This window comes from Halomonas salipaludis (assembly GCF_002286975.1).
Classification (GTDB): domain Bacteria; phylum Pseudomonadota; class Gammaproteobacteria; order Pseudomonadales; family Halomonadaceae; genus Franzmannia; species Franzmannia salipaludis.
This window is the reverse complement of record NZ_NSKB01000002.1, coordinates 398,923-455,479: the sequence shown is the minus strand read 5'-3', so window position 1 is coordinate 455,479 and position 56,557 is coordinate 398,923. Positions and strand designations below refer to the sequence as shown.

Annotated in this window: 50 protein-coding genes (2 of these 50 running past the window's edge); 29 read left to right on the top strand and 21 right to left on the bottom strand. The window is 64.4% G+C overall.

Going from position 1 to position 56,557, the window contains the following annotated elements:
- Both CK498_RS06015 and CK498_RS06010 read left to right on the top strand, forming a co-directional pair.
- Positions 1-750 carry the 3' portion of a sigma-54-dependent transcriptional regulator gene (locus CK498_RS06015; RefSeq protein ID WP_095619945.1) on the top strand. 663 nt of this gene lie to the left of the window's left edge, so 750 of the gene's 1,413 nt are visible here — the last part of the coding sequence; the start codon falls outside the window, past its left edge; it ends in the stop codon at positions 748-750.
- Positions 751-1,046: 296 nt separating this feature from the next.
- Positions 1,047-2,327 (top strand): dicarboxylate/amino acid:cation symporter, encoded by a 1,281-nt coding sequence (locus tag CK498_RS06010; protein WP_095619944.1) that lies wholly within the window; start codon positions 1,047-1,049, stop codon positions 2,325-2,327.
- Between the two features lie 401 nt (positions 2,328-2,728).
- On the opposite strand, the gene CK498_RS06005 is transcribed toward CK498_RS06010, so the two are convergent.
- From CK498_RS06005 to CK498_RS05970, 8 genes are all read right to left on the bottom strand, one after another.
- A complete protein-coding gene (locus tag CK498_RS06005) occupies positions 2,729-3,910 on the bottom strand; it encodes an ABC transporter substrate-binding protein (protein WP_095620251.1) in 1,182 nt (393 codons plus the stop codon).
- Positions 3,911-3,929: 19 nt separating this feature from the next.
- Positions 3,930-4,976 carry a CobW family GTP-binding protein gene (locus tag CK498_RS06000; protein WP_095619943.1) on the bottom strand — a complete coding sequence of 349 codons (1,047 nt, stop codon included), beginning with the start codon at positions 4,974-4,976 and terminating at the stop codon, positions 3,930-3,932.
- Positions 4,973-5,284: a hypothetical protein gene (locus CK498_RS05995; protein ID WP_095619942.1), complete on the bottom strand. Its 312-nt coding sequence runs from the start codon at positions 5,282-5,284 to the stop codon at positions 4,973-4,975. Before CK498_RS05995 ends, CK498_RS06000 begins: the two co-directional genes overlap by 4 nt.
- A 16-nt stretch (positions 5,285-5,300) precedes the next feature.
- Positions 5,301-6,053: an SDR family NAD(P)-dependent oxidoreductase gene (locus CK498_RS05990; protein ID WP_095619941.1), complete on the bottom strand. Its 753-nt coding sequence runs from the start codon at positions 6,051-6,053 to the stop codon at positions 5,301-5,303.
- 20 nt (positions 6,054-6,073) lie between these two features.
- Positions 6,074-6,841, bottom strand: a complete 768-nt coding sequence (locus CK498_RS05985; RefSeq protein ID WP_217987695.1) for an SDR family NAD(P)-dependent oxidoreductase — start codon at positions 6,839-6,841, stop codon at positions 6,074-6,076.
- Positions 6,842-6,878: 37 nt separating this feature from the next.
- Positions 6,879-8,222: an MFS transporter gene (locus CK498_RS05980; RefSeq protein WP_095619940.1), complete on the bottom strand. Its 1,344-nt coding sequence runs from the start codon at positions 8,220-8,222 to the stop codon at positions 6,879-6,881.
- A 21-nt stretch (positions 8,223-8,243) separates the two neighbouring features.
- Positions 8,244-9,128, bottom strand: coding sequence for a polysaccharide deacetylase family protein (locus CK498_RS05975; protein WP_095619939.1), 885 nt, complete (start codon positions 9,126-9,128; stop codon positions 8,244-8,246).
- A gap of 77 nt (positions 9,129-9,205) precedes the next feature.
- The gene (locus CK498_RS05970; protein WP_095619938.1) at positions 9,206-10,561 is read right to left on the bottom strand and encodes an amidase; all 1,356 of its coding nucleotides are present in this window, start codon (positions 10,559-10,561) and stop codon (positions 9,206-9,208) included.
- A 396-nt stretch (positions 10,562-10,957) separates the two neighbouring features.
- Here CK498_RS05970 and CK498_RS05965 point away from each other — a divergent pair, with 396 nt between their 5' ends.
- On the top strand, positions 10,958-11,965 hold the full coding sequence (locus CK498_RS05965) for a GntR family transcriptional regulator (protein WP_095619937.1): 1,008 nt from the start codon (positions 10,958-10,960) through the stop codon (positions 11,963-11,965).
- 4 nt (positions 11,966-11,969) lie between these two features.
- Here CK498_RS05965 and CK498_RS05960 read toward each other — a convergent pair whose 3' ends face one another.
- Positions 11,970-12,941, bottom strand: a complete 972-nt coding sequence (locus CK498_RS05960; RefSeq protein ID WP_095619936.1) for a LysR substrate-binding domain-containing protein — start codon at positions 12,939-12,941, stop codon at positions 11,970-11,972.
- Between the two features lie 135 nt (positions 12,942-13,076).
- Between CK498_RS05960 and CK498_RS05955 the strand changes: the two genes are divergently transcribed.
- From CK498_RS05955 to CK498_RS05925, 6 genes are all read left to right on the top strand, one after another.
- Complete coding sequence (locus tag CK498_RS05955; RefSeq protein ID WP_217987694.1) at positions 13,077-14,606, top strand: UxaA family hydrolase; 1,530 nt, start codon at positions 13,077-13,079, stop codon at positions 14,604-14,606.
- A gap of 50 nt (positions 14,607-14,656) precedes the next feature.
- Positions 14,657-16,132 carry an NAD-dependent succinate-semialdehyde dehydrogenase gene (locus CK498_RS05950; RefSeq protein ID WP_095619935.1) on the top strand — a complete coding sequence of 492 codons (1,476 nt, stop codon included), beginning with the start codon at positions 14,657-14,659 and terminating at the stop codon, positions 16,130-16,132.
- A 33-nt stretch (positions 16,133-16,165) separates the two neighbouring features.
- Complete coding sequence (gene hpaI, locus CK498_RS05945; protein ID WP_095619934.1) at positions 16,166-16,987, top strand: 4-hydroxy-2-oxoheptanedioate aldolase; 822 nt, start codon at positions 16,166-16,168, stop codon at positions 16,985-16,987.
- A 328-nt stretch (positions 16,988-17,315) separates the two neighbouring features.
- On the top strand, positions 17,316-18,263 hold the full coding sequence (locus CK498_RS05935; protein WP_095619932.1) for a tripartite tricarboxylate transporter substrate binding protein: 948 nt from the start codon (positions 17,316-17,318) through the stop codon (positions 18,261-18,263).
- 62 nt (positions 18,264-18,325) lie between these two features.
- Complete coding sequence (locus CK498_RS05930) at positions 18,326-18,802, top strand: tripartite tricarboxylate transporter TctB family protein (RefSeq protein WP_095619931.1); 477 nt, start codon at positions 18,326-18,328, stop codon at positions 18,800-18,802.
- 12 nt (positions 18,803-18,814) lie between these two features.
- Positions 18,815-20,317: a tripartite tricarboxylate transporter permease gene (locus CK498_RS05925; RefSeq protein WP_095619930.1), complete on the top strand. Its 1,503-nt coding sequence runs from the start codon at positions 18,815-18,817 to the stop codon at positions 20,315-20,317.
- Between the two features lie 40 nt (positions 20,318-20,357).
- On the opposite strand, the gene CK498_RS05920 is transcribed toward CK498_RS05925, so the two are convergent.
- The 5 genes from CK498_RS05920 to betC all read right to left on the bottom strand — a co-directional run bounded on the left by CK498_RS05920 (position 20,358) and on the right by betC (position 25,869).
- Positions 20,358-20,924 carry a gamma-glutamylcyclotransferase gene (locus CK498_RS05920; protein WP_095619929.1) on the bottom strand — a complete coding sequence of 189 codons (567 nt, stop codon included), beginning with the start codon at positions 20,922-20,924 and terminating at the stop codon, positions 20,358-20,360.
- Positions 20,921-21,832, bottom strand: a complete 912-nt coding sequence (locus tag CK498_RS05915) for a DMT family transporter (protein WP_095619928.1) — start codon at positions 21,830-21,832, stop codon at positions 20,921-20,923. Before CK498_RS05915 ends, CK498_RS05920 begins: the two co-directional genes overlap by 4 nt.
- A gap of 395 nt (positions 21,833-22,227) precedes the next feature.
- Positions 22,228-22,494 carry a DksA/TraR family C4-type zinc finger protein gene (locus CK498_RS05910; RefSeq protein ID WP_095619927.1) on the bottom strand — a complete coding sequence of 89 codons (267 nt, stop codon included), beginning with the start codon at positions 22,492-22,494 and terminating at the stop codon, positions 22,228-22,230.
- Positions 22,495-22,532: 38 nt separating this feature from the next.
- A complete protein-coding gene (locus CK498_RS05905) occupies positions 22,533-24,182 on the bottom strand; it encodes a BCCT family transporter (RefSeq protein WP_229358975.1) in 1,650 nt (549 codons plus the stop codon).
- 106 nt (positions 24,183-24,288) lie between these two features.
- Positions 24,289-25,869 carry a choline-sulfatase gene (gene betC / locus CK498_RS05900; protein ID WP_456064527.1) on the bottom strand — a complete coding sequence of 527 codons (1,581 nt, stop codon included), beginning with the start codon at positions 25,867-25,869 and terminating at the stop codon, positions 24,289-24,291.
- A gap of 58 nt (positions 25,870-25,927) precedes the next feature.
- Between betC and CK498_RS05895 the strand changes: the two genes are divergently transcribed.
- Positions 25,928-26,824, top strand: a complete 897-nt coding sequence (locus CK498_RS05895; protein ID WP_095619924.1) for a LysR family transcriptional regulator — start codon at positions 25,928-25,930, stop codon at positions 26,822-26,824.
- A 38-nt stretch (positions 26,825-26,862) separates the two neighbouring features.
- Here CK498_RS05895 and CK498_RS05890 read toward each other — a convergent pair whose 3' ends face one another.
- The 4 genes from CK498_RS05890 to glcD all read right to left on the bottom strand — a co-directional run bounded on the left by CK498_RS05890 (position 26,863) and on the right by glcD (position 31,318).
- Positions 26,863-27,264, bottom strand: coding sequence for a GlcG/HbpS family heme-binding protein (locus CK498_RS05890; protein WP_095619923.1), 402 nt, complete (start codon positions 27,262-27,264; stop codon positions 26,863-26,865).
- Between the two features lie 211 nt (positions 27,265-27,475).
- The gene (gene glcF, locus CK498_RS05885) at positions 27,476-28,735 is read right to left on the bottom strand and encodes a glycolate oxidase subunit GlcF (RefSeq protein ID WP_095619922.1); all 1,260 of its coding nucleotides are present in this window, start codon (positions 28,733-28,735) and stop codon (positions 27,476-27,478) included.
- Complete coding sequence (gene glcE / locus CK498_RS05880; protein WP_095619921.1) at positions 28,736-29,809, bottom strand: glycolate oxidase subunit GlcE; 1,074 nt, start codon at positions 29,807-29,809, stop codon at positions 28,736-28,738. It abuts the gene before it with no gap.
- Between the two features lie 9 nt (positions 29,810-29,818).
- The gene (glcD, locus tag CK498_RS05875) at positions 29,819-31,318 is read right to left on the bottom strand and encodes a glycolate oxidase subunit GlcD (protein WP_095619920.1); all 1,500 of its coding nucleotides are present in this window, start codon (positions 31,316-31,318) and stop codon (positions 29,819-29,821) included.
- Between the two features lie 186 nt (positions 31,319-31,504).
- Here glcD and glcC point away from each other — a divergent pair, with 186 nt between their 5' ends.
- Entirely contained in the window at positions 31,505-32,275 is a 771-nt protein-coding gene (gene glcC / locus CK498_RS05870) for a transcriptional regulator GlcC (protein ID WP_095620248.1), read from the top strand.
- A gap of 4 nt (positions 32,276-32,279) precedes the next feature.
- Here the strand turns inward: glcC and CK498_RS05865 are convergent, their stop codons facing one another.
- Entirely contained in the window at positions 32,280-32,963 is a 684-nt protein-coding gene (locus CK498_RS05865; protein ID WP_095619919.1) for a GntR family transcriptional regulator, read from the bottom strand.
- Positions 32,964-33,164: 201 nt separating this feature from the next.
- Between CK498_RS05865 and CK498_RS05860 the strand changes: the two genes are divergently transcribed.
- The 8 genes from CK498_RS05860 to CK498_RS05825 all read left to right on the top strand — a co-directional run bounded on the left by CK498_RS05860 (position 33,165) and on the right by CK498_RS05825 (position 43,144).
- On the top strand, positions 33,165-33,626 hold the full coding sequence (locus CK498_RS05860; protein WP_095619918.1) for a GlcG/HbpS family heme-binding protein: 462 nt from the start codon (positions 33,165-33,167) through the stop codon (positions 33,624-33,626).
- Positions 33,627-33,838: 212 nt separating this feature from the next.
- Positions 33,839-34,819 carry a TRAP transporter substrate-binding protein gene (locus CK498_RS05855; RefSeq protein WP_095619917.1) on the top strand — a complete coding sequence of 327 codons (981 nt, stop codon included), beginning with the start codon at positions 33,839-33,841 and terminating at the stop codon, positions 34,817-34,819.
- An 86-nt stretch (positions 34,820-34,905) separates the two neighbouring features.
- Entirely contained in the window at positions 34,906-35,493 is a 588-nt protein-coding gene (locus tag CK498_RS05850) for a TRAP transporter small permease (RefSeq protein WP_095619916.1), read from the top strand.
- Positions 35,490-36,773, top strand: a complete 1,284-nt coding sequence (locus CK498_RS05845) for a TRAP transporter large permease (RefSeq protein WP_176475731.1) — start codon at positions 35,490-35,492, stop codon at positions 36,771-36,773. Before CK498_RS05850 ends, CK498_RS05845 begins: the two co-directional genes overlap by 4 nt.
- 65 nt (positions 36,774-36,838) lie before the next feature.
- Complete coding sequence (locus tag CK498_RS05840; RefSeq protein WP_095619915.1) at positions 36,839-37,624, top strand: enoyl-CoA hydratase/isomerase family protein; 786 nt, start codon at positions 36,839-36,841, stop codon at positions 37,622-37,624.
- A gap of 20 nt (positions 37,625-37,644) precedes the next feature.
- A complete protein-coding gene (locus CK498_RS05835; protein ID WP_095620246.1) occupies positions 37,645-38,835 on the top strand; it encodes a CaiB/BaiF CoA transferase family protein in 1,191 nt (396 codons plus the stop codon).
- A gap of 65 nt (positions 38,836-38,900) precedes the next feature.
- Positions 38,901-40,109, top strand: coding sequence for a pyridoxal-phosphate-dependent aminotransferase family protein (locus tag CK498_RS05830; protein WP_095619914.1), 1,209 nt, complete (start codon positions 38,901-38,903; stop codon positions 40,107-40,109).
- A 26-nt stretch (positions 40,110-40,135) separates the two neighbouring features.
- The gene (locus CK498_RS05825) at positions 40,136-43,144 is read left to right on the top strand and encodes an FAD-binding and (Fe-S)-binding domain-containing protein (protein WP_095619913.1); all 3,009 of its coding nucleotides are present in this window, start codon (positions 40,136-40,138) and stop codon (positions 43,142-43,144) included.
- A 153-nt stretch (positions 43,145-43,297) separates the two neighbouring features.
- On the opposite strand, the gene CK498_RS05820 is transcribed toward CK498_RS05825, so the two are convergent.
- Together CK498_RS05820 and CK498_RS05815 are read right to left on the bottom strand one after the other, a co-directional pair.
- Positions 43,298-44,596 (bottom strand): L-fuconate dehydratase, encoded by a 1,299-nt coding sequence (locus CK498_RS05820; RefSeq protein ID WP_095619912.1) that lies wholly within the window; start codon positions 44,594-44,596, stop codon positions 43,298-43,300.
- 118 nt (positions 44,597-44,714) lie between these two features.
- On the bottom strand, positions 44,715-46,412 hold the full coding sequence (locus CK498_RS05815) for an L-lactate permease (RefSeq protein WP_095619911.1): 1,698 nt from the start codon (positions 46,410-46,412) through the stop codon (positions 44,715-44,717).
- 411 nt (positions 46,413-46,823) lie between these two features.
- Here CK498_RS05815 and CK498_RS05810 point away from each other — a divergent pair, with 411 nt between their 5' ends.
- The 10 genes from CK498_RS05810 to CK498_RS05765 all read left to right on the top strand — a co-directional run.
- Complete coding sequence (locus CK498_RS05810; RefSeq protein ID WP_095619910.1) at positions 46,824-47,531, top strand: glutathione S-transferase N-terminal domain-containing protein; 708 nt, start codon at positions 46,824-46,826, stop codon at positions 47,529-47,531.
- Between the two features lie 204 nt (positions 47,532-47,735).
- Positions 47,736-48,479 carry a GntR family transcriptional regulator gene (locus tag CK498_RS05805; RefSeq protein ID WP_095619909.1) on the top strand — a complete coding sequence of 248 codons (744 nt, stop codon included), beginning with the start codon at positions 47,736-47,738 and terminating at the stop codon, positions 48,477-48,479.
- A 40-nt stretch (positions 48,480-48,519) separates the two neighbouring features.
- Complete coding sequence (locus CK498_RS05800; protein WP_095619908.1) at positions 48,520-49,479, top strand: C4-dicarboxylate TRAP transporter substrate-binding protein; 960 nt, start codon at positions 48,520-48,522, stop codon at positions 49,477-49,479.
- Positions 49,480-49,494: 15 nt separating this feature from the next.
- Positions 49,495-49,986 carry a TRAP transporter small permease gene (locus CK498_RS05795; RefSeq protein ID WP_095619907.1) on the top strand — a complete coding sequence of 164 codons (492 nt, stop codon included), beginning with the start codon at positions 49,495-49,497 and terminating at the stop codon, positions 49,984-49,986.
- The gene (locus CK498_RS05790; RefSeq protein WP_095619906.1) at positions 49,983-51,272 is read left to right on the top strand and encodes a TRAP transporter large permease; all 1,290 of its coding nucleotides are present in this window, start codon (positions 49,983-49,985) and stop codon (positions 51,270-51,272) included. Before CK498_RS05795 ends, CK498_RS05790 begins: the two co-directional genes overlap by 4 nt.
- Positions 51,273-51,305: 33 nt before the next feature.
- Complete coding sequence (gene uxaC / locus CK498_RS05785) at positions 51,306-52,727, top strand: glucuronate isomerase (protein ID WP_095619905.1); 1,422 nt, start codon at positions 51,306-51,308, stop codon at positions 52,725-52,727.
- A 48-nt stretch (positions 52,728-52,775) separates the two neighbouring features.
- Positions 52,776-53,987, top strand: a complete 1,212-nt coding sequence (gene manD / locus CK498_RS05780) for a D-mannonate dehydratase ManD (protein WP_095619904.1) — start codon at positions 52,776-52,778, stop codon at positions 53,985-53,987.
- Positions 53,988-54,014: 27 nt separating this feature from the next.
- A complete protein-coding gene (locus tag CK498_RS05775) occupies positions 54,015-55,037 on the top strand; it encodes a Zn-dependent oxidoreductase (protein WP_095619903.1) in 1,023 nt (340 codons plus the stop codon).
- A 79-nt stretch (positions 55,038-55,116) separates the two neighbouring features.
- Positions 55,117-56,085, top strand: coding sequence for a TRAP transporter substrate-binding protein (locus CK498_RS05770; RefSeq protein ID WP_095619902.1), 969 nt, complete (start codon positions 55,117-55,119; stop codon positions 56,083-56,085).
- 51 nt (positions 56,086-56,136) lie between these two features.
- On the top strand, positions 56,137-56,557 hold the 5' portion of the coding sequence (locus tag CK498_RS05765; protein WP_095619901.1) for a TRAP transporter small permease. Its footprint extends 152 nt past the window's final position; 421 of the gene's 573 nt are visible here — the first part of the coding sequence; its start codon is at positions 56,137-56,139; its stop codon lies beyond the right edge, outside the window.

Here is a 56,557-nt window from a genome sequence, read left to right as displayed (position 1 = left end):
GATACGCTGTTCGGCCATAAGCGCGGTGCTTTCACCGGCGCAGACAAGGCTCGTGCGGGAATGATCGACCAGGCCAGCGGTGGAACCCTGCTGCTGGACGAGATCGGTGATCTCAGCCTGGCATCCCAGATCAAGCTGCTGCGTTTGCTGCAGGAGGGCGAGTATTACCCGCTAGGCAGCGACCGGCCCAAGCGGATTCATGCTCGGGTCCTGGTAGCGACCCACCACAATCTGGAGCGCAAACAGCGTGACGGAAGTTTCCGCAAGGATCTCTATTACCGCTTGTGTACTCACCAGGTAGAGCTTCCGCCGCTGCGCCAGCGACAAGGGGACCTTCCTCTGCTGTTGGATTATTTCCTCGCCGAGGCCGCCGAGGAGCTCGGACGCAACAAGCCGACGGTGCCCAAGGAGCTGCCGACACTGCTGCGCCATTACACTTTCCCCGGCAACATCAGGGAGCTACGCGCCCTCTGTTTCGATGCCCTCAGCCGCCACCAGGGGGGCGTGCTGTCGATGGAGGTATTCCGCCGGGTGATCGGGCGGGACACGGCCACGACGGACCCCACTGCGGAGAGTGACGCCCCTCTATTTGCTGCTGATCGGCCATTGCCCTCTCTGCAGGAGGTGGCCGACCTACTGGTCGCCGAAGCGATGAAGCGTGCCCAAGGGAACCAATCCCTGGCGTCGCGCCTGCTGGGTATCTCCCAGCCGGCATTGAGCAAGCGACTGAAGAAATCCCAGTCGTCGTGACCCCCCCCCCCCCTATAACCAAGGTTATGGCTATAACCTTGGTTCCTCTCTTTCAAGTAGCTGAAAACTAAAGAATTAAAGTGGAGGGGTGACGGCCTTTCCATGAATTTCGTTATAACCCTTCCGACGCCTTCTCCCGTCGCTGGTCTCTTCTTAATACTCAAGTAAAAACAAATGGTTGCCTTTGATTTTACTGGGTTGGCAGCTTTCTTGCTTGTAACCAACGGATTGAGCCAAGACGGATCGCTGCCGACTCGCTCGACACCCTGACGAATCACAACGACAAAGGAGTAGACATGGATTCCACTATCACTGAGACCCGTCCTGCCGGTTTCTGGGGCAGGCTGGCGCTGTGGAAGAAGATTCTGATCGGCATGGCTCTCGGCATGCTGGCGGGGGCGATTCTGGGCCCCGACGCCGAGCTGCTGAAACCGATCGGAACACTCTTCCTCAACGCCATCCAGATGCTGATCGTGCCGCTGGTGTTCTGCTCGTTGGTGGCCGGTGTTACCTCGATGCAGGACACCCGCAAGCTGGGACGCATCGGCTTGAAGTCACTGGCGCTCTACCTCGGCACCACGGCGATTGCGATCAGCATCGGTCTGGGCATGGGCACGCTCTTCGCCCCGGGCGAGGGCGTCAACATGACGGCTGCCAGCAGTGCGCCCACCGCCGGTGAGGCGCCGACCCTGGTCGAGACGCTGCTCAACATGGTGCCGACCAATCCGGTCGCTGCCCTGGCCTCCGGCAACATCCTGCAGATCATCGTCTTCGCCCTGGGGCTGGGTATCGCCCTGAACCTGTGTGGCGATAGGGCCAAGCCGGCGGTGCAGGTAATCGAGAGCCTGGCGGAAGGCATGTACAAGCTGACCGAGCTGGTGATGAAGCTGGCACCCTACGGCGTGTTCGGCCTGATGGCCTGGGTGGCCGGCACCTATGGCATCGACATCTTGCTGCCGTTGATCAAGGTCATCGCCGTGGTCTACATCGGCAGTCTCATTCACGTGGTGGTGTTCTATTCCGGCTTGATCAGCAGCCTGGGCCGTCTCAATCCGGTGCGCTATCTCAAGGGGGTGATCAGCCCCGCGGCGGTAGCCTTCACCACCACCAGCAGCGCCGGAACCCTGCCGGCCTCCATCAAGGCCGCGCGGGAAGAGTTCGGTGTCTCCAAAGGGGTTTCCAGCTTTGTGCTGCCGCTGGGCGCGACCATCAATATGGACGGCACCGCCCTCTATCAGGGCGTCTGTGCCCTGTTCATCGCCCAGGCCTTCGGCATCGACTTGGCGCTGTCCGACTACCTGCTGATCATCATGACTTCCACCCTGGCATCGATTGGTACCGCCGGCGTGCCGGGGGCGGGGCTGATCATGCTGTCGCTGGTGCTGACCACCGTTGGCCTGCCCTTGGAGGGGCTGGCGATCATTGCTGGTATCGACCGCATCCTGGACATGGCCCGTACCACCGTCAATGTCTGCGGTGACCTGATGGTGTCGGTCCTGGTCGGCAAGAGCGAGCACGAACTCGACGAACGCACCTACAATCGCGAGCGTACTGCTGCGCAAACCCGCGCGGCCTGATCTCCCCGAAGGGGAAGGCATTTCTGCATCTCCCACCATCGCGCGCACCGGCTCACAGTTCATGCTGTGAGCCGGTGGTTTTTTTGGCGTTGGCCTGTCTCGCTTTATTTCAGTTGATTGGAGCTATGACTGCGCGGGAGTCGTACAGGCGGTGGACTATGCCCTGTGGCGTGGTGGTCATTGACGCGAGGGGGGCATCCACGATTCCAGCCCCAGTTCGGGGCAACGCTCGGCCGCCTTGGCCACGTCTCTGCGAGCTTCCTCGATGATTCAGTCTCGCACCTCGGTTGCTGCAGGGCTCAGCGGCCAACCAGTGCGAGACGACATTCAATAAGACTAATGCGTGCAGTGGTTCTTGAGGGCGGGGATACGCTGAAACGCCAGACGTGACTGGTGCGGGGTTACCGAAACAGCGCCTGGGTCCACTTGCGAACCAGGTAGTTATGTTCGTCCATGACGGTGTTCCACACCCCGACGTGGTTCATGCGCGCGTGGTAGTCGCCGCCGTCGCGGAGGGTGCCCGGCGCTATCAGCGGGTAGCCATCGGCGCCTACCAGGGTATTCTCCGCGGGCTCGCCGGCATACCAGTAGCCCCACTCGTCGTCGCTGAGGTGGGCGCGGGTACGCTGCGGAGTGGAGATGTAGTAGCCCTGGCGGGCCATCACCGCGCCAGGCCAGCCGGACAGCCACCAGTTGAGATAGTCGTAGGCGGCATCCAGGGCCCGACCGTCGAGGTTGCACGACAGGCTCATGCCACCGAACCAGGCGCGGTAGCCCTCCTTGGGCGTGGCCAGGCGGTAGCGGCGCGGTGAGTCATGCAGGCGCATCAGCGCCGGAGACCATAAGCTCTGTAGGCATACCTTGTGATCTGCCATCAGGTGCATGGCTTCTTCTTCGTTGGCCCATAAGGCGGCGAAGTGGCCCTGGCGGCGCTTTTCGGCCAGCAGGTCGGTGAGTCGGTCGATTTCGGCCAGACTCAGGTTGCTGAGATCAGCAAAGCGTTCGCCCTGGGCGGTCGCGGCCAGGGCCGCATCGAGTACGCCGATGGTCGGTTCGCCCTGCAGGGCGACCTTGCCGGCGAAGCGTGGGTCGAGCAGCCACCCCCAGCTGGCGTCGTCGGGGCGCAAGCCGTCTGGCAGGGGCTCATCGCAATAGACGAAGCTATCGACGTTATGGGTCAGGGGCAACATGCTGATGGCATCGCTAGGTGTGTCGCTCAGCGTGCCGTCCGCTTGTACGAACAGCCGCCGAGCCGGGACACTGCCGCGTCCGAGCAGGCCATGATGGAGGTGGCCGTTGGTGGCCAGGGGAGTGACCTCGTCCCACAGCGGAATGCGACGCACATCGATGGGCTGTACCGCCCGCGCGGGCCATACGAAGTCGATATCGTGAAACCACTGGTCGTAAATATCGTAGTCCTGGGGCTGCAGCACGGCCATACGCTGAGCCTCGGCGGCATTGCGCACGATATATTCCAGGCGAATGCCAAGCTCGGCTTCGGCGCGCTCGCGAATCTGCTCCAGCAGGGTGACCGAGGTGCCGAGGACGCGCAGTGTCACCGGGGACGAGGTGCTTGAGGCCATGCTGTACTGTGCTCCCATTTCAGCGCCTGGCGAGTGCCGCCATGAAGGTGTGTAGCGAGCCCTCGACCTCGCCTCTGGTCAGTCCGCGGGTGATGAAGACCAGTAGCGAACGCCGCTCACCGTCGGGCCACGCGGCCAGATGTTGGGGTGGATAGAGTACATGCTGCACGCCGTGCAGCACTACCGGCGGGTCTTGTGGCCCCAGGTCGAGCAGTCCCTTGACGCGCAACACCCGGTCGCCGTGGGCGTTGAGCAGCAGCGACAGCCACAGCGCGAAGTGCCCCCAGTCGAGTTCCGTGTCCAGCTCGAGGACGAAGCTGGTGGCTTGCGCGTGGCGAGAGACCTGGGGAAAGGTGGCAAGATCGCTGGCCGCTCGTTGCAGTGAGAGCTGCCAGCCGCGGCCATCGCCTGGCGTGCCGGATGCCTCTGCACCAGGCGCGACCAGGAGTCGGGTGTCGCCCGCCCCCACCGAAGCGGCCAAGGCGCGCTCGGCACTGGGGGTGAGCGCCGTCAACCGCTCCATCAGCGCCGCGCAGCGGGCGTCTTCCACCAGGTCGGCCTTGCTGACCAGCAGCAGGTCGGCGGCCGCCACCTGAGCCAACCACTCCGGCTGCGACTGCTCCTGCTGCTCGGCGTTGAGGGCATCCACCAGGGTCACGATGCGCGCCAAGTCGAAGTGATGGCGCAACTGTGGATCATGACTCAAGGTGGCGAGCACCGGGGCGGGATCGGCCAGTCCAGTGGTTTCCAGCACGATGCGCGAGAAAGGCGGCAGCTTGCCGGTCTGGCGCATGTCGAACAGCTCCAGCAGCGCCTCCTTGAGCTCGCCACGGATCGAGCAGCATACGCAGCCGCTGGGCAGAAGCCTGGCCTCCGGGGCGACCTCGGTGACCAGCCGATGATCGATACCCACCGCGCCGACTTCGTTGATCAGCAGCGCAGTTTCGCCACTTGGCTGGTCGGCCAGCAGCCGTTGCAGCAGCGTGGTCTTGCCGCTGCCCAGAAAGCCGGTCAGTACCACGACGGGGATGCGTCCGTAGTCGACCGTTGGGGTGGGCGTACTCATGCCGTTGCCTCCCGCGCCAAGTGTTCCAGCAGGTTAGGGTCCAAAGGATCGAGGCGGCGGCCGCCCAGAGCTTCGACCTGGCGCCACAGGTCGTCGAGGTTGGCCACCATCGCTTGTTTGCCAGTGGGTGTCGTCAGTAGCGAGCCACTACCATGAAAGTCGCTGAGCGTCAGTCGGTAGTACCCCAACACCCGGTTGAGGGCCTTGAGCCGCAGCAGGCGCTGTTGGCGAGCCGGCCGTCCAGCATCACTGGCCAGTGGATCGCCCCAGTGTCCGCCATCATCGAGCAGGCCGCAGAGTCCACACATGAAGCGCTCCCCTGGGTTAGGACATCACATCGCCGGAATTGGGATGCAAGGTCTGGCCGACGAACAAATTGCCATCCGGTTCGCTGGCCAGCAGCACCGCCGTGGGCGCTACCTCGTGGGCACGGCCGAAGCGTCCGAGAGGCAACTCGGCCGCCTTGGCGGCTTTCCACTCCGTGCTGATGCCATCCACCAGCGGGGTTTCGATGGGACCTGGGGCGATGGCGTTGACCAGCACGCCCCGCTGGCTGACCTCCAGTGCCAGCGACTTGGTGAAGCCGATCACCCCGGCCTTGGCGGCGGCGTAATGACACAGTTCGGCGCCACCCTTTATGCCCAGCTGCGAGGCGATATTGATGATCCGCCCCCAGCTTTGCTCAAGCATATGCGGCAGCGCCTCGCGAGAGGCGATGAACACCGAGCGCAGATCGACCCGCATCATCTCGTCCCACATTTCGACGCTCAGCGCCTGGCAGGGCGCCTGGGTCAGCATTCCGGCATTGTTGACCAATACATCGATGCTGCCGAACTTCTCGACGCAGGCCTCTACGCCGCCTCTAGCACCTTCGATGCTGCCGACATCGCCCAGTTGGGTGGCCACTTCCGCGCCTAGCTCGCGGCAGCGCCCGGCCACCTCCTCAAGGCGAGGTGCAGCGCGGTCGGTAAGCAGCAGCCGAGCTCCCTCGGCGGCATAGGCCTCGGCGATGGCCGCGCCGATCCCGCTGGCGGCCCCGCTTATCACGCAGCGGCGTCCTGCGAGTCGTCTGTTCATAATGTTTCTCCTCGTCGTTCTCAATCCGGCCAGCGCACGGTCAGGCCACCATCGATCACTAGGCTTTGGCCGGTCAGGTAGCTGGCCTCGTCGCTGCACAGGAAGCGCACAAGCGAGGCCACCTCATCGGGACGTCCCACCCGTCCCAGCGGTATCTTGCGCGCCGCGGCGGCCAGCCCTTCGGGGCCCAGCGAGTTGTCCGCATCCAGCGACTGGGGCGTCTCGATCAGGCCCGGAATCACTGCATTGCAGCGAATGCCCCGCGGCGCCAGCTCTACCGCCAGCGAGCGACACAGGCCGGGTACCGCGGCCTTGGCCGCGGCATAGTGGGCATGCTCCTGCCAACCGTAGACGCCGCCAGCGATCGATGAGATCGCCACCAGGCTGCCGCCCTCATGCATATGGGGTGCGGCATCTCGAAAGGTGCGCATCACCCCGCTCAGGTCGACGTCGAGCATGGCGTTCCAGCGTGCATCGCTCATCTCGGCCAAAGCGGCACGGCGCAGGATGCCGGCATTGGCCACCACGTAATCGATGCGCCCGTAGCGTTCGATGGCCGCCTGGGCGAAGGCCCTAGTGGAGGTGCTGTCGGCGACATCCAGCGGAACCATGAGGCCGTTGCCGGCCTCATCGAGTGCTTGCTGAGCGGCCGCAGGGTCGTGGGGGTCGGCGGTGTAGTAGCCGCCCACCACCTGCACCCCTTGCCGCGCCCAGGCGATGGCCAGGGCCAGCCCGATGCCGCTGGCGGCACCGGTGATCAACGCAGTGGGGGGAGTCTCCATGTTCATGATATGTCTCCGGGTAGCGATTCGGGGAGCAGCATCATCAGCGCACACTCTCGGGGTCGACGTGACGAGCGGCGAACATCAGCAGCCCGGAAAGCAGGCATGGCAGGGCGCCGAATAGCAGTGCCGCCCACTGCCAGTTGCCTCCGCCGCTGAGAATGGCCGTGGCGCCGACGCCTGAGAGGATGGCGCCGATCGGCCCCATGGCATTGATCAGTGCGCCCGCCGAGGCACGCGTGCTGGTGGGGAAGCTCTCGCTGATGAAGAACAGTGCCGCGGCATAGGGGCCGATCAGGAAGAACAGGCCCAGGCTGTAAAGCAGTACCACCGGCCAGAAGGCGCTGGGGGCGAACAGCATGGCGGCAAAGGCCACGCCGCCCATCATCCAGCCACAGCCGATGGCGTTGCGACGCCCGATGCGGTCGCCCAGCCAGCCATGGGTGAGATAGCCGCAGAAGCCAGCGAAGTTGGAGAGGATCAGGATGATCAGTGAGTTCTCGAAGGTGACCTGGTGAACGCTGATGAGCACCGAGGTACCGAGGACGCTGAACACCTGGATGGCGAACCAGTTGAGCAGGATGGCTCCGCCCAGCACCAGGGTGGCGCGAATCGAGTTGCGGTGGAAAGCGCCGCGCAGGCCGGTATTGGCATGCTCTTCCAGGTTGACGTCGTGATGCGCCGCCAAGGCTTCGACCCGCTGATGCTCGCCGGCTTTTTTCAGCCGGGTCAGTTCGCGATGGATCTCGAACTGCGGGGTCTCCGGCAATTTGCGGGCCATGAAGGCGATGACCAGCGATGGCACGACGGCGAAGATGAACACCCCCTGCCAGCCGATGATCGGCAGCAGCAGTGCCGAACTCGCCGCCGCCAGCAGCGCCCCCACCGGCCAGCCACTCTGCACCAGGCTATAGATGAAGCCGCGTTTTTTCTTGAAGGCCTCATCGTCGGATGACGCATACAGCTCGCTCAGGTAGGTGGCGTTGACGGTCTGCTCGGCGTAGCCCAGTCCCGCCGCCGAGCGAATCAGCACCAGCGGCCCCTTGCCCAGGGCGCCGCCAAATGCGGTCAGCAGCGAGCAGATGCCTGCCCCAGTGACGGTGAAGATGATCCCCGCACGGCGGCCCAGGCGGTCGACCAGCGGACCGATGGAAATCGCCACCACCGCCGTCCCTACGGCGACCCAGGTGGCGAGTCCGGCCTGCTCTGCCTCACTCCAGCCGTAGTGCCGCCCCAGCTCGGGCAGCAGAGTACCGAAGAGGATGAAGTCATAGACCGCCGAGACCCAGGCCAGGAAAGCGATCCAGGTCGCGAAGCGTATCGACTTCGCCTTGGGGGTTTCAGGCACATAGGGTGCCCCGGCGTAGGCCGGATTGTTGTTGTTCATGATCAGGGTCCTGTTGCGTTATCAGCGTTGACGTGGAAAGCGCTGGAGAAAGTCGTCGGCGATGGCGTCCATGGTCATGAAACGCACGCCATCGTGGCTGCGCATGTGCTCGATCAGCCGCTCGAGCATCAGCAGCACCTGGGGCCGGCCGGAGACATCGGGGTGGATGGTGATGGGGAAGACCGCATAGTCCATTTCGCGATAGACCCAGTCGAACTGGTCGCGCCAGGTCTCTTCCAGATGCCGCGGACTGACGAAGCCATGGCTGTTGGGGGCCTTCTTGATGAACATCATCGGTGGCAGGTCGTCGAGGTACCAGTTGGCGGGAATCTCCACCAGATCGGTTTCCTGGCCGCGCACCAGCGGCTTCATCCACGCCGACGGGTGTTGGCTGTAGTCGATCTTGGTCCACTTGTCGCCGACCCGGACGTAGTAGGGCGTGAAGTCGTTATGCATCAGGCTGTGGTCGTACTTGATGCCTTTCTTGAGCAGCAGCTCGTTGGTGATCGGGCTGAACTCCCACCAGGGGGCGACATAGCCGGTAGGCGCCTTGCCGGAAATCTCGGTGATCAGCTCGATACCCCGGTCGAGCACCGCTTCCTCCTGTTCGGGTGTCATGGCGATGGGGTTCTCGTGGCTGTAGCCATGAACCCCCAGCTCATGACCGGCGTTGGCCACTGCCTTGATCTGCTCGGGGAATGTCTCTACCGAATGGCCTGGTACGAACCAGGAGGTGGTGATGTCATAGCGCTCGAACAGCTTGAGCAATCGGGGGACGCCTACCTCGCCGGCAAACAGCCCGCGTGAGATGTCGTCGGGGGAGTCCTCACCGCCGTAGGATCCCAGCCAGCCTGCCACGGCATCCACGTCGACACCGATCGAAACGAAGATCTCTTTCTTGGACATTGTCATTCTCCTGTCAGGTGCCCGGCGTTGCATGTGAATCGGCGGGGAAGTGCCGGGCGTCGCCTCCCCGCTCCAGGTCAGGTGGTACAGAGCAGCTTGGCGATACTAGTCGCGGCGCTGAGCACGCGCTCATCGCTGCCGCTGGGTCCCGATAGCAGCAGCCCGCTCGCCAGCCCCTGGGCGTCTCGGCCGCAGGGCAGGCTGATGCCCGGCATGCCCATCAGGCTGCCGGGCATGGTCAGGCGCAGGGTGGCGGCATTGGTGGCAAAGAAGAGGTTGTCATCGCATTCGAGAGGAGCCAGTGGCGGCGCTACATGGCCTACTGTCGGCGTCACCAGTAGCACACCGCCCAGCTCGTCGCATAAGGCGTCGGTCAGCCGCTGGCGTTGGCGCTGCAGAGACTCGATTCGCTCGGCGTCGAACTCTCGCGCCCCTTCGAGGCGCTGGCGAATCCTTGGGTCCAGGCGTTTGGCGTTGACTGAGTCAAGGAGCGTGCGATGCAGGGCAAATGCCTCGACGCCACCCAGCCACCCCGCTTCGGTAATGTGCTCGACGGCGCGCTTGAAAGTGGTGGTGGGGCGTCGCTCTAGCTTGGCGCCGGCTGCCGTCAGTTGGCTCAGGGCGCGCTCCAGGTGATCGCGTACCACTGTGCTAACGGCGAGGTCATCGAGTAGCGACTGATCGACTACCAGATGCAGTTGCGTCAGTGGGGTAGTAGGGAGCGCCCGGCGCCGTCCCGAGAGCAGGGCGTCCAAGGTGACGACGTCGGCGACACTACTCGCCAGCGGGCCTGGGCAGTCGAAACTGTGGGCCAGGGGGAAGACACCTGCCCCGGCGTAGCGCCCTTGACTGGGCCGAAAGCCCACTAGCCCATTGAATGCCGCAGGCACGCGAATCGAGCCGGCGGTGTCGGTGCCCATGGCGATGGGCACGAGGCCCTGTGCTACGGCGATTGCCGAACCCGAGGAGGAGCCACCGGGCACCCTTGCCGGCCGGTTGCCGCACGGCAGTGTCGGGGTGCCGAAATGGGGATTGAGGCCAAGCCCCGAGTAGGCCAGTTCGCTGAGGTTGGTCTTGCCCACGCATACCAGGCCGGCACGCGCGGCTTGGGCCACCAGCGTGGCATCGCGCGGAGCAGGGGCTGCTTGGCGATGCACCTCGGCCCCGGCGGTAGTGACGGTGCCGGCGACATCGAACAGGTCCTTCCAGGCCATCGGCACGCCATCGAAAGGGCTCATGGGGCGCCCCTCGCGCCAACGCTGGGTTGCGGCGGCCGCTTCCTGCTCGGCCCGTGTCGGCGTCAGGTGGGTGAATACATGACGGGTCGCATGGATGCGTGGCCAGAGCTGCTGCAACCAAGCTGAGGGTGTCAGGCTGCCGCGTCGAAAGGCGTCGGCCAGGCACTGGGCGTCAGGCGTCGCGTTGTCGTGCATCACAGATCCCGTCGTTGTCTTTGTTGTCTGCCTGCTGCTGCGCCGGGGCGGAGGCGGCATGGTTTGGCTGTCATTTACGCTAGCACTTTGTGGTCTTTTTTGAAAATAGTCATTTTTTAAAAAATGCCAAGTTCTGGATGTTTGCTGCTTTCTTGGGTTTATTTTCTGCAATTTAGGTAAATATTGAGAATTAGGACTGAGTTTTTCGAAAATTTCTGTCTTGTGGCCGTATGTCACTTGCTTTATTTTTCGTTCACTGCACAAATAAAGGTATTTTGTATTTAAAAAGACACTGAGGTGGTGCTGGCTTACGTCTTGCTACGGTCATCGAGGGGCGGCTGTGCAACAATCGGCCCCATACGCCAGAACGCGAATGAGCAAGGAGTGAGAGAGGCAATGAGTTCGCACCCGCAGGCTCCCGAAGAGGAGTACCGTGGAGCACGCTATGCGGTGATTCGCAAGGTGTTGGGGCAAGCCATCGAGTCGGGGGCCGCCGAACCGGGGCTGGTACTTCTCGAGAGGCCCCTGGCCGAGCTGTTTGGCACCAGTCGGGCGCCGGTGCGCAGGGCGCTGGATCTGCTCTGCGACGCAGGCCTGATCGCGCGTTTTAGTGGACGCGGCTACGTGGTTGCCCGGCATGGCGATGTTCCCGAACCCAAGCGTAGGACGCTGACCGCGGAAACCCTGGGGCTGGCGCCTAGTGCGCCGTTGCTCGACACTCGCTCAGCGGGAGAGAAGCTCTATGACGAGCTCTTCGAGCTGCTTTCCACCTGCATGATCTTCGGGCACTACCAGGTCGATGAGGGCCGAGCCAGCGAGCATTTCGATGTAAGCCGCAGCGTGATTCGCGAGGCGCTGCTGCGCCTGCGTGACCGGGGGTTGGTGGAGAAGGCGCCTTACTCGCAGTGGGTGACGGGACCCGTAACGGCTCAGGAGGTGCGTGACGACTACGAGATGCGCTGGCTGCTGGAGCCCCGTGCTCTGCACAAGTCGGCCGCGAGTCTGGCGTTGGGTGATCTGCGTGAGATGATCGCGCGCATCGATTCGATGTATGCCGATGCTGCCGTCGATCTGGTTGTCCTCGATCGTATCGAGGACGACCTGCACCTTCGCTGTCTCGCGTCTTGTGACAATCGACGCATGACCAGCACCTTGCGCCAGGTGCAGATGCCCCTGACCATCAACCGACTGTTCTATTCGGCCATCGGTCGAGGCGTTCACCTGCCAGGCTTGGCGGAGCACCGACTGGTGCTGGACTTGCTGGTGCGTGATCAACGCGATGCCGCCGTCGAGGCCCTGCGTACTCACCTGGTGCGCGCACGCGACCGGACGCTCGAACGCCTCAAGTCGCTGTCGGTGTTTCCGGAACCTGCTATGCCGGATTTCGTGAAGAAGATCTCCTAGCGCTCTATGAGTCGATGTCAGGCCAAGACGTCCAAGTGCCATCCTGCTTTTCCTTCGCCACCTGCCACAGGCACTCGATCGCTTGCTGGCAGGTCGGCGTCTTGATTCTGCCACGCAGGGTGATGATCCCCACCGGTGGCAGCTCGATGGGAATCTCGAGCGGCAAGACCTTGAGTAAACCCTGTGCTTCGAAGTGGCGCGCCACGCCGTGGGCCAGGTAGCCCAGGGCCGGGCGCTGCTGCACGAAGGTCAGGGTGGCGAGGAATGAGGCCGTTTCGATCAGGTCTGCGGGCGGGTTGAGGCCATGCTTGTAGAACATCTGGTTGAGCTTGATCCGCGACGACGCCCAAGGGGGAGGAACGACCCACGCCAGCTCGGCGAGATCGGCCCACTGTGGTGAGGGCATGCTGCATACGGGATGCGTCGGGGCGGCGACCACGCACATCGCTTCGTCGTAAAGGGCTTGCGCTTCCAGGTCCGGTGCCGCGTAGCCGGGTTCGAGGCGGCCGACCAGTAGGTCGAGCTCACCCACGCGCAGGCGGGGTAGCAGGCGCTTGAGGTCGCCCTCTTCGATCAGTGCGGTGCTGTGCGGTGAGCGCGTCTTGAGCAGCTGCATGGCGTGAGCCAGCAGGCCAGGCGTTGCCACCACCATGGCGCCGATGCTGACACGACCGGCGGCACCGCTCTCCACCGCGGCGATCTCGTCCTGGGTACGGCCGTAGTCGGCCAGTACCGAGCGGGCGAAGCGCACCACCGTATCGCCATAGGCCGTGGGTTCGGTACCGCGGGTGGAGCGCAGGAACAGCTTGAGGCCGAACATGCGCTCTATCTCGGCCAGCATTTTCGACACCGCGGGCTGGGTCAGCGACAGAAAGTCGGCCACCCGGCCGATATGGCGGAACTCATCCAGTGCGACCAGCAGCTGCAGGTGGCGCAGCTTCAGGTTCGAGCGTAGTACGCGATCGATATCGCTCATGGTGGCGCTCTCCCTCTCTTCATTCCGTTATGGTTATGAAGAGAGTCTATTGTTTTATTTTATCGTCATGAAGAGGCGGCCCATACTCAGCGCAACGATTATTACAACGCCCGATGATGGAGCCAGGCCGCCGACATGGAAATGCCCCCCCGTACGCTTATTCGGTTGCACGCCAACGACAACGTCCTGATCGCTCGCGATGGCGTCGGTCTCGGTCAGTGGCTGCCCGAGCTGGAGGTGAAATCCCGCGCCCAGGTGCCGGCAGGGCACAAGATCGCTGCCCGCCGGATCGCTGCCGGCGAGTCGGTGAAGAAGTACGACACGGTGATTGGCGCGGCAGGCCGCGACATTGCTCCCGGGGAGCATGTACATACCCATAACGTCACCCTGACCGAGATCGACCGCGATCCCGCCTTTTGCCAGGACGTGCTTCCGGTGGAGTACGTGCCGGAGGCCGAGCGGGCCACCTTTCAGGGTATTGTGCGCCCGGACGGCCGGGTCGGTACGCGCAACTTCATCGGTATTCTCTCCTCGGTGAACTGCTCGGCCACGGTGATCAAGCATATCGCCGACCATTTCACCGCGGAGCGGCTGGCCGACTACCCCAACGTCGATGGCGTGGTGGCTTTCGCCCAGACCAGCGGTTGCGGGATGTCCTCGCCCAGTTACCACTTCGACCTGCTGCGGCGCACCTTGGCCGGCTATGCCCGGCACCCCAACTTCGCCGGGGTGCTGATTGTGGGGCTGGGCTGCGAGCGCAACCAGGTGTCGGGCCTGGTCGAGTCCCAGGGGCTCGAGGTGGGGGCGAACGTGCGCACCCTGGTGATGCAGGAGAGTGGCGGTACCCGTGAATCCATCGCCGCTGGCATCGCCGCCATCGAGGCGATGCTGCCCGAGGCCAACCGGATCGAGCGCCAGCCGGTGAGTGCCAGCCACCTCAGCATCGGGCTGCAGTGTGGCGGCTCGGACGGCTTCTCGGGGATCTCGGCCAACCCGGCGTTGGGGGCGGCCATGGATATCCTGGTGCGCCAGGGCGGTACCGCCATCCTGTCGGAAACGCCGGAGATCCATGGTGTCGAGTTCATGCTGACGCGTCGCGCGGTGTCGCCAGCGGTGGGCCAGAAGCTGCTCGATCGTCTGGAGTGGTGGAAGGAGTATACCCGTGGCCACAGTGGTCAGTTCAACGGCGTGGTGGGGCCTGGCAACCAGGCCGGCGGCCTGGCCAACATCATCGAAAAATCCCTGGGCTCGGCGATGAAGGGCGGCACTACGCCGCTGCAGGCGGTATACGAGTACGCCGAGCCGATCGATGCCAAGGGCTTCGTGTTCATGGACTCCCCGGGCTACGACCCGGTGTCGGCGACCGGACAGATCGCCAGTGGCGCCAATCTGATCTGCTTTACCACCGGACGTGGTTCGATGTTCGGCTCCAAACCGGCCCCCACCATCAAGCTGGCTTCCAACACCGCCATGTTCGAGCGCCTGCGCGAAGACATGGACATCAACTGCGGCCAGGTCATCGACGGCAGCGCCACTATCGAGGCCATGGGCGAGCAGATCTTCGCGCATATCCTGCGTGTGGCCTCCGGGGAGCGCAGCTGCAGCGAGCGGCTCGGGCTTGGGGATCACGAATTCGTGCCGTGGCACGTCGGCATCGTCAGCTGATGGCAACGTCGGCCAACAGAGCGTTAGCTAACAGAGAGGAGGGCGTGACAATGACCCTGACGCTGGAACGTGGTGACCTGATTCAGTCCCGTAACTACATTGCCGGGCACTGGAGCGACGCCGCCGATGGGGCGCGCTTGGCGATCTCGAATCCGGCCGATATGCAGCCCATCGCCGAGGTGCCGGACAGCGGTGCCAAAGAGGCACGGGCAGCGGCCGATGCCGCCCACCACGCCTTTGCCGACTGGCGTGCGACGCCGGCCAAGCGGCGTGGCGAGCTGCTCAAGCGCTGGCACGCCCTGGTGATGGCCCATCAGCAGGATCTGGGGCGGCTCATATCACTGGAGCAGGGCAAGCCCCTCGCCGAAGGCCAGGGTGAGGTGGGCTATGCGGCCAGCTATATCGAGTGGTTCGCCGAGGAGGCGCCACGCATTGCCGGGGAGGTGATTGCGCCGTCGGTTGCCGGGCGACGCATGCTGGCCGTCAAGGAGCCGGTGGGCGTGGTGGCGGTCATCACGCCCTGGAATTTCCCGGCGGCGATGATCGCGCGCAAGATCGCGCCGGCCTTGGCGGCAGGCTGCACGGTGGTGGCCAAGCCCGCCGAGGATACGCCGCTGACCTCGCTGGCGCTGGTGCGCCTGACCGAGGAGGCGGGCATTCCTCCTGGCGTGCTCAATATCGTCTGTGCCTCGCGTGGGCGCACACCCGAGGTGGTCGACGCCTGGCTCGAGGATGCCCGGGTGCGCAAGATCAGCTTCACCGGCTCCACCCCGGTGGGCAAGCACCTGGCCCGGGCGTCGGCCGATACCCTCAAGAAACTCTCCTTGGAGCTGGGCGGTAATGCGCCCTTCATCGTCTTCGAGGATGCCGACCTAGACGCCGCGGTGGAGGGCCTGATGGCCGCCAAGTTCCGCAATGGTGGCCAGACCTGCGTCTGCCCCAATCGCGTCTATGTGCAGGAGGCGGTGTTCGAGGCCTTTGCCGACAAGCTGGCCGCACGTGTCGCCGCCTTGCAGGTGGGGCCGGCCAGCGATCCGGCCAGTCAGATCGGGCCGATGATCAACGCTCGAGCCGTCGACAAGATCCTGGCGCATATCGACGATGCCGTGACCCGGGGCGCAAGGCTGCTGGTGGGGGGCGAGCGGGTGCGGCCCGACCTGGGCCCGAATTACGTGGCACCGACGCTACTTGCCGACGTCACGCCCGACGCGCAGCTGTGCCACGAGGAGACCTTCGGGCCAGTGGTGCCGCTGCTGCGCTTCGCCACGGAAGAAGACGCGGTGGCGGCCGCCAATGCCACGCCGTTCGGGCTCGCCAGTTACTTCTACTCGGAGAACGTCCGTCGCATCCACCGCGTTGCCGATGCGCTGGAGGCCGGCATCGTCGGCATCAACGAGGGAGCCGTGGCGTCCGAGGCGGCGCCTTTTGGCGGCATCAAGGAGTCGGGCTATGGACGTGAAGGCTCGGTCCATGGCCTCGACGACTATCAGCATATCAAGTACCTCTGCCAGGGCAATCTGCGCTGAGCCGGGGCCAATAGAACAACGATAGGAGCCGCCATGAACGCATCCAGCAATACCGGCCCGGTAGCGGGCAATCCGTTCAAGCAGGCCCTGGCCCAGGGCAGACCCCAGGTCGGGCTATGGCTATCGATGGGCGATGCCTACAGTGCCGAGCTCTGCGCCACGGCGGGTTTCGATTGGCTGCTGATCGACAACGAACACGCTCCCAACGACGTGCGCAGCACGCTTGCCCAGCTGCAGGCGGTTGCGCCCTATGGCGGACACCCCGTGGTGCGCGCGCTGCAGGGTGAGGCGGCGGCGATCAAGCAACTGCTCGATATCGGCGCCCAGACCCTGCTGATACCGATGGTCGATACCCCCGAGCAGGCTGCCGCCATGGTCGCCGCGACGCGTTATCCCCCCGAGGGCATTCGCGGCGTCGGTGCCGGGGTCGCAAGGGTGTCGCGCTGGAATGGCCGTCCTGACTACGTGCAGCACGCCAACGATGAAGTCTGCCTGCTGGTGCAGGCCGAGACGACCATCGCACTCGATAATCTCGAGGCGATCTGCGCGGTGGAGGGCGTGGATGGCGTCTTCATCGGCCCGGCCGACCTGGCGGCTTCGATGGGGCACCTCGGCAACCCCGGCCATCCCGAGGTACAGGCGGCCATCGAGGCGGCGATTCACACCATCGTGGCGTGCGGCAAGGCCGCCGGTACCTTGACCGGCGAGGTTGGCCAGGCCCGGCGTTTCCTCGCACTGGGCGCGACCTTCGTAGCGGTGGGGCTGGACGTCACGCTGCTGGCCCAGGCGGTTCGCCAGCGTGCCGCGGACTTCGACCTGCACACGGGAGCGCAATCGACAGGAGGGCCTTACTGACCCGATGGGAATAGCAAAAACCTGACCGCCTACTACGACGATCGCAGTTGCCCCTAAGCGAAGGACGCCGGGGACAGGCCGTAGAGGAGGTGTCGATGCCATGGGTGAGGAGCATTGCTCCGAACGGGCTGGCCATGGATGGCCAGCACTGGCCCTGCAAACGGAGCAGGATGCGAGAGTGCAGCAGGGCATCGGTAGCGCCCAGGGATGGTTTACAGCGCCTCCTCGCAGGCCTGTCGACGGATCAGTCCCGAGCGATGCTGGTTACCTGCGACAGGGCGGCTATGGCTTGATTAGATGATTAAAATAATGCAAAGGAGCAAACGCCATGATTCACAATACGACTAAACTCTCGGTTCTTCTCGCCGGTGTGATGGCCGCAGGCATCGCTGCCGCGGATTATCCCACCAAGACCATCACCATGGTGATCCCCTATGGCGCCGGCGGCGGTACCGACGTGCTGGCAAGAACGCTGCAACCGGCTCTCGAAGAGGCACTGGGGCAAACCATCGTGGTCTCCAACGTGCCGGGGGGCGGCGGTATTCTCGGCTTTACCCAGGTGGCCAACGCCAAGCCCGACGGCTATACCGTGACCATTCCCAACAACGTGATCTTCGCCACCGAGGGGATGGGCAATGCCACCTATACCTACTCGGACTTCGACTACCTCGGCAATATCATGAGCGAGGACTATGTCGTGGCGGTGCGTGCCGATGGCCCCTGGGATAGCTGGGAAGCGCTGGTCGACGACATGCAGGCCAATCCCGGCACGGTGAGCTTCGGCTTCTCCGGGGCCGGGGGGTCGACCCACGTCGCCAGCGAGATCCTGGCCGATATGGTGGGTTACCGGGCTCGCCAGATTCCCCATGATGGCTCTTCCGATGCAGTCGCCGCGGCCATGGGTGGCCACATCGATGCGCTGATGCTCAACCTGGCCGACCTCGCTTCCGGCCTGCGCTCAGGCCGGCTGATACCGCTGGTCAGCCTCGGCGATGATCGGCTGGAAGACTACCCGGACGTGCCCACCCTTAGCGAACTCGGCCACGAGCTGAGCCTGACCAACTGGCGCGGTATCGCGGCACCGGCTGGCGTGGATGACGAGGTCAAGGCCGCCTGGGCAGAGGCACTGGAAGCCGCTACCAGCGATGCCAAGGTGCAGGAGGCGATCTCCAACCAGGGCGGTGAGGTGGATTACATGCCCCCCGGCGAGACGTTGGACGCACGCATGGCGGAGCTGGCGGAGTCCTTCATCCGCACCGCCCAGCGACTCAAGTAGTGATGACCACGGTCAGGCCCCTGGCGTGGGGCCTGACTCGTTGCTGACAATGGGAGTCCGCCATGACGCGAGTGACCGAGAAGCAGCTCTTCTATCTCTTACTGATCCTGGGGGCCGGCTACTTTCTCCACCTGGCAAGTTCGATCCCGACGATGATGCGAGTGGTCGGCGACCCGGGGCCGGGATTCCTGCCTTTTTGGGTCAGCGCCATCATCATGTTGCTGGTGGGCTACCTGCTGGTCGTGGAAACCCTGATCAAGCGGGAGCCCGATGGCGGTGTTCGGCTCGAGCGCCGTGAAGCCGTCACGCTGTTGGTGACACTGGCAGCGATCGTGCTCTACCTGATCATGCTGACGTTTATCGGCTTCTTTGTCAGCACCCTGGTGTTCCTAGGCGTCTTTCGCCTGCTCGTCGACAGGTTTCTCAACGATGCCTGGCCCACACGTCGTTCGCTGCTGGCCTCCGGGTTGTTCGCAGTGATCGCGACCAGTGCCATCTATGTGGTGTTTTCCGTGCTTTTCGGACTATCCATGCCCTGAGGGGGAGTCGTCATGTTTGCCCATTTCGCCGAGGCGGCGACGCTGTTCGCCAACGGCTACATCTTCCTGGCGATTGCCGCCGGTACGGTACTCGGCCTGATATTCGGCTCACTACCGGGGCTGACCGCCACCATGGGGATCGCCCTGCTGCTGCCGCTGACCTTCGGCATGGAGCCGGTTACCGGCATGGGCATGTTGCTCGGGGTCTACTGCGGCGCCATCTCCGGGGGCTCGATTCCCGCTGCCCTGCTCAATATCCCCGGCACCCCCTCGTCGGTGGCGACCACCTTGGATGCCTTTCCCATGGCGCGCAACGGCGAGCCGGGGCGTGCACTGGGGTTGTGCATCGTGGCCTCCATGATCGGCGGCATGATCAGCGTGTTGATCTTCGCCTTCATGTCGCCGCTGATCGCCGAGGCGGCGCTGCGCTTCAGTGCCATCGAATACGCCACGCTGGGACTGTTCGGTTTGACCATCATCGCCTCGGTGTCTGACAAGTCGTTGATCAAGGGGATCGTGGCAGGCCTGATCGGGGTGTTGATATCACTGATCGGCATCGACTCGCTGACCGGTGTGGTGCGCCTGACCGCCGGTATTCCCGCTCTGATAGGTGGAGTCGATTTCATGGCGGCGTTGATCGGACTGTTTGCCCTGTCGCAGATCATCACCGACACCACCACGTCGCGCTCCGATCAAGCGAGCGAGGGGCGGGTACGTGTCAACAACGCCTATCCACGCTTTCGCGAGACCTTCCGACGCTGGAAGATCTGGTCGAGCAGTTCGCTGATCGGCTCGCTGGTCGGGGCGATCCCCGGTGCCGGTGGCAGCATCGCCTCCTTCCTGGCCTACGACCAGGCCAAGCGCATCTCACGCACGCCGGAGAAGTTCGGCAAAGGGCATGATGAGGGCATTATCGCCTGCGAATCGGCCAATAACGGCATGACCGGTGGCGCCCTGATCCCGATGATGACGCTGGGGATTCCCGGGGATGCCTCGGCGGCGATCCTGATGGGTGGGCTACTGATACATGGGCTACAGCCGGGGCCGATGCTGTTCGACGAGCAGGCCAATATCGCCTACGGCATCATCATCGCCTTTCTGATCGCCAACGTCTTCATGTTCAGCTTCCAGTCGGTGGGCATCAAGCTGTTCGTCCGGGTGCTGCAGATACCGCGCACCTACCTGCTGCCGTTCATCATGGTGATGTGCATCCTGGGTGCCTATGGCATCACCGGCAGCCTGACCTCGGCCTGGGTGCTGCTGATCTTTGGCATCTTCGGCTACTTCCTCAACCGCCACGGCTTCAGCGCCGCTCCGGTGGTGCTGGGGATGATCCTGGGCTACATGGTCGAGTCCAACTTCCGACGCGGCATGACCATGCATGATGGTGACTGGAGTGTCTTCTTCACCCGTCCAATCAGCCTGGCCTTCGTGCTGCTTTCCGTGCTGGCGATTGCGCTGCCGCTATATCGTCAATACCGCAGTCGGGTAGCACGGGAGGAGTTTGTGAAGTGATGACTTGGTTGGGGAAAATGGGTAGGCGATATCTAACCTTTCATGCCTTGATGTGTTGCACTCGCTTCGCCAGCGCGGCGACGTGTTCATCCTCGGCGCCCAAGTCCTCCAGTGCAGTGGCGAGGTTGAGCAGGTAGTCGCGGTTGGCGCCGCTGGGGCCGTGGGCGGCGGCGATCTGGCGAGCCATGGACTCGAGCGGAGCGTCGCCGAGAAAGGCGGCGTTGTCCTCGGTGGCGAGGTAGAGCAGGCCTTCAGCGTGGCTGCCGTCGGCGAAGTGCATCAGGGTGGTCTCGCGCAGATAGCCGTTCTTCTCGCGGATATCCAGGCCGTGCAGGACGTCTCCAGCGATGCGATAGGCCATGCCATGGCAGAGGGCGCCGGGCTGGCGGATCAGCGTGGCCACCCGGCCTGGCGCCTCAGGCGTGCCGCGGTGGTCATGGGAGCCCTGCCAGAAGCGCCGCGCCCAGCCCTCGATATGTGCGGGACGGCGCTCGAGGTAGGCAAACCCAGCCTTCCAGATCAGCGAGCCGTAGCCGAACAGCCACAGCTCGGCGGCGTCGTCGACGGGCATGCGCTGGCGGTTGATCAGGGTGGTGTCGAGGCTCATGGCTGGCTCGAATGTTTGCGCTGGGAGCCGCGCAGCAGCGGCTGGGTGAGGGTCTGGGCCATGATCACGCCGATCAGGGTCAGGCCGCCGCCGAGCAGGTGCCAGCTGGCCAGGCGCTCGCCGAGGAACAGCATGGCGATGATGGCGCTGAACAGCGGCATCAGGTTGAGGAAGATGCTGGCCTTGCTGGCGCCGATCTGGCGTACCGCGCGCATCCACAGGAAGGTGGTGACGATCGAGGCGGGGATGCCAGCATAGGCGATCAGCCAGACGTTGCTGCCGTCCACCGGTGTCATCGGCCCGAGCAGGTAGCCGGGCAGCAGCAGCAGGGTGGCGAAGACCGCCTGCACGTAGAGCATCACCCAGGGCGGCAGGTCCATCGGCCAGCGCTTGAGCATCACGCCGTAGGTGGCGTAGCAGCTGGCGGCCACCACCATCAGTGCATCGCCCGGCGAGACGTCGAGGGCCAGCAGCGACAGCGGATCGCCGCGGCCGAGCAGTACCGCCACCCCGCACAGCGCCACCAGCCCACCGGCTACGCCGCCGAGGCTCGGCGGCTCGCGCAGAATCAGCGCGCTGAGCAGGACCGTGAGCAGCGGTACGGTGGCGGCAAGAATGCCCATGTTGGTGGCCGAGGTGGTCTCGGCGGCGACGTAGGCCAGCCCCTGCCACATCGCCATGCCCAGCAGGCCGAGGAAGGCCAGCTTGGGCCATTCGCGCTTGAGCGCCTGGCGATGGCGCCACACCGCCGGCAGCACAAAGGGCGTCAACACCGCCAGCGCCAGCACCCAGCGCAGAAAGGCGATGCTGCTCGGCGCAATGGCGCCCACGGTGAGCTGGTTGATGGTCATGTTGCCCGACCAGATCAGCACGGCACCCAGCGGGGCGAGGAAATAGAGCAGCGGCATGGCGACCTCTTGGACAGAGCAGAGCCCCGTTGGGAACGGGGCTCTGGAGGGGTGTCATCATATCGTGCTGAGAGGTGGCTGCAAGCCATGGCAGAATCGGTGTAGGGCTATCGCAGATTAGGTAGCACCGCTCGGGACTGATCCGTCGACAGGCCTGCGAGGAGGCGCTGTAAACCCTTCCCTGGGCGCTATCTTGCGCCCTGCTTCGCTCTCGCATCCTGCTTCGCTTGCAGGACCGGTGCTGGCCATCCATGGCCAGCCCGTTCGGAGGAATCCTCCTCACCCATGGCGCAAACCTCCTCTTCGGCCTGTCCCCGGCGTCCTTCGCTTAGAGGCAACTGCGATCACCCTGAGGATCTGTGATAGCCACTGCGTAACGGCTACCGTTGCCGGCGTCAGCGCAGCTGGCTGTCCTTGCTGCCGCGACGGTTGTAGCCACTATAGGACGTCTGCTGCTTGTCGCGTTCGCTCTGGCAGGCGATGCACAGGCGCACGCCCTTGATCGCCTCGCGGCGCGCTTGGGGAATCTCGTCGCCGCATTCCTCGCAGTGGCGCAGGCTCTCGCCGCTGGGAAGCTGGCTGCGTACCCGCTGCAGCGCATCTTCCAGCGTACTCTCGATCTGCTCCTGCTCGGCACCATCGCGTGACCAGCCGCCTGCCATGGATCGCCTCCTTCCGTGCCCGTCGGCTTAACTAGCCCTCAAGAGGGTTTTTGGCGCAGTTGGCGCAGCTCGCCATTCAGCGCCTTGATAATGGTATAGCACATCAGCAGCATCACCACGGAGAACGGAATCGCCGTCGCCGTCACCCCGGCCTGCAGTGCCGAGAGCCCGCCGCCGATCAGCAGCACGATGGCGATGAAGCCCTCCACCGTGGCCCAGAACATGCGCTGGGGACGCGGCGCATCGATCTTGCCGCCGGCGGTGATGGTATCGATCACCAGCGAGCCGGAGTCCGACGAGGTGATGAAGAAGATCAGCGCCAGCACGATGGCCAGGGTCGACATCAGGCCGGTCAGCGGCAGCTCGTTGAGCATGCCGAACAGCGACAGCTCGGGGCTGTAGGTGTCGATCACGTACTCCTTGACCAGACTGGTGTCGGGGCTGGCGTAGAGCTGATCCAGCGCGGTCGCGCCGAATACCCCCATCCAGACGAAGATGAACAGGCTGGGAATCAGCAACACGCAGATCACGAATTCACGAATCGTGCGTCCCCGCGAGACCCGGGCGATGAACATGCCGACGAACGGTGCCCAGCTGATCCACCAGGCCCAGTAGAAGATGGTCCAGGCCTGGCGGTAGGCGTCGTCGTCACGGCCGAAAGGAGCCGATAGCGGGGCGAGCTCCCTTACATAGGTGGTGAGGCCGGTAAAGAAGCCGCTCAGGGCGACCAGCGTGGGGCCGGCAAACAGCACGAAGAAGAAGAACAGCACCGCCAGCACCATGTTGATTTCGGAAAGCTTCTTGACGCCGCCCTCGAGCCCGCGCCACACCGAGACCAGCGCTGCGGCGGTCACCAGCAGGATGATGATGACCTGGGTGGTGGTCGTGACCTCGAGGCCAAACACGAAATTCATCCCCGCATTGGCCTGCTGGGCGCCGAGCCCCAGCGACGTCGCCAACCCGAACAGGGTGGAAAACACCGCCAGGATATCGATGGCGTGGCCCCACCAGCCCCACACGCGGTCGCCGAGGATGGGAAAGAAGGCCGAGCGAATCGAGAACGGCAGACCCTTGTTGTAGGTGAAGATGGCCAGCGCCAGCGCCATCACCACGTAGACCGCCCAGCCGTGGATGCCCCAGTGCAGGTAGGTGCCGGCAAGGCCCATGGCGGTGGCGCCGGGAATCGCCTCCGGGTCGAGCGCGCCGCCGTCGCCAAACGGCGAGGGAATGCCCAGCGGCAAGGAGACGTTGGCATGATAGACCGGCTCCAGCACCCCGAAGAACAGCAGCCCGATACCGATACCGGCGGCGAACAGCATCGAGAACCACGACAGGTAGTTGTAATCCGGCCGCGCGTCCGGTCCGCCGAGCCGGATCGAGCCATAGGGCAGCACCACCAGCGCCACGCAGAACAGGATGAAGAAATCCACCACCAGCATGAAATACCAGTCCAGGGTGCCGGTGGAGAAGCCGACGATGGACTGGAAGATGCCGCCGGCTCGTTCGGGGAACATCAGGGTGAGGAGGATGAAGACGACCGAGGCGAGTGCCGATACGGCGAAGACGCGGTTGTGGATATCGAAGCCGATGGGGCCGAGGCTCCCTTCGACATTGTCTTGACCAACGACATAGTCGGTTTGCATGTCGTTGGCCCCGGGAGGTGACGAGGGGTCGCTCGTTGAGCTCATGAGAGTGTTCTCCTGTGATTGTTAGGTTATGGAGTCGTGAGGGGGTGTCTCATAAGTGTACAGCCTTGGCTCTGTGCGAAAATGTCAGGGTGCTAGCCTCGCTGCGTCAGGTGTCGCCAACCACCGGGAAGCGTGCGCGGCGCTCGAGGTCGTCGAGATCGATGGTATTGCGCATGTACTGCTGGCTGGCATCGAAATGCGGCTGGTGGTCCCAGGGGGTGACCCTGCCCTGCTTTAGCGCCCGCGATACCAGCTTGCGACGCCGCTGGCTGGCGATCACTTCGTCATGCAGGCGTGCATAGTCCCAGCGGCTGGCGAGCTCGTCGCGAAACGCTTTGCACAGGTCCAGGTGTGCGGGATCCTCGGCCAGGTTGGTCAGCTCCAGCGGGTCGGCCTCGAGGTCGAATAGCTGGTCGGGGTCGGGGGCGCTGTGCACGAACTTGTAGCGGCCGCGGCGAATCATCAGCAGCGGAGCGATGGCGCCCTCACTAAGATATTCGCCGATCGCTTCATCGTGGCCGCCCTGGCCAGTGAGGTGCGGCAGCAGGCTGCGGCCGTCCACCGGCACCGCATACTCGGGGGGCTGGCCGTGGTTTGCCAGCTCGGCGAAGGTCGGCAGCAGGTCCATGGTCGAGACCGACTGGCTGACCCGGCCTGGCGCAAAGCGGCCGGGGGCGTGGACCAGCATCGGCACCCGCGCCGAATCCTCGAACCAGCTCATCTTGTACCACAGGCCGCGCTCGCCAAGCATGTCGCCGTGGTCGCCGGAGAACACGATGATGGTGTCGTCGGCCAGGCCGGTCTCCTCTAGCGCCTTTAGCACCGCACCGATCTGGTCGTCGACGTAACTCAGCGCCCCGTAGTAGGCGTGGCGGGCATTGCGAATCTGCGCATCGCTGACGCCGCCCTCCTCCAACTGGTAGACGTGGCGCAAGCGCTGGGAGTGGGGATCCATCAGCGTGCGGCTGTAGGGCACGCGGGGCATGTCGATGGCATCATGCTGGTAGCGGTCCCAGTACTCCTGGGCAATGGTGTAGGGGTCGTGGGGGTGAGTCAGCGACACCGTCAGGCAGAACGGCCGCGTCTCGCCGTTGCGGGCATAGTCGTAGAGGAAGCGCTGGGCGCGAAAGGCCACTTCGTCGTCGAAGTCGATCTGGTTGGAGCGAACACAGGGCCCAGCCTGGGTGACCGAGGCCATGTTGTGATAGTAGCTGGGCCGTTCGTGGAAGTTCTCCCAGTCGACGAACCAGCCGAAGTCGGCGGGGTAGATGTCGGTGGTCAGGCGCTCCTCGAAGCCGTGCAGCTGGTCAGGTCCACAGAAGTGCATCTTGCCGGTGAGTGCGGTGAAGTAGCCGGCGTCGCGCAGGTAGTGGGCGTAAGTGGGAATGTCAGCGGCGAACTCGGCGGCGTTGTCGTAACCGCCGATCCGCGACGGCAGCTGGCCGGCCATCAGTGTGAAGCGCGACGGTGCACACAGCGGGCTGTTGCAGTAGGCGGAGTCGAACACCACCCCCTCGGCGGCGAGTCGCGACAGGTGCGGCGTCTTGACCAGCGAGTGGCCGTAGAACGGCAGCTTGCTGGCGGTCATCTGATCGGCCATCAGGAACAGGATGTGCGGTTGCTTGGCCGGCATGGCGAATACCTCGCGTCGACAGTGGCGGGTGGGTGGGCTGTCATCTAGTCTCATGCCTTATGCGAAATCCTGTAAACTCGCTAAATATTAATCCAAGTCATTAGGTGGGCTAATGTCGTTGATCGGCAGGCGGGTGTCGCCCCACGGGCTGCGGGTGTTCGAGGCAGCGGCGCGGCATCTGAGCTTCACGGCCGCCGCCGGCGAGCTGCACTCGACCCAGTCGGCGGTAAGCCAGCAGGTGCGAGCGCTGGAGGAGCAACTGGGCATGCCGCTGTTCGAGCGCATCTATCGCGGGGTGCGTCTTACCGAGGCCGGTCAGGCGCTGTTCGTCAGCGTGCAGGAGGGCTTTGCCACCATCGAGCGCACCCTCGACCGTCTGCAGCGTCAGCATCGTCATCCGCAGGTCAATATCCTTACCGACTTCTCGTTCGCCGCCTACTGGCTGCTGCCGCGACTGCCGCAGTTCCGCCAGCGGCATGCGGATATCGACGTGCGCATCATGACCCATCAGGGCGGCCGCGACTGGCACGATCAGGAGGTCGACGTGGCGCTGCTGTTCTGCGATGCGCGCACCCTGAGCGGCGTGCCCAGGCTGTTCGATGAGACGGTGATGCCGGTATGCAGCCCGGCGTTTCTCGACCAGCACGGCCCGATCGATAGCCTGGCGAGGCTCAGCGAACTGCCGCTGATGGCGCTGTTGAGCGAGCCGGGCCAGCACTGGCTCGACTGGCCGGCATACTTCAAGGCCTTGGCCGATATGGCCTACGTGCAGCCGGCGGAGCTGACCTTCAACAATTACACCTTGTTGATCCAGGCGGTGATCGCCGGCCAGGGCATTGGCCTGGGCTGGCGGGGGTTGATCGATGATCAACTCGCCAGTGGTGTCCTGGTAGGACTCGAGGGCATGACGCTGAGTACGGGGGGAGGCTATGGCCTGATCGACGGACGCGGCGGTGGCGGCAGCGCGAGACAGCTGTTTCGCGACTGGCTGCTGGAGAGGACGGGGTAAGGGGCGCTGCCCGCCATCAAGGCGGGCAGCGGTGAGACTTAGCTAACGGCGGCGATGCCGGCCTTGGCGACCTGGACGTCCTGGTCGGGTTTGACCCCGGAAACCCCCACGGTGCCGGCGACCTGGCCGTCGACCAGTACCGGCACGCCACCGGACAACAGGCCTTGCATCGGTGCCGACAGGAAGGCGTTACGGCCGCCGTTGATCATCTCTTCGAAGACTTGTGTCTCCTTGCAGCCCAGGGCAGCGCTACGTGCCTTTTCGCTGGCGACCCCGGGAGTCATGGGGGCTGCGCCATCGAGGCGGCGAAGGCCGAGCAGGTGGCCGCCGTCGTCGGCCACGGCAATGGTCACTGCCCAGCCGTTGGCCTCGGCTTCCTGCTGGGCGGCATCGAGGATGGCGTTGACGTCGGTCAGGGTGAGTACGGATTTGGTTTTCATGAATATCTCCTGATGATTTGAACAGTTCACTATTTTCTATAAGAAGTGACACAGCATACGTGGCGCGTATCACCGAGGCTGTTCCGGCGACAGCGCTTCGAGGAGGCGCTGTAAACCCCTCCCTGGGCGCTACCGACGCCATCCATGGCGTCGAACCTCCTCTTCGCCCTGTCCCCGGCGCCCCTACCGCTGGCAACACTGCTAGCCGAGTCTAGCTACCCACAGAGGGCTCTATTGCCTCATCGACGATCTCGATCCAGTGGCGAACCGGGGTGCGTCCGGCGCCGGCGAGGTGGGTCTGGCAGCCGATATTGGCCGTCACGATGGTTTCCGGCTTGCCGGCTTCCAGGGCATCGAGCTTGTTGTCGCGTAGCTGGGTGGCAAGCTCGGGCTGGGTGATCGAGTAGGTGCCCGCCGAGCCGCAGCACAGGTGAGCGTCGGCCACCGGCGTCAGCGCGAAGCCTAGCCGGGTGAGCACGCCCTCCACCGCACCGCCGAGCTTCTGGGCGTGCTGCAGGGTGCAGGGGCAGTGGAAGGCCAGCTTGCGGGTTTCGCTTACCGCCAGGTCGTCGAGCTCCTCGTCGCGCAACACCTCGACCAGGTCCTTGGCCAGGGCGCTGACGCGCTTGGCTTTTTCGGCGTACGCTGGGTCGTCGGCGAGCATCTCGCCGTACTCCTTGACGAAGGCGCCGCAGCCGCTGGCGGTCTGGACTATTGCTTCCACCCCTGCCTCGCCCTCTTTCTCGATATGCGGCCACCAGGCGTCGATATTGGTACGCATGCGCGCACGGCCATCGTCCTGGGCGTTGAGATGGAAGTCGATGGCGCCGCAGCAGCCGGCCTCGCTGACCGGGGTCAGGCCGATGCCGAGGCGATCCAGCACCCGCGCGGTGGCGGCATTGGTATTGGGCGACAGCCCCGGCTGGACGCAGCCTTCGAGGATCAGCATCTGACGCGGCTGGTGGCGATGATCGGGGCGCTGGCCGGCGTCCACCGGCGCCGGTGGCATCTTGCTCCTCAGCGCGCCGGGCACCAGCGGCTTGAAGGTCTGGCCGAGCTTGAGCAGCGCCTGGAAGCGCTTGGGCTCCACCAGCATCTTGCGCAGGGCGTAGCGCTGGGCGCGCTCGCCGGTGCTGCGCGGCACCCGGCGTTCGATCTCGGCGCGGCCAATGTCGAGCAACTTGTGGTACTCGACGCCGGAGGGACAGGTGGTCTCGCAGTTGCGGCAGGTCAGGCAGCGGTCGAGATGCAGGCGCGTCTCGGCGGTGACCTGGTCGTCGTCGTCGCGGCTCTCGAGCAGCTCCTTGATCAGGTAGATGCGCCCGCGGGGGCCGTCACGCTCGTCGCCGAGCAGCTGGTAGGTGGGGCAGGTGGCGTTGCAGAAGCCGCAGTGCACGCAGCTGCGCAGTACGCGGTCGGCTTCCTGGATGTGCGGTTTTTCGAGGTCTTCAGGGGTAAAGTGCGTCTGCATTCAGACCTCCGCGTAGAGTCGGCCGGGGTTGAAGATCCCGTTGGGGTCGAGCTCGGCCTTGAGGTTGCGATGGTACTTGGCCACCACCGCTGCCAGCGGCGTGAATGGCTCGGCAACCCCCGGCGTATAGCAGGTGGCGTGGCCGCCGGCGCGAGCGCAGGCCTCGCGTATGTCAGCGGCGTCGGCGTCGCTCTTCAGCCAGCGCTGGGCGCCGGCCCAGTCGTAGAGCACTTCGCCATCCACGCCTAGCGGCGGCGTATTGTTGGGCAGCGACAGGCGCCACAGCGGGCGTTGGTCGGCGCAGAAGAAGGCCAGGCGCAGTTCGCGCAATTCTTCCCAGTAGCCGGCATCGAGGTTGTCACCGCCAAGGCGCTCGCGGGTCGCCGCCACCGAGCTCACGCCGCCCTCGAGACGCAGGTGCAGGGCCCCGTCGTGATAGCTGGCCGCAGACAGCGGCAGTGGCTGGCGGCCCCATTCGGCGAGCTTGGTCAGCGCCGCGTCGAGCGGCAGTTCGAGGCGCAGGCTGTGGCTGGCGGCGGGCTTGGGCAGCACCTTGAGCGAGACTTCGGTGAGCAGCCCGAGGGTGCCCTGGGCGCCGACCATCAGCCGCGACAGGTCGTAGCCGGCGACGTTCTTCATGACCTCGCCGCCGAAGCGCAGCTGCTTGCCCTCGTGGGTGATCACTCGGGTGCCGAGCACCAGGTCGCGCACGCTACCGGCCCAGGGGCGGCGCGGGCCTGACAGTCCGCAGGCGATCATGCCGCCGAGCGTGGCGCCGGCACCGAAGTGAGGTGGTTCGCAGGGCAGGCGCTGCCCCTCGGCGTCGAGCGCTGCTTCCAGCTCTGCCAGCGGGGTGCCGGCGCGCACCGAGACGATCAGCTCGACGGGGTCGTAATGGCTGATGCCGCGGTGCTCGCGGGTCGACAGTTCGACGCCTTGCACGGGGCGGCCGTAGAAGGCTTTGGTGTTGCCACCGACGATGCGCAGTGGGGTCTTGTCGCGGTCGGCTCGGCGTACCTGCTCGCACAGCGCCTCGCTGTTATCTTGGTCGTGTAGGGAAACACTATCTGCCATGGTGGCTCCTCAGAAACGCGGCAGCTCGGGGTGCGGCAGTTCGTTGTTATGCACGTGCATGGCGCCGAATTCGGCACACCGCGCAAGCGTGGGGATGTTCTTGCCCGGATTGAGCAGGCGGGTCGGGTCGAAGGCCGCCTTGACCGCATGGAAAGCGGTGATCTCGTCGGGCTGGAACTGGGCGCACATCTGGTTGATCTTCTCGCGGCCAACGCCGTGCTCGCCGGTGATCGAGCCGCCGGCCGCGACGCACAGCTCGAGGATCTTGCCGCCGACGTCCTCGGCCAGTTCCAGCTCGCCGGGCTGGTTGGCATCGAACAGGATCAGCGGGTGCATGTTGCCGTCGCCGGCGTGGAAGACATTGGCCACGCGCAGGCCGGATTCTTCCGAGAGCGCGGCGATGCCCTTGAGCACCCGCGGCAGCTCGCGGCGGGGGATGGTGCCATCCATGCAGTAGTAGTCCGGCGACATGCGGCCTACGGCGGGGAAGGCGTTCTTGCGACCTGCCCAGAACCTGGCGCGTTCGGCGTCGTCGCGGGCCAGGCTGATGTCGGTGGCGCCGGCCTGGCGCAGCACCTGCTTGACCGTCTCGCAATCGTCGTCGACGTCGGCCTCGACGCCGTCGAGCTCGCACAGCAGGATCGCTTCGGCCTCCACCGGGTAGCCGGCCTTGACGAAATCCTCGGCGGCCTGGATGGCCAGCTTGTCCATCATCTCCAGCCCGCCGGGAATGATGCCCGCGGCGATGATGTCACCCACCGCCTTGCCGGCCTTTTCGACGTCATCGAAGTTGGCCATCAGCACCTTGGCGCTCTCCGGCTTGGGCAGCAGCTTGACGGTCACCTCGGTGACCACGCCGAGCATGCCCTCGGAGCCGGTGAACAGTGCCAGCAGGTCGAAGCCGGGGGCGTCGAAGGCCTCGCTGCCCAGCGTCATGCGCTCGCCTTCGATGGTCATCACCTCGATCTTGAGCACGTTGTGCACGGTGAGGCCATACTTCAGGCAGTGCACGCCGCCGGCGTTCTCGGCGACGTTGCCGCCGATCGAGCAGGCGATCTGCGACGACGGATCCGGTGCGTAGTAGAGGCCGTAGGGCGCCGCAGCCTCGGAGATCGCCAGGTTGCGCACCCCGGGCTGAATGCGCGCAATGCGCGCGTCAGGGTCGATGTCGAGTATCTGTTTGAAGCGCGACATCACCAGCAGGACGCCCTGCTCCAGCGGCAGGGCACCGCCCGAGAGGCCGGTGCCGGCGCCGCGGGTGACCACCGGCACGCCCATGGCGTGGCAGGTCTTGAGCAGCATCTCGACCTGGTCGAGGCTGTTGGGCAGTGCGACCAGCATCGGCAGCACGCGGTAGGCGGCGAGGCCGTCGCACTCGAAGGGGCGCAGGTCCTCCTCGCGATACAGCAGGGTCATGCCGGGCACTGCCTCGGCGAGGCGTTGCCGTACCTCGGCCTTGTCGTTATGCGGCAGCTCGCCGTCCAGCGCCGCATCGTAAAGAATGTTCATGGTGACTCCCCAGCTTGCGCGTCAGGCATCCAATCTGTGCCCTCAGGGCAGCCTTGTCCAGCCTGTGGTGTAGTGGTCTGACCAGACATTGGTCTATGTTGTGGAAATCCTTTCCAATCTACATCCTGACGTGCCATGAGGATAGTTTTGTAGCCCAGCAGAGGCGAGGAGCCCACAATGCCCTTGATGCCCGACGAGCGCCTGGCCGGCATGCGCACCCCCGACGGGGTCGCGGCAACGCTCGAACAGCTGATTCTCGACGGCGTGTTTCGCCCCGGCCAACTGCTGCCCTCCGAGCGGCGGCTATGCGACAAGCTGGGGGTATCGCGCTCCTCGCTGCGCGAGGGGCTGCGTGCGCTGCGCAGCAAGGGGGTGATCGAGACCCGCCACGGGCGCGGCTCCAGCGTGGCGCAGTTGGTGCCGCCGCGGGACGACAACCCGCTGATGCATCTATTCAAGAACCATCCGCGCACGCTATTCGATCTGCTCGAGGTGCGCGCGCTGCTGGAGGGGGAGTCGGCGTTTCTCGCCGCCAGTCGCGGCACCTCCGCCGATCGGGTATTGATCACCCGCCGTTACCAGGAAATGGCCGACTATGTGGCGCACGAGGAGCACATCGACGTCGAGCGGCTGGCACGGCTCGATCACGCCTTTCACCTGGCGATCTGCCAGGCCTCGCACAATCCGGTGCTGGTGCACACCCTGCAGAGCCTCACCGACCTGCTACTCAGCTCGGTGTTTGCCTCGGTGAAGAACCTCTATCATCGCGCCGAGCCGCGCGAGATGATCAATCGTCAGCACGCCCGACTGCACGATGCGGTGGTGCAGGGCAAGCCGACACTGGCCAAGCGAGTGGCGCTGGAGCACCTGACCAGCATCGGCGAGCGGTTGCGCGAGATCGAGGTCGAGACCCAGCGTCTGGAGCGCTCGACAATGCGTCTGGAGGGGTGGGAGTAGTGGTTCAGCCGTTGACGGCGTTGATCAGCTCGTCGTCTTCGATGACCCCGGCCAGTGTCACCACTTCCAGCTTGTGGCACAGGTGGTCGCGCAGGATCTGTCCCAGGCGTTTGCCGTCACGTGCCTTTAACGCCACGATCATCATCTCGTGGTCGTTGACCGCCTGGCGCCAGAAGGCGTCGGTCATCTTCTTCGAGTAGCGCACCCGCTTCACCCGGTAGCTGAGGTTGTTGTACATCTCCTCGAGTACCTGGTTATTGGCAGCGGCCAGAATGCTTTCATGAATCTGCCGGTTGACGGCGAAGTAGGCCTGCATTTCTCGGTTGTGATAGTGCTCGAGCATCTGATCGTGGAGCTTGCAGATCGCGGCAATCTGGCCGTCGTTGATCTGCTGGCAGGCCAGTTCCCCTGACAATCCTTCCAGCGCCCCCATCAGGTCGTAGGTGTCCTTGACCATCTTCACCGTCAGCTGCATGACCCGCGCTCCGCGGTTGGGCAGCAGCTCGACCAGGCCTTCAGAGGCCAGCACCTTGAGCGCCTCGCGCAGCGGCGTGCGCGATACGCCGAAGGTTTCACACAGCTGCTTTTCTGAAATGCGCTCACCCGGCGCCAAGTCGCCGTGCTCGATCAGTTCACGAATCCGGTCAGCGACTTCCCGGTAAAGATTGCGATGCTGAATCTTGCTCATGCTCAGGTTCCTTGTTCGCGGCCGGCCATCTGGACGTCCCTGCCTGGATGTCGCTACCGCGCGCACCCGATTTCTATGTTGGCGATATTGACGGCATAGTGCAAAAGGTATTATGAATTCATAATTCCATCAAGGGGCGGTTGGCTGCTCGGCATTGCCGAGTCGACGCCTCAAACCACCACTCTCTCCAGGAGATGCAACATGGCCGGCAAGGTATATCGCTGTCGCGTTGACCTCACACGCGCCCAGGCGCGGAACATTCTCGACGCTGCGTTCGCTCGGGCGCGTGCCGACGACATGGAGCCGCTCGGCGTGGTCGTTCTCGACGGTGGGGGGCACGTAGTGGCCGCCGAGCGCGAGGATGGCTGTGCGCCGCTGCGCTTGCCGGTTGCGCGTGGCAAGGCGTTTGCCGCGTTAGGCAACGGCATTGCCAGCGGCGTGATCGGTGAGCGCAATGCCGAACGACCGGCTTTTCTGGCTAGCGTGGCAGCGGTATCCGGTGGACACTTCGTGCCGGTTGCCGGCGGAGTGCTGGTTCTCGATGAGCAGCAGCTGGTGATCGGGGCGGTCGGTGTCAGCGGCGCCTCATCGCCACAGGATCAGGACGCGGCCCAGGCGGGGATCGAGGCGGCCGGATTGGCCTGGGGACTGGCGCCAGAATGAGTCCTGGCCACCACGACCATTAGTGCCTTGACATCGCTGCGGGGCGCCGACTGGCTTGAAGCGCAGGCTTTGAATAAAGAATTCAATTTTCAGGGCCTGGAGAACCTGCCGGTTTTCACGCTATCGAGGAACGACGCATTACAAGCACAACAATCTGCATAACGTCCTAAACCGAGCATCACGCCAACATTAGAATAAAGAGGTAACACGCCATGCTATTCCCACGTGTCGCTGTCGCCACCCTCGCCATTGCGGTGGCGTCGGTCTCCCTGCAAGCCCAGGCCCGCGAAATCACCTTAGGCCACGTCGGTGGCCCCGATTCGCTGTTCACCGACTCTGCCAACCACTTCGCCGAATTGGTCAATGAGCGCCTACCCGAGCCCTATGAAGTCGTGCCGTTTGGCTCGAGCCAGCTGGGTACCGATTCCGAGCTGCTGCAGCGCATGCGACTGGGTACCGTCGACCTGGCGCTGCCGTCCACCATCATGTCGTCGGTGGCCGATGAGTTCGGCCTGTTTGAGCTGCCCTACCTGATTCAGGATCGCGAGCACATGAGTCGCGTAGAGGAGGAGGTCTTCTGGCCACACCTGGCGCCGCTCGCTGAGGAGAATGGCTATCGCATCCTGGCCGTCTGGGAGAACGGTTTCCGCCATATCACCAACAACCGCCGCGCCATCAACACGCCGGAAGATCTGCGTGGCGTCAAGCTGCGGGTGCCCCAGGGCGTGTGGCGGGTGAGGATGTTCGAAGAGTACGGTGCCGAACCCTCGCCGATGTCACTCTCCGAGGTATTCATGGCACTGCAAACCGGCGTCATGGACGGCCAGGAGAACCCGCTGGCCCAGATCTCCGGGCAGCGTTTCCAGGAAGTGCAGGATTATCTCTCTCTCACCGGCCACGTCTATACCCCGGCCTACCTCACCGCCGGTCGCCGCTTCAACAACCTTCCCGAGGAGATCCAGGAGATCATCATCGAGGCGGCCCGGGAGACCCAGGCGTTCGTCTACGAGCACGCCGCCCAGCTGGACCAGGATCTGATTGGCGTCATCGAGGCGGCGGGAACCGAGGTGAACGAAGTCGATACCTCGGTGTTCATCGAGGCTTCTACGCCGATCTACGAGGCCTTCGCCAACGAGGTGCCCGGCTCCCAGGAGCTGATTGACCAAGTGTTGGCACTCGGTAACGACTCCTGACGACAGACAACTCCTGTCTGTGTCCTCGACCCCACGCCACGCTAGTGGCGTGGGGGCCCGACCCTTACCTCAATGAGTCGAGATCCATGGGTACTGTGAATCAACTCTCCCGCATCATGGAGCGTTTACTCGAGATCGTCACGGTAGTGCTGATGGTGTCGCTGACGCTGGTGGTGCTCTATGCAGTGGTAACCCGCTATGCCTGGCGGACCCCCTCCTGGTATGACGAGGTAGCCGCCATCATGCTGGTGTGGCTGACCTATTATGCCGGGGCCCTGGCGGCGCTCAAGCGCGGCCATATCGGTGTCGACGGGGTGGTGGCCGCCATGCCGGTACATATCCGTATGCCGGTGACCTATGTGTCCGAGGCGCTGTTTATCGGCTTCTTCCTGGTACTTGGCTGGGCCGGCCTGGTGGTGCTCGATGTCATGCAGGGCATGGCCTTGATCACCCTGCGCTGGGTTCCGCTCACCTTCACCCAGTCGGTGATTCCCATCGGCGCCGGGCTGTTCATCATCGCCCAGCTGCTGAGCATGCCGGCGCATCTGGCCAAGGTGCGAGCCGGCCTGACCCAGGAAGAGGAGGAGATCCGCCATGCCATTGCCGAGGCCGAGCGTGACAATGCGCGAGCCGGCTTTACCGCGGATTCAATGACCAAGAGGGATCAGCCATGACACTGCCGTTTATGATAGTTGGCTTGATCGGGCTGATCCTGATGGGGCTGCCCATCGCCGTGGCGCTGGCGATCGTGGCAACGGTGGCCATCGTCGCCTATCAGGGCCTCGAGATGCTGCCCAATATCGGGCTGACCATGTTCGAGGGGGCCAGCAGCTTCCCGCTATTGGCGATCCCGATGTTCGTGCTGGCCGGCGCCATCATGAACACTGGCGGCATCTCCAAACGCCTGATCGCCTTCGCTTCGGCGCTATTCGGTTTTGTCCGTGGCGGGCTGGCGATGATCAATGTCGGTGTCTCGCTGTTCTTTGCCGAGATTTCCGGGTCAGCGGTGGCCGATGTGGCGGCCACCGGCTCGGTGCTGATTCCGGCGATGAAGAAGCGCGGCTATCCGAGTTCGTTTGCTGCCGCGGTGACGTCGTCGTCGGCATCGCTGGCGATCATCATTCCGCCGTCGATCCCGATGATCCTTTACGGAGTGATGTCCGGGGCCTCCATCGTCCAGCTGTTCGTGGCCGGTATCGTGCCCGGTCTGCTCGGCGCCGGCGGGCTGGCCGCGCTGTGCTACTACTATGCGCGCAAGTACAACTGGCCGGTGGAAGAGGTGTTCCAGTGGAAGCGGGTCAAGCAGACCGCCAAGGAGGCTAGCTGGGCGCTGACCCTGCCGATCATCATCCTCGGCTCGATCTTCGGCGGTTTCGTCACGGCCACCGAGGGTGCCGGCCTGGCGGTGGCCGCCGCTATCTTCATCAGTGCCGTGATCTATCGTGAGCTGGATATGCGTACGCTCTACAAGGCGATCATCGACGGTGGCCAGCAGACCGCGGTGGTGATGCTCTTGGTGGCGGCGTCAGCCCTGATCGGGGTGTTCCTGACCGAGATGCGCATGCCCCAGCAGTTGGCCCAGGCGGTGCTCAGCCTGACCGACAATAAGTACGCGATCCTGATGATGCTGAACGTCTTCTTCCTGCTAATCGGGCTCTTCCTGCACTCCGCCGCGGCGATCATTCTGGTGGTGCCTATCGTGATGCCGCTGGTCGGTGCGGCCGGGATCGATCCGGTGCACTTCGGCCTGGTGGTATGCCTCAACCTGGCGATTGGCCAGCAGACCCCGCCGGTGGCGAGCGTGCTGATTACCGCCTGCTCGATCGCCAAGTCGGATGTGTGGTCGGTGACGCGCTCCAACCTGGGCTTTATCAGCGTCCTGCTGGTGGTGCTCCTGATGGTCACCTATATCCCGGCGATTCCCATGGCGCTGGTCGAGTTCTTCTACCGCTAAGCCAGTATCGCTAAGCCAAGGTCCCCTCCCGGCTAGGTCGCGCCGGGAGGGGCAGGGAGAGGCATATGAACGAAGAGAGTCTGCTGTTTGAGGTGCGCGACGGCGTGGCCTGGCTGGGTTTCAATCGCCCGCAGAGCCGCAACGCCATGACCTGGGAAATGTATGACGCCCTGGAGTCGCGCTGCGATCAACTGGCAACGGATGCGCAGATACACGCTGTGGTGCTGCATGGTGTTGGTGGAGAGGCCTTTGTGGCCGGCACCGATATCACCCAGTTCAGCCACTTTTCCAAGCCCGAGGATGCCATCGGCTACGAGCGCCGCATCGATCGTGTGGTCGGCAAGCTGGAGACCCTGAACAAGCCCACCATCGCGCTGATCGAAGGCGCCTGCGTGGGCGGCGGCGCGGCGCTGGCGATGGTCTGTGACTTTCGCTATTGCACGCCAAGCCTCAAGTTCGGTGTGCCGATCGCCAAGACCCTGGGCAACTGCCTGTCGATCACCAACGTCTCACGGCTGATCGACATGGTAGGCATCGCGCGGACCAAGGAGGCGCTGATGCTGGGCAAGCTGTTCAGCGCCGAGGAGGCCAGCCAGGCCGGCCTGGTAAACGTGGTGGTCGAGGCCGATCAGATCCATGCCCGGGTGGCCGAGGTGGCCGCCCAGTTCGCCAAACGTGCGCCGCTTACCGTGCAGGCCAGCAAGGCGCTGGTGGGGCGCGTTCAGGAGCAGCGGCGTGCGGCCCGTGACGGCGGCGATGACTGGGTCATCACCTGCTATATGAGCGACGACTTCAAGGCGGCGGTCAACAAGTTCGTCAACAAGACGCCGTTCGAGTGGACGGGTCACTAATGACAAGCGAGGTGGAGCCGATGCTTCCCTTAGACAATCTGAAAGTGCTGGATATCTCGCAGATCATGGCCGGCCCCTACTGCACCATGGTGCTGGCTGACATGGGCGCCGAGGTGATCAAGGTCGAGAAGACCAACGGCGGCGATGACAGCCGCCAGATGGGCCCCTACGTCAACGACGAGTCGACCTGCTTCTCGCAGATCAACCGCAACAAGAAAAGCATCTCCTTGAACCTCAAGGATGAGCGCGCCCGGCAGATCTTCTATCGCCTGGCCGAAGACGCCGACGTGATCGTCGAGAACTACCGCACCGGGGTCACCAAGTCACTCAAGATCGACTACGACACCATCAAGGCCATCAACCCGGGCATCGTCTACTGCTCGATTTCCGGCTATGGCCAGAGCGGTCCCTATAGCCATCGCGGCGGCTTCGACCTGGTGGCCCAGGGCATGAGTGGCCTGATGTCGATGACCGGTGAACCCGGGCGGCGGCCGTTGAAGACCGGCATCGCCGTCTATGACATCGGCGCCGGGATCACCGCGGTCTATTCGATCCTCGCCGCGCATATCCACAAGATGACCACCGGCGAGGGCCAGCATATCGATATCGCCATCACCGAGTGCGGCTTGCCGTGGTTCGCCTGGGAGGCCGCGGCCTATTTCGCCGAGGGCAGGGTGCCCGAGGCCACCGGCTGGCGCCATCGGGTGTCGGCCCCGTATCAGGCGATCAAGGCCCGCGACGGCTACCTGATGCTGGGCTGCGCCAACCAGCGTACCTGGGAACGTCTGTGTGGCGATGTGCTGGGCCGCGAGGACCTGATGGCCGACCCGCGTTTTCTCACCAACCATGACCGCGGCCAGCACGTCGAGGCACTTGAGGCGCTGCTCGAGGAGATCATGGCCGACCAGGACACCGATCACTGGCTGGCGCTGTGCGACAAGGCCGGGGTGCCGGCGGGGCCGATCAACGATTTCGGCCAGGCGATGCAGGACGAGCACTACCTGGCGCGGGGCATGGTCGAGGAGATGGAACATCCGGTGATCGGCAAGATGAAGACCATCGGCTTTCCCAGCAAGTTCTCGCGCACGCCGTCGCAGATCCGCTCACCGGCGCCGCTGTTCGGCCAGCACACCGACGAGGTGCTGACGTCGGTGCTGGGCGTATCGCCTGACGAGCTGGCGACGCTGCGCGCCGAGGGGTGCGTCAAGTAGCGGCTCTTTTACGCGGCATATTGCATTCATTATCAAAAGTACAACCGATTCGTGGAGACAAGATCATGCTCAAGCTCGACTTCCATCCCTCCGGGCGGCACTACCTGCAGATCCCCGGTCCATCGCCGGTGCCGGATCGCATCCTGCGCGCCATGAGTCTGCCAACCATCGACCATCGTGGCCCAGAGTTCGGCGCGCTGGGTCGCGAGCTGCTGTCCAAGATCCAGAAGATCTTCAAGACCCAGAGCCCGGTGATCATCTACCCGGCGTCGGGTACCGGCGCCTGGGAGGCGGCACTGGCCAACACCATGTCGCCGGGGGACCGGGTGCTGATGTTCGAGACTGGTCACTTCGCCACGCTATGGCAGAAGATGGCGCGGCGCCTCGATCTCGAGCCCGAGTTCATCGGCCTGCCCGGCTACGAGGGCTGGCGCCACGGGGTGCAGGCCGACATGATCGAGGCGCGGCTCAAGGAGGATAGTGGCCACGAGATCAAGGCGGTCTGCGTGGTGCACAACGAGACCTCCACCGGCGTGACCAGCGACATTGCCGCGGTGCGGCGCGCCATCGACGCCGCCGGCCACCCGGCGCTGCTGATCGTGGATACCATCTCGGGGCTGGCCAGTGCCGATTTCCGTCACGACGAGTGGGGTGTCGACGTCACCGTGTCGGGTTCCCAGAAGGGCCTGATGCTGCCGCCGGGGATCAGCTTCAACGCGCTCTCAGACAAGGCCATCGAGGTCAGCAAGACGGCCAAGCTGCCCAAGAGCTTCTGGGCCTGGGACGAGATCCTCGAGGCCAACCAGAACGGCTACTGGCCCTACACGCCGAGCACCAACCTGCTCTACGGGCTCAACGAAGCGCTGGACATGCTGCTCGATGAGGGACTCGACAACGTGCTGGCCCGCCACCAGCGCTGGGCGGCGGGGGTGCGCACCGCCGTCGAGGCCTGGGGGCTCGAGGTGCAGTGTCAGGACCCTGCGGTCTATTCGCCGGTACTGACCGGGGTGGTGGTGCCGGAAGAGATCGATGCCGACGAGGTGCGCAAGATCATCTACGAGCGCTTCGATCTCTCGCTGGGCACCGGGCTCGGCAAGGCCAAGGGCAAGATGTTCCGCATTGGCCATCTGGGCGACTGCAACGACCTGACCCTGATTGCCACCCTGGGGGGCTGCGAAGCCGGCATGAAGCTGGCCGGCATTTCGCTCAAGGGCAGCGGCGTGGCCGCGGCACTCGACTACTTCGCTGCCAACCCGCTCAACCGTGGCGCGTGACCCAGATGAATGACTGAGGAGGGCGCATGACGTCCCTGACCGACAAGACGCAATCCCGTGATGCCAAGGTCAAGCCGGTGACCGAGCTGGCGGCACGCCTGTCCCGCGAGCTGCAAGGCGAGGTGCTGTTCGACCAGGCTTCGCGGGGGCGCTATTCGACCGATGCGTCGATCTATCAGGTGACGCCGGTGGGGGTGGTGATTCCCCGCCACCAGGCGGACCTGGGGCTGGCGCTGGATATCGCCCGCGACGCCAACGTGCCGGTGCTGGCCCGCGGTGCCGGTACCAGCCAGTGCGGCCAGACGGTGGGTGAGGCGCTGGTGATCGACACCACCCGCTATCTCAACGGCGTGGTCGAATTCGATGCCGAGGCGCGTACGGTAGTGGTCGAGCCCGGCATCGTGCTCGACCATCTGAATGCCTGGCTCAAGCCTCACGGGCTGTGGTATCCGGTGGACGTATCGACCAGTGCCCAGTGCACCATCGGCGGTATGACCGGCAACAACTCCTGCGGCTCGCGCTCGATCCGCTACGGCAACATGGTGCATAACGTGCTCGGCGTCGAGGCGCGCCTGGCGGATGGCAGTGACGTCAATCTCGGCCATGTCGACCGCATGGCCGAGGGCTCGGCGGAGCAGCGCCTCGCCGCGCAGGTCAGGGCCATTGCCGAACGCGTCGGCCCCGAGATTCGTGACCACTTTCCCAAGGTGCTGCGCCGGGTCGGTGGCTACAATCTCGACCTGTTCGACTGCCAGAATCCCAAGCCCTACGACCCCGACGGTCGCGTCAACCTGGCGCATCTGCTGGTCGGTTCGGAAGGTACCCTGGGGGTCAGTCGGCGCATTACCCTGCGCCTCTCGCCGCTGCCCCAGCACAAGGTGCTGGGGGTGGTGAATTTCCCCACCTTCTATCAGGCGATGGATTTCACCCAGCATATCGTCAAGCTCGACCCCACCGCGGTGGAGCTGGTCGATCGCACCATGATCGACCTGTCGCTGGAGAATCCGGCGTTTCGGCCGGTGATAGAGAAGGCCCTGATCGGCAAGCCCGAAGCCATCCTGCTGGTGGAGTTCGCCGGTCACGATCAACCTGCACAGCGCGAGGCGCTGGCCAAGCTCAGCCAGCTGATGGGCGATCTGGGACTGCCCGGCAGCGTGGTCGAGATGCCCGAGGCCGGCGAGCAGAAGGCGCTGTGGAACGTGCGCAAGGCGGGGCTCAACATCATGATGAGCATGAAGGGTGACGGCAAGCCGGTCTCCTTCATCGAGGACTGCGCGGTACCCCTCGAACATCTCGCCGAATACACCGACAAGCTTACCGAGGTCTTCCATCGCTACGGCACCGAGGGCACCTGGTACGCCCACGCCAGCGTTGGCACGCTGCACGTACGGCCGATTCTCGACATGCGCCGCGACGGCGCCGAGAAGATGCGCGAGATCGCCGAGCAGGCCTCGGCCCTGGTCCGCGAGTACAAGGGGGCCTACTCCGGCGAGCACGGCGATGGCCTGTGTCGCGGCGAGTGGGTGGCCTGGCAGTTCGGCCCCACCGTCAACGACGCCTTCCGCGAGATCAAGCAGCTGTTCGATCCCGACAATCGCTTCAACCCGGGCAAGATCGTCGATACGCCGAAGATGGACGACGCCCGCTACTTCCGCTTTGCCAAGGACTATCAGGCGATTCCGCTGACCCCGGTATTCGACTGGTCGCCCTGGAACGTCAAGCGCGACCCGCTCAGCGGCGAGCAGACGCCACCCGGCTCGGGGGGCGATGCCACCCATGGCTTGGCCATGGCGGTGGAGATGTGCAACAACAATGGCCACTGCCGCAAGTTCGACGCCGGCACCATGTGTCCCAGCTTTCGCATCACCCGCGACGAGCAGCATCTTACCCGCGGACGTGCCAACACTCTGCGCCTGGTGCTCTCCGGCCAGCTCGGCGACCAGGGTCTGGCCAGCGACGAGGTAAAAGAGGCCCTCGACCTGTGCGTGTCGTGCAAGGGCTGCAAGCGCGACTGCCCCACCGGCGTCGACATGGCCAAGTTCAAGATCGAGGCGCGTAGCGCGCGAGCCCGCGCCAAGGGGCTCTCCCTGCGCGACCGCATGGTCGGCGAGATGCCGCGCTATGCGCCCTGGGCGAGCCGATTCGCCGGGCTGGTCAATGGCGTCGAGCGCGTGCCGTTCCTGGCACGGCGCATCAAGCAGGCGCTGGGCCTGGCCGCGCAGCGCAGACTGCCGATCTTCGACGGCAATTTCCTGGCCAGCGCCGAGGCGCCCAGCGGCATCGCCGCGGGAGCGCGGGAGGTGCTGCTGTTCGTCGATACCTTCAACAACTATATGGAAGGCGATAACGCCAGGGCCGCCAAGCGCGTACTGGAAGCGGCCGGCTATCGGGTGCACCTCAACGTCACGCCTGGCCAGCGGCCGCTGTGCTGCGGGCGTACCTACCTGTCGTCGGGGCAGTTCGACAAGGCCAAGGCCGAGGCCAGACGCACCCTGGACCAGTTGCTGCCCTACGTGAAACGCGGCGTGGCAATCGTCGGCCTCGAGCCGTCGTGCCTGCTCTCCATGCGTGACGAGTTCCTGCAATACGGGTTCGGCGACGAGGCACGGGCACTGTCCGAAGCGGCCTACCTGTTCGAGGAGTTCCTGGTCGAGGCCAGGGCGGCTGACCAGCTGCCGTTGGCGTTCAAGGCGCTGCCTCACAGTCGCGCCATGCTCCACGGCCACTGTCACCAGAAGGCCTTCGACGCACTGCGCCCGGTGGAGCAGGTGCTGGCGTGGATTCCCGAGCTCGAGGTCGAGACCATCGAGTCGTCCTGCTGTGGCATGGCGGGCAGCTTCGGCTATGAGGCGGAGCACTACGACGCCTCGCTGCAGATGGCCGAGCTATCGCTGCTGCCGGCGATCCGCGAGGCGCACGCCGATGCGGTGCTGGTCGCCGATGGCACCAGCTGCCGCCACCAGATCAAGGATGGCAGCGGTCGCGAGGCGATCCACGTGGCGCGCCTGCTGGAGCAGGCGCTAGACGTCGGCTGAGCTCGCGTTAGGGAAACGCTGCATAAATGTCTGCGCGTGCGAATCACTGCGTTGCGCGGTGCGCGAAATCCTCACCTATACCCCATAGGCTCCGGTTTCTGTGCTCCGTGCGCCTTGTGCTTCATCCCGCTCGCCGATTTATTCAGCGCTTCCCTAGTGTGTCTGCCAGGCGGGACCGTGCGGATAGACATGCTCGCTCAGTGACTCGGGCTTGAGGGTAATGCTGTAGCCCGGTGCGGTGGGCACCTGGTAGTGGCCGTTGCGGATCACTACCGGGTGCTCGAAGTGCTCATGGAGGTGGTCGACGTACTCGAGAATGCGCCCCTCCAGCGAGCCGGACACGGCGATATAGTCGAAGATCGATACATGCTGCACGTACTCGCATAGCCCCACTCCGCCGGCGTGGGGGCACACCGGCACGCCGAACTTGGCGGCCATCAGCAGCACCACGATGACCTCGTTGAGTCCACCGAGTCGCGCGGCGTCGATCTGGCAGTAGTCGATGGCCTCGGCCTGCAGCAGCTGCTTGAACATCACCCGGTTGTGGCAGTGCTCACCGGTGGCCACGCCGATCGAGCCCAGCCGATGACGAATCTCGGCATGGCCGAGGATGTCGTCGGGGCTGGTCGGCTCCTCGATCCACAGCGGGTCGAATTCGGCCAGCTGGCGCATGTTGGCGATGGCCTCGTCGACGTCCCACATCTGGTTGGCGTCCATCATCAGTGCACGCTCCCAGCCGATCTCCTCGCGGAGGATCTGGGCGCGACGCCGGTCCTCCTCGAGGTCGCCGCCGACCTTCTGCTTGAAGTGCGTCCAGCCCTCGGCCAGCGCCTCGCGGGCCAGGCGTCGCACCTTGTCGTCGGGGTAGCCGAGCCAGCCCGCCGAGGTGGTGTAGCCGGGGTAGCCCTGGGCGCGCATTTCGGCTTCGCGCTCCGGGCGCCCGTCGGCCTGGCGGCGAAGCAGGCCCAGCGCCTCCTCGGGGGTGATGGCGTCGCTGACGAAGCGGAAATCGAGGCTCTTGACCAGCTGTTCCGGGGACATGTCCACCAGCAGCTTCCACACCGGCTTGCCCTCGGACTTGGCCCACAGGTCCCAGATGGCATTGACGATCGCTGCCGTGGCGAGGTGGATCACGCCCTTCTCGGGGCCGGTCCAGCGCAGCTGGCTGTCGCCGCTGGTGAGTCGGCGCCAGAAGCTACCCATCTCGCCGGTGATGGCTTCCAGCGTCTCGCCCTCGATCAGGTAAGCCAGCGACTCCACGGCCTTGACGCACAGCTCGTTGCCGCGGCCGATGGTGAAGGTGAGGCCGTGACCCTCGAGGCTCGTATCGGTATGCAGGGTGACATAGGTGGCCGAGTAGTCGGGGGCCGCGTTCATGGCATCGGAGCCATCCAGCGAGCGTGAGGTGGGAAAGCGAATGTCCTGAACCGTGAGGTGGGTGATCGACGTCATGGGCATCTCCTGAGGTGTCATACTGTAATACTAGCCTGGCGGTTGCCTGGGCAGCAAACGACTGCGCCCCACCAATGAGGTGGGGCGCAGGTCATGCAGCTACCTAGACGAGGCGTGGTCAATTGCCCATCAAGGGATCCGTCACACCGATCACATAGAAAGCGATCAGCGCGATGATGCCGGTGAACGTCAGGTAGTAGATCGTCGGCAGAATGGTCTTGCGGATGGTCGTGCCCTCGCGACCCAGCAAGCCGACGGTGGCAGATGCTGCGACCACGTTGTGGATGGCGATCATGTTACCCGCCGCGGCACCGACCGCCTGTAGGGCGACCATCATGGCCGTGGAGACACCCAGCTGCTCGGCGACGTTGAACTGGAACTCGGCAAGCATCAGGTTGGCAGCGGTGTTGGAGCCGGCGATGAAGGCGCCCAGGCCGCCCACGGCAGGGGCGAACAGCGGATAGACACCGCCCACGCCATCGGCCACGAACTGGGCCATGGCCACCGGCATCGAGACCAGGTCGGAGCCGTTGACGCCGGAGTTGATCAGGATACGCACCATGGGGATGGTGAAGATCAGCACGAAGCCAGCGCCGATGATGGTCTTGGTCGACTCACCAAACGCGGCCTGCAGCTCGGAAAACTTCATGCGATGGAGTAGCGCCGTGAGCAGCACCACGAATACCAGGATGCCGCCAGGCAGGTAGAGCGGCGCTATCGCACCCGATACGCCGGCTTCACCGAGGATATTGCTCCAGCTCAGGACGACCGAGTTGAGCGCGTTGGTAACCGGCTCGACGGTGCGCGAGATCACCAGCAGCACGGCCAGCAGCACATAGGGGACCCAGCCCATGAAGGTCGACAGCGGCTTCTTGCCGACGATGTCGTCCATCTTGATCTCGAGCTTGCCGATCCACTCGTCGAGCCACTGCTCGCGGGGCGGAAAGTCCCAGGTGTCCTTGGGAATCAGGAAGCCGCGACGCGCCGCCGGCACGACGATGGCAAGGCCGACCATGGCACCGATCATCGACGGGAATTCTGGCCCCAGCAGTACGCCTGCCAGCATATAGGGCACCACGAAGGCGACACCGGCAAAGATGGCGAAAGGCGCGATCGAAAGGCCTTCCTTCCACGAGCGGTTGGCGCCGAAGAAGCGCACCATGATCACCACCATGATCAGCGGCATCAGCACACCAACGATACCGTGAATGATCGCCACTTCTGCAGCAATTAGCCGGAAGTATTCGGTCCAGGTGGCGCCGTCGGCGGCCAGGCGCTCGGTGATGGCACTACGGTTCACGCCGCCGCTGACGCCGACCACGATCGGAGTACCTACCGCGCCGAAGGAGACAGGCGTGGACTGGATCATCATACCGACGACGACCGCGGCCAGTGCCGGGAAGCCCAGTGCCACCATCAGCGGCGCGGCCACAGCGGCGGGGGTGCCGAACCCGGAGGCGCCTTCGATGAAGCAGCCGAACAGCCAGGCGACGATGATTGCCTGGACGCGACGGTCGGGGCTGATGCCGGAGAAGCCGTTGCGGATGGCGGCGATGCCCCCCGAGTACTTCATGGCATTGAGCAGCAGAATGGCACCGAAGATGATCCACAGGATCGAGACGGTGAGGATAAGCCCCTGTAGCGATGAGGCCACGACCCGGGTGAAGGTCATGTCCCAGGCGACCAGGGCGATCAGGGCGGAGACGACGAAGACGATTGGCATCGCCACCTTGGCCGCCATGCGAAAGCCAATCAGTAGTACGCCGGCCAACAGCAATGGCGTGAATGCCAATAGCGCGAGTACAGTGTCATTCATGAGGCAAGTTTCCTCTTGTTTTTTCAAGCATCGTGGACGATGCCAGCAACGGGAGTGAGACGCTTGCGTGTCCAATGGGATATCAGCGACGGCTGTCATCCCGGCTAACCGTCACCTTGGACGGGTAGTGGGAAGATAATCGTATTAGTGGCTTCGATGCCATATGTGGGTAATTGGTATGACCAGTGCGTCATGAAACGGTTGTTGCTTATTTAAATGATTGAAATTTAACGAATAGTAGTTATTTTTAGTGAGAAGTTCCGGCCTTTTTGAGGGACTTTAGGCCCCCGGCGTTCGACTAATGGACAGTGGGTTATATCAGTTTCAGGAAGGAATGCAGGCCGTTGATAGTCTGAGGCTATTTGTGCGGTTGAGTGAAACGACAATGCTATTGGTGAGGAGTAAGCTCTGATGTCTCCCGTGCTATACGACCTTAGTGGTAAAGATGATGCGCTGCGGTTTTCACCCTATTGCTGGCGAGTGAAGTTGGCGCTGGCACACAAAGGGCTCGACGTCGAGACGCGCCCTTGGCACTTCGTCGACAAGGATGCGCTGGCCTTTTCTGGCCAGGGGGCCGTGCCGGTACTGGTGGACGGTGATGACGTCGTCTGTGACAGCTATGAGATCATGCGCTACCTCGACCGCACCTACCCCGGCACGCCGCTGTTCGGCGACGAGCGCGCCGAGGCCAGGGCGCGTTTCTTCAAGTTCTACGCCGAGCGTTCGCTGGCACCGGCGATCCTGCGCACCATCATCATGGACCTGCTCAACGCCCTGCACCCCGGCGACCGGGAATACTTTCGCGAGACCCGCGAGAAACGTTTCGGGCGCAGCCTCGAGGACTTTCATTCGCCGAGCCGCGGCCTGAGCCAGCTGGATGCGGCCCTGGAGCCACTGCGTGGCCGGCTCGATGAAGCCGACTTCATCGATGGCGAGGCCCCGGCTGCCGCCGACTACCTGGTGTTCGCCACCTTCATGTGGGCGCGGGTGGTATCGGCGGCGGATCTGGTCTCCAACGCCGATCCGGTCTACGCCTGGCTCGAGCGTATGCTCGACCTGAACGGCGGCATGTGTCGCGCGGCGCCTCGCGTGGTCGATCTCCCTGACGGCTACCGCTGACGCTGAATCCGCGCTGAACGTGGCGCTAGCTGCGTGCTTCTATGTCTCGATGGCCCGTTAAACGGGCCATCGGCACTTCTACATGGCCCAATCATCTGGGTTAGACCAATGTCTAGCCGAGCTCGGCTTTCGCTGTGTCTCCACAACTACCATACTAGTCATATCAGATGGTCGGGCGCAGGCTTCGGCGGAGACGAAACGCTTATGAACACCACCCTCAAGACACTCTGGCACGAGACCAGCGACGCCGAGTCGGTACGTCAGCGGCTTTATCAGGTACTGCGCCAGTCGATCATTCACATGGTGCTGGCGCCGGGGCAGGCGCTGTCGGAAAAGGAGATCGCCGATACCTTCAACGTCAGCCGTCAGCCGGTACGCGAGGCGTTCATTCGCCTTTCCGAGGCGGGGCTGGTGGAGGTGCGCCCCCAACGCGGCACCTATGTGGTGAAGATCTCCCAGCGGGCGGTGCTGGAGGCGCGCTTCGTGCGCGAGGCGATCGAGGTCGCGGTGGTGCGCAGTGCTGCCGCCAAGGGATTGCCCCGGTCCGATCTGGCCGAATTGCACGAACTGCTCGATCGCCAGCGGCGCTGCGTCGATCCCCATGACTTCGACCGCTTTTACCGGCTCGACGAGGATTTCCACCGCACTCTGGCGCTGGCCGTCGGGCAGCAGGCGGCATGGAAGGTGACCCAGGAGGTCAAGGCACAGTTCGACCGGGTGCGCTATCTCAGCGTGCCCGACACCACGCCGATACCGCGCCTGATCGAGCAGCATGCGGCGATCGTGGCGGCCATTGAGGCTCGTGATATGGAAGGTGCAGAGCAGGCCATGCGGCTGCATCAGAGTGAAATACTGAAATCGCTCCCCACGTTAGTGCAGCGTTTTCCTGAGATGTTCGAGGGAGCTTCGGCGCAGAGTGCTAACGACGGCCAACACGCACTTGGCTAACGCAACAATCACAATACGCACGCCACTTCAGGAGATTTCCATGAAAATGTCAGTACTCACCTCGGCCATCGTTGTGGCCGTGGCCAGCAACATGGCTCATGCAACGTATCAGCTCAACCTCTCGTCGGCGCTGAGTTCCCAGGATCCGGTAGTGCTGGCCATGGAGAGTGCCAGGCAGGCCATCGAGGAGCGCTCCGACGGTGAACTCACCATTCAGGTATTCCCCAACAGCCAGCTCGGTTCCGACGAGGACGTGGTGGAACAGATCCGTAGCGGGGCCAATATCGCCATCCTGATCGATGCCGGACGGCTCTCCGAGTATCAGCCGGAGCTGGGCATTCTCAGCGCGCCTTACCTGGTGGAAGACCACAGCGACTATGCGCAGATCACCTCCTCCGACCTCTACCTTGGGTGGGTCGAGAGCCTGGCCGACGACAGCGGACTGCGGCTGCTGAACTACAACTGGTTCCAGGGCTCACGCCAGATGCTGACCCAGAATCCGGTCGAGTCGCCGGACGATCTGAGTGGCGTTCGCGTGCGCACCATCAACTCGCCGGTGTGGGTCAAGACCATCGAGTCCATGGGGGCCACGCCCACGCCGCTGCCCTGGTCCGAGGTCTACTCCGCATTGCAGCTGGGCTCCATCGATGGGGCTGAGGCCCAGCTGACCGCGGCCGAAGGCCAGAACCTGCATGAAGTCATCAGCCATATCGCCCTGACGAGCCATATCCATCTCATGACCGGGATCGCCACCTCCGAGCAGTGGTACCAGTCGCTGCCCGAGGAGTTGCAAGTGATCCTGACCGAGGAACTCACCCGGGCCGGGGAAGAAGCCAGCCAGGCCACCGTCGATGCCCAGGATGCCGTACGCGAGCGCATGGAGGCGGAGGGCGTGACCTTCACCGAGGTGGATATCGAGGTGTTCCGCGAGCGCGTCGATGGGGTCTATGCGGAGCTCGGCTATGACGAGTACCGCGAGCAGCTGGTCTCGGGAGAGTAAGGGGGAGGAGTTCCCATGTGGCGTTGGTACGATCGACTCGAGGAGTGGCTAGCCATTGCGCTGCTGGCCGGTACTTCCCTGACCATGCTGGCCAGCTCGACGGCCCGGGCGCTGGGGCAGCCCTTTGCCGGCGGCGCCGAGTTGGCCCAGTTCCTGTTCATCTGGACCGCCGTGCTGGGCGCGGATATCACACTCCGTCGCGGTGGACAGGTGCGCATCGATGCCCTGGCGGTTCGTTTGCCGCTGCCACTGCAGCGTCTGGTGACCGGTTTCTGCTTGATCTTGATGCTGCTCTTCCTGGCTCTCCTGGTGCGGCATGGTTTTCCGCTGGCGCTCTCCAACTGGCAGCGCCCCATGGGCGTCGCCGGCCTGAGCTATGGCTATATCACCTTGGCCTTGCCGGTCGGTGCGGCGCTGATGATGGTCTCGCTGATTCGTCGCGTCATCGACCAAGGCATTATCGGCAGCCTTGTGGCCGATGACGAGATCGTGGAGGAGGCGCTATGACCGCTGCCCTGCTGCTTGGGCTCGGCCTGCTGTTGATGGCGATTGGCATGCCCGTGGCGTTTGCGATCGGCATTGCGGGGTTCGCCTATTTCTTTCTCCCCGGCACCTTCCTGCCGGTCAATATCGGCCCGCAGCGTATCGTCTCCGCCACCCAGTCCTTCCCGCTGCTGGCGGTGCCGCTGTTCATCTTCATCGGCCACCTGATGAATGCCAGCGGCATCACGCCACGGCTGATGCGGCTCTCCACGCTGCTGGCGGGCTGGATGAGCGGCGGGTTGGCCCAGGCCAGCATCGTACTCAGCACCCTCATGGGTGGCGTGTCCGGCTCGGCGGTCGCCGACGCCGCCATGCAGTCCCGGGTGCTGGGGCAGGGCATGATCAAGGGGGGGTATAGCCCCGGCTTCTCGGGGGCCGTGCTCTCCATCGGTGGCCTGATCACCGCCACCATCCCGCCGAGCATCGGCCTGATCCTGTACGGCTATCTCGGCGAGGTGTCGATCGGGCGACTCTTCATCGCCGGTCTGGTGCCCGGCTTCCTGCTGATGGTGGCGCTGATGGTGACCACCTACTTCGTCGCCAAGCGGCGCGGCTATACCCCGGTGCGGGAAGGGTTGCCCACGGGGCGCGAGGTGCTCAAGGCCGCACGCGCAAGCGTCTGGGCGCTGCTTTTCCCGGTCTGGTTGCTGGTGGGGATTCGCTACGGCCTGTTCACGCCTTCCGAGGCGGGTGCCTTCGCCGTCGCCTATGCGCTGGTGGTGGGCTGTGTCATTCACCGTGAGATGGGGGTGAAGGAGATCCTGGCGGCGATGCATGCCAGCGTGCGCGACATCGGCATGATCATGCTGATCATCATGTTCTCGGGGATCATCGGCTACGTCGTCTCCTTCGAACGGGTGCCGCAGACCATCGCCGAACTGACGCTGGGCGTCTTCGCCAGCCAGACGGCGCTGCTGCTGACCCTGGCGGTACTGCTCGTCTGCCTCGGCATGCTGCTCGAGGCCACCGTGGTGGTCATGCTGCTGACACCGATCCTGGTGCCGGTGATCAAGGCAGCGGGCATCGATCCGGTGCACTTCGGCCTGCTGATGATGACGCTGGTCACCTTCGGCGGCATGACACCCCCGGTTGGCATCTCCATGTACACCGTGTGCGGCATCCTGCGCTGCTCCTTCATCGACTACAGCCGCGAACTGGTGCCGTTTGCCCTGGCGGTCTTCGTGGTGGTGCTGGGCATCATCCTTTTCCCCGATATCGTGCTGTTCCTGCCCAACCTGCTGATGGGCTGAATATGCTCAAGTCCAACGACGATGGAGTTTGTCATGCCCTTTAATGATCGGATCGACTTCATGGGGCCGGACTTCCTGCTCGAAAACGAGCCGGCGCGCCGGCTCTACCACGAGCATGCCGCCGACATGCCGATCTGCGACTACCACTCGCACCTGAGCCCGGCGGAGATCGCCGATGACGTGCGGTTCGACAACCTCACCCAACTGTGGCTCAAGGGCGACCATTACAAATGGCGTGCGATGCGCTGCGCGGGTATCGACGAGCGGCGCATCACCGGCGATGTGAGCGACCGCGAGCGCTTCCAGGCCTGGGCGGAAACCGTGCCCGACTGTCTCGGCAACCCGCTCTATCACTGGACCCATCTGGAGCTTCGCCATCCGCTGGGCATCGAGAATACGCTGCTCTCGCCCGCGACGGCGGAGGAGATCTGGACGACTTCTCGCGAGCGGCTGGCCACACCGCCATTGAGCGCCCAAGGCATTCTCGAGCGTTTCAAGGTGCGCACGGTGTGCACCACCGACGACCCGGTCGACGGTCTCGAACTGCACCGGCGCCATGCCGAGAGCGGAGCTGCCCCCAGCATGCTGCCGACCTTTCGCGCCGATAGCGTACTCAAGATCGAGCAGCCCGGCTTCGTCGACTATCTGGAGGCGCTCGAGCAGGCCAGTGGTGTGCCGATTAGACGCTTCGACGATCTGCTCGCCGCGCTGACGCAGCGTCTCGACCACTTCGCCACCCACGGCTGCTGCCTCTCGGACCACAGCCTGGAAAAGCCGGTGTTCGTTTCGCCACCGAGTACGGTCGAACTGGACCGGCTGCTCGACCGCCGTCGCCGCGGCGAAGCGCTCTCTGGCGACGAGAGCGGCGGCTTTACCACGGCGGTGCTGCTGTGGCTGGGGCGCGAGTACGCCCGCCGCGGCTGGGTGATGCAGTTGCACCTGGGCGCGCTGCGCAGCCTGAGCCAGCGAGGGCTGGCCGAGATCGGCGCCAATAGCGGCTTCGATGCGATAGGCGACGTGACCTACGCCGAGCCGCTGGCGGCGATCCTCGATGCGCTCGACCGCGACCGGGCTCTGCCGCGCACCGTGGTCTACAACCTCAACCCGCGGGATAACGAGATGCTGGCGAGCCTGGTCGGTTCGTTTGCGAGCGACGGCATTCCCGGCAAGCTGCAGTTCGGCGCCGCCTGGTGGTTCAACGACCAGCGCGACGGCATCGAGCGCCAGCTCGTCACGCAGATGAACTTCGGCCTGCTGCGCCACTTCGTCGGCATGCTCACCGATTCGCGCAGCCTGCTGTCGTTCTCCCGCCACGACTACTTCCGCCGCATCTTCTGCCAGATGCTCGGCGCACAGGTGCAGCGAGGTGAGTTGCCGAACGATCTCGACCGTATCGGCGAGCTGGTGCGGGCGGTGTGCTACGACAATGTGCAGCGCTACCTCATTCAGCGCTAACGACGGACAACGACTACGGCCAATCCCCATGACAGCGACGGAACATTCATGAAAATAAGTGATGCCTATCTCATCGTCAGCTCCCCGGGGCGCAACTTCGTCACCCTCAAGATCGTCACCGAGTCGGGCATCTACGGGATCGGCGATGCCACCCTCAACGGCCGGGAAATGGCGGTGGTCGCCTATCTCGAGGAGCATGTGCTGCCTGCCCTGATCGGCCGCGACGCCAGCCGCATCGAGGATATCTGGCACTACCTCTATCGCGGCGCCTACTGGCGACGCGGCCCGGTGACCATGGCGGCGATTTCGGCCGTCGACCTGGCGCTGTGGGACATCAAGGCCAAGGCCGCCGACATGCCGCTCTATCAGCTGCTGGGGGGCAAGAGCCGCGAGCGGGTGATGACCTATGCCCACTGCACCGGGCGCGATATCGAGGGCTGCCTGGACGAGGTCGAGCGGCACATTGCCCTGGGTTATCGCGCGGTGCGGGTCCAGGCCGGGGTGCCGGGGATTGCGACCATCTATGGCGTGGCCAAGCGCGAAGGCGAGCGCTACGAGCCCGCCGACGCCGAGCTGCCCGCTGAGCACGTGTGGAGCACCGAGAAGTACCTCAACCACGTGCCCAAGCTGTTTGCCGCGGTGCGCGAGCGCTTCGGCGACGACATCCACCTGCTGCACGACGTGCACCACCGGCTGACGCCCATCGAGGCGGCGCGGCTGGGCAAGGCGGTGGAGCCCTACCACCTGTTCTGGCTGGAGGACTGCGTGCCGGCCGAGAACCAGGAGAGTTTTCGGCTGATTCGCCAGCACACCACCACGCCGCTGGCGGTGGGGGAGGTGTTCAACTCGATCCACGACTACCGCGAACTGCTCGAGAACCAGTGGATCGACTACATCCGTACGCCGCTCTCCCACGGCGGCGGCATCACCCACGTGCGGCGCATCGCCGACCTGGCCGGGCTCTATCACGTGCGCACCGGCTTCCATGGGCCGACGGACCTGTCGCCGGTGTGCCTGGGCGCGGCCGTGCATTTCGATACTTGGGTGCCTAATTTCGGCATCCAGGAGCACATGCCCCACACGCCGGAGACCGACGCGGTCTTCCCCCACGACTACCGCTTCGAGGACGGCCACTTCCTGGTCGGCGAGACGCCGGGCCACGGCGTCGATATCGACGAGGCGCTGGCCAAGCAGTACCCCTACAAGCGTGCCAGCCTGCCGGTCAACCGGCTCGAGGACGGCACCCTGTGGCATTGGTGACCCTTTAGCATTGGTGAGGAGACGAACATGAAAGCATTCCAGGTCAATGCGCCGCTGGACTACCGGATCGCCGACGTCGAGGCGCCCACGGCGGCCCCTGGCGAAGTGCTGGTCAAGGTGGCCTTCGCCGGCATCTGCGGGTCGGATATGCATATCATCCATGGCGACAACGCCTTCGTGCGCTTCCCGCGCATCACCGGGCATGAGTTTGCCGGGATCGTCGAGGCGGTGGGCGAGGGCGTCGAGAACGTCGACATCGGCGAACGGGTGTGCGTCGACCCGGTGGTCAGCTGCGGGCGCTGCTACCCGTGCCGCATCGGCCGGCCCAATGTCTGCACCGCCATGCAGGTGATCGGCGTGCATCGCGACGGCGGCTTCGAGGAGCACGTCAGCGTGCCGGCGGCCAACCTGCATCGCTTGCCGGCGCACCTGGGGCTGGATATCGCCGCCCTGGTCGAGCCCTACAGCATCGCCGCCAACGTGCTCGACCGCATGCAGCCGCAGCCGGGCGATCGGCTGCTGGTCTACGGCGCCGGGGTGATCGGCCTGACCGTGCTGCAGATGGCCCGGGCCAAGGGCATCGAGGAGGTGATCGTCAGCGACGTCATCGACGAGCGCCTGGCCACGGCCCGCGAGCTGGGCGCATGGCACACCCTGCATGGCAGCCGCGACGACGTCGAGGCCGAGATCATGCGCCTCACCGACGGCGAGGGCGTGCCGCTGATTGCCGATGCCGCCTGCGTGCCGGCGCTGCTGCCGCAGATGCTGCGCCTGGCCTCGGCGGCGGGGCGCATCGGCTTGCTCGGTTTCAATCCCACGCCCAGTGACCTGGTGCAGCTGGAGGTGATCAAGAAGGAGCTGACCCTGGTCGGGTCACGACTCAACAACCGTAAGTTTCCGGAGGTGCTCGAGCTGCTCGCATCCGGGGCACTCGACGCGGCCGCGCTGGTCAGCCACCGGCTGCCGTTCGACGAGATGCCCGGTGCCATCGACATGCTCGAGCATCATCCCGAAAGGGCCCGCAAGGTACTGATCGAGATCGGTGCCTGACGGCCAGTTGGCACACGCCATTTGTACCTTGATGCACAGCAATCACAACTCACAACCCGTTCGTGCAGGAGTCAACGCCATGATCAAGCAAGTCGTTACCGGTGCCGTGCTCGGCGCCGCCCTGATCGCAAGCCAGGCGGCGGTGGCCGCCGACTTCACGCTGCGCTTCGGCCACCTGGCCAATGAGCAGAACATCTGGCACCAGGCCGCCGAGACGTTCAAGGAGGAGGTCGAGGCCAACTCCGACGGCCGTATCGAAGTCCGCCTCTATCCCAATGAGCAGCTCGGCAGCGAGATGGATGTGATCAACAGCATCCAGCTGGGGACCGCCGAGATGACCATCACCGGCGAGAGCCTGCAGAACTGGGCGCCCAAGGCGGCGATGATGGCGGTGCCCTATGCCTTCCGTGACTCGGAGCACCTGCATGCCGCGGTGAGCGGCGAGATCGGTGCGGAGATCGAGGAGCAGATCACCCAGCAGGCCAACCTGGTGCCGCTGGCGTGGTTCGAGCGCGGCCCCCGCGAGCTCACCTCCAATCGTCCCATCGAGCATCCCGATGACCTCGACGGCATGCGCCTACGGGTGCCCAACGTGCCGCTGTTCGTCGATACCTGGGAGGCGCTGGGGGCGCGGCCGACGCCGATGGCCTTCAGCGAGGTGTTCACCGCCCTGCAGCAGAACACCATCCAGGCCCAGGAGAACCCGCTGAGCCTGATCGAAAGCGCCAGCTTCTACGAGGTGCAGGACTACGTGAACCTCACTGGCCATGTGCGCAGCTGGATCTACGTGGTGATCGGCCAGGATGCCCTGAACCAGATGCCCGATGACCTCCAGCAGGTGGTGCGGGACGCTGCCGCCAGCATGCAGGACTACCAGGCGGAGCTGTTCGTCGAGGACCAGGAGCGCCTCGAGGAGGCCCTGCGCGAGCGCGGCATGGAGTTCGTCGAAGTGGATATCGAGGCCTTCGCCGAGCGCGCGCGTCCGGCGGTCGAAGAGGCCCTCGACGACGAGCAGCGGGCGCTGTTCGAGGCCATCCAGGACCTGTAAGCCAGGCGGGCGGGCAGCTGCTGCCCGCCTCGTCTTACCGGAGTCGCAAGCATGACGACATCTGATCCCCAGGCGCTCGAAAAAGAAGCGATCGAGCGCCTCGATACGCTAGCCTCGGTGCCCACCCTGGGAGGCCCGCTGGGGCGTGTGATCGGCTGGATCGACACGCTGTTTCTGGGGCTGGCGGTGATGGCCCTGGTGGCCATCGCCATCACCGTGCTGCTGCAAATATCCGGCCGGCTGTTCCTGCCGTTCCCGATGGCCTGGACCGAGGAGCTGTCGCGCTATCTGTTCGTCTACATGGTGGCGCTCTCGGCGGGGGTGGTGCTGCGCCGTAATCGCAACGTCAACGTCGAATTGTTTCATCACTGCCTCGGGCCGCGTGCCCGGGCCGGCTATCAGGTCGCAGTCTGCCTGCTGATCGGCGGCTTCGCCTGGATCGTGCTGCCCTATGCCTGGCTGTACGCCCAGA

What these genes read in the sequence shown, in the direction of transcription:
- CK498_RS06010 (WP_095619944.1), top strand. Translation starts at nt 1,047, where the DNA reads ATGGATTCCACTATCACTGAGACCCGTCCTGCCGGTTTCTGGGGCAGG.
- CK498_RS06005 (WP_095620251.1), bottom strand. Translation starts at nt 3,910, where the DNA reads ATGGCCTCAAGCACCTCGTCCCCGGTGACACTGCGCGTCCTCGGCACC.
- CK498_RS06000 (WP_095619943.1), bottom strand. Translation starts at nt 4,976, where the DNA reads ATGAGTACGCCCACCCCAACGGTCGACTACGGACGCATCCCCGTCGTG.
- CK498_RS05995 (WP_095619942.1), bottom strand. Translation starts at nt 5,284, where the DNA reads ATGTGTGGACTCTGCGGCCTGCTCGATGATGGCGGACACTGGGGCGAT.
- CK498_RS05990 (WP_095619941.1), bottom strand. Translation starts at nt 6,053, where the DNA reads ATGAACAGACGACTCGCAGGACGCCGCTGCGTGATAAGCGGGGCCGCC.
- CK498_RS05985 (WP_217987695.1), bottom strand. Translation starts at nt 6,841, where the DNA reads ATGAACATGGAGACTCCCCCCACTGCGTTGATCACCGGTGCCGCCAGC.
- CK498_RS05980 (WP_095619940.1), bottom strand. Translation starts at nt 8,222, where the DNA reads ATGAACAACAACAATCCGGCCTACGCCGGGGCACCCTATGTGCCTGAA.
- CK498_RS05975 (WP_095619939.1), bottom strand. Translation starts at nt 9,128, where the DNA reads ATGTCCAAGAAAGAGATCTTCGTTTCGATCGGTGTCGACGTGGATGCC.
- CK498_RS05970 (WP_095619938.1), bottom strand. Translation starts at nt 10,561, where the DNA reads ATGCACGACAACGCGACGCCTGACGCCCAGTGCCTGGCCGACGCCTTT.
- CK498_RS05965 (WP_095619937.1), top strand. Translation starts at nt 10,958, where the DNA reads ATGAGTTCGCACCCGCAGGCTCCCGAAGAGGAGTACCGTGGAGCACGC.
- CK498_RS05960 (WP_095619936.1), bottom strand. Translation starts at nt 12,941, where the DNA reads ATGAGCGATATCGATCGCGTACTACGCTCGAACCTGAAGCTGCGCCAC.
- CK498_RS05955 (WP_217987694.1), top strand. Translation starts at nt 13,077, where the DNA reads ATGGAAATGCCCCCCCGTACGCTTATTCGGTTGCACGCCAACGACAAC.
- CK498_RS05950 (WP_095619935.1), top strand. Translation starts at nt 14,657, where the DNA reads ATGACCCTGACGCTGGAACGTGGTGACCTGATTCAGTCCCGTAACTAC.
- hpaI (WP_095619934.1), top strand. Translation starts at nt 16,166, where the DNA reads ATGAACGCATCCAGCAATACCGGCCCGGTAGCGGGCAATCCGTTCAAG.
- CK498_RS05935 (WP_095619932.1), top strand. Translation starts at nt 17,316, where the DNA reads ATGATTCACAATACGACTAAACTCTCGGTTCTTCTCGCCGGTGTGATG.
- CK498_RS05930 (WP_095619931.1), top strand. Translation starts at nt 18,326, where the DNA reads ATGACGCGAGTGACCGAGAAGCAGCTCTTCTATCTCTTACTGATCCTG.
- CK498_RS05925 (WP_095619930.1), top strand. Translation starts at nt 18,815, where the DNA reads ATGTTTGCCCATTTCGCCGAGGCGGCGACGCTGTTCGCCAACGGCTAC.
- CK498_RS05920 (WP_095619929.1), bottom strand. Translation starts at nt 20,924, where the DNA reads ATGAGCCTCGACACCACCCTGATCAACCGCCAGCGCATGCCCGTCGAC.
- CK498_RS05915 (WP_095619928.1), bottom strand. Translation starts at nt 21,832, where the DNA reads ATGCCGCTGCTCTATTTCCTCGCCCCGCTGGGTGCCGTGCTGATCTGG.
- CK498_RS05910 (WP_095619927.1), bottom strand. Translation starts at nt 22,494, where the DNA reads ATGGCAGGCGGCTGGTCACGCGATGGTGCCGAGCAGGAGCAGATCGAG.
- CK498_RS05905 (WP_229358975.1), bottom strand. Translation starts at nt 24,182, where the DNA reads ATGAGCTCAACGAGCGACCCCTCGTCACCTCCCGGGGCCAACGACATG.
- betC (WP_456064527.1), bottom strand. Translation starts at nt 25,869, where the DNA reads ATGAGACTAGATGACAGCCCACCCACCCGCCACTGTCGACGCGAGGTA.
- CK498_RS05895 (WP_095619924.1), top strand. Translation starts at nt 25,928, where the DNA reads ATGTCGTTGATCGGCAGGCGGGTGTCGCCCCACGGGCTGCGGGTGTTC.
- CK498_RS05890 (WP_095619923.1), bottom strand. Translation starts at nt 27,264, where the DNA reads ATGAAAACCAAATCCGTACTCACCCTGACCGACGTCAACGCCATCCTC.
- glcF (WP_095619922.1), bottom strand. Translation starts at nt 28,735, where the DNA reads ATGCAGACGCACTTTACCCCTGAAGACCTCGAAAAACCGCACATCCAG.
- glcE (WP_095619921.1), bottom strand. Translation starts at nt 29,809, where the DNA reads ATGGCAGATAGTGTTTCCCTACACGACCAAGATAACAGCGAGGCGCTG.
- glcD (WP_095619920.1), bottom strand. Translation starts at nt 31,318, where the DNA reads ATGAACATTCTTTACGATGCGGCGCTGGACGGCGAGCTGCCGCATAAC.
- glcC (WP_095620248.1), top strand. Translation starts at nt 31,505, where the DNA reads ATGCCCGACGAGCGCCTGGCCGGCATGCGCACCCCCGACGGGGTCGCG.
- CK498_RS05865 (WP_095619919.1), bottom strand. Translation starts at nt 32,963, where the DNA reads ATGAGCAAGATTCAGCATCGCAATCTTTACCGGGAAGTCGCTGACCGG.
- CK498_RS05860 (WP_095619918.1), top strand. Translation starts at nt 33,165, where the DNA reads ATGGCCGGCAAGGTATATCGCTGTCGCGTTGACCTCACACGCGCCCAG.
- CK498_RS05855 (WP_095619917.1), top strand. Translation starts at nt 33,839, where the DNA reads ATGCTATTCCCACGTGTCGCTGTCGCCACCCTCGCCATTGCGGTGGCG.
- CK498_RS05850 (WP_095619916.1), top strand. Translation starts at nt 34,906, where the DNA reads ATGGGTACTGTGAATCAACTCTCCCGCATCATGGAGCGTTTACTCGAG.
- CK498_RS05845 (WP_176475731.1), top strand. Translation starts at nt 35,490, where the DNA reads ATGACACTGCCGTTTATGATAGTTGGCTTGATCGGGCTGATCCTGATG.
- CK498_RS05840 (WP_095619915.1), top strand. Translation starts at nt 36,839, where the DNA reads ATGAACGAAGAGAGTCTGCTGTTTGAGGTGCGCGACGGCGTGGCCTGG.
- CK498_RS05835 (WP_095620246.1), top strand. Translation starts at nt 37,645, where the DNA reads ATGCTTCCCTTAGACAATCTGAAAGTGCTGGATATCTCGCAGATCATG.
- CK498_RS05830 (WP_095619914.1), top strand. Translation starts at nt 38,901, where the DNA reads ATGCTCAAGCTCGACTTCCATCCCTCCGGGCGGCACTACCTGCAGATC.
- CK498_RS05825 (WP_095619913.1), top strand. Translation starts at nt 40,136, where the DNA reads ATGACGTCCCTGACCGACAAGACGCAATCCCGTGATGCCAAGGTCAAG.
- CK498_RS05820 (WP_095619912.1), bottom strand. Translation starts at nt 44,596, where the DNA reads ATGACGTCGATCACCCACCTCACGGTTCAGGACATTCGCTTTCCCACC.
- CK498_RS05815 (WP_095619911.1), bottom strand. Translation starts at nt 46,412, where the DNA reads ATGAATGACACTGTACTCGCGCTATTGGCATTCACGCCATTGCTGTTG.
- CK498_RS05810 (WP_095619910.1), top strand. Translation starts at nt 46,824, where the DNA reads ATGTCTCCCGTGCTATACGACCTTAGTGGTAAAGATGATGCGCTGCGG.
- CK498_RS05805 (WP_095619909.1), top strand. Translation starts at nt 47,736, where the DNA reads ATGAACACCACCCTCAAGACACTCTGGCACGAGACCAGCGACGCCGAG.
- CK498_RS05800 (WP_095619908.1), top strand. Translation starts at nt 48,520, where the DNA reads ATGAAAATGTCAGTACTCACCTCGGCCATCGTTGTGGCCGTGGCCAGC.
- CK498_RS05795 (WP_095619907.1), top strand. Translation starts at nt 49,495, where the DNA reads ATGTGGCGTTGGTACGATCGACTCGAGGAGTGGCTAGCCATTGCGCTG.
- CK498_RS05790 (WP_095619906.1), top strand. Translation starts at nt 49,983, where the DNA reads ATGACCGCTGCCCTGCTGCTTGGGCTCGGCCTGCTGTTGATGGCGATT.
- uxaC (WP_095619905.1), top strand. Translation starts at nt 51,306, where the DNA reads ATGCCCTTTAATGATCGGATCGACTTCATGGGGCCGGACTTCCTGCTC.
- manD (WP_095619904.1), top strand. Translation starts at nt 52,776, where the DNA reads ATGAAAATAAGTGATGCCTATCTCATCGTCAGCTCCCCGGGGCGCAAC.
- CK498_RS05775 (WP_095619903.1), top strand. Translation starts at nt 54,015, where the DNA reads ATGAAAGCATTCCAGGTCAATGCGCCGCTGGACTACCGGATCGCCGAC.
- CK498_RS05770 (WP_095619902.1), top strand. Translation starts at nt 55,117, where the DNA reads ATGATCAAGCAAGTCGTTACCGGTGCCGTGCTCGGCGCCGCCCTGATC.